This window comes from Luteolibacter algae (assembly GCF_042683045.1).
Classification (GTDB): Bacteria; Verrucomicrobiota; Verrucomicrobiia; order Verrucomicrobiales; family Akkermansiaceae; genus Luteolibacter; species Luteolibacter algae.
The window spans coordinates 346029-403699 of sequence record NZ_JBHUIT010000003.1; the positions used below are offsets into that span (position 1 = coordinate 346029).

Annotated in this window: 46 protein-coding genes (2 of these 46 cut by a window edge); 29 read left to right on the plus strand and 17 right to left on the minus strand. The window is 54.1% G+C overall.

What is annotated here, in order from left to right:
• From ACFSSA_RS05690 to ACFSSA_RS05725, 8 genes are all read left to right on the plus strand, one after another.
• Positions 1–625 carry the 3' portion of a c-type cytochrome gene (locus ACFSSA_RS05690; RefSeq protein ID WP_386819142.1) on the plus strand. It extends 332 nt beyond the left edge of the window, so 625 of the gene's 957 nt are visible here — the last part of the coding sequence; its start codon lies beyond the left edge, outside the window; the stop codon is at positions 623–625.
• Between the two features lie 198 nt (positions 626–823).
• A complete protein-coding gene (gene carA / locus ACFSSA_RS05695; protein ID WP_386819144.1) occupies positions 824–1981 on the plus strand; it encodes a glutamine-hydrolyzing carbamoyl-phosphate synthase small subunit in 1158 nt (385 codons plus the stop codon).
• Positions 1982–2154: 173 nt separating this feature from the next.
• Positions 2155–3423, plus strand: a complete 1269-nt coding sequence (locus ACFSSA_RS05700) for an adenylosuccinate synthase (RefSeq protein ID WP_386819148.1) — start codon at positions 2155–2157, stop codon at positions 3421–3423.
• Between the two features lie 35 nt (positions 3424–3458).
• A complete protein-coding gene (locus tag ACFSSA_RS05705; protein WP_386819150.1) occupies positions 3459–4148 on the plus strand; it encodes an isoprenyl transferase in 690 nt (229 codons plus the stop codon).
• Positions 4149–4331: 183 nt separating this feature from the next.
• Positions 4332–6695, plus strand: a complete 2364-nt coding sequence (locus ACFSSA_RS05710) for a DUF1592 domain-containing protein (RefSeq protein ID WP_386819152.1) — start codon at positions 4332–4334, stop codon at positions 6693–6695.
• A gap of 28 nt (positions 6696–6723) precedes the next feature.
• A complete protein-coding gene (locus ACFSSA_RS05715) occupies positions 6724–7977 on the plus strand; it encodes a DUF1552 domain-containing protein (protein WP_386819253.1) in 1254 nt (417 codons plus the stop codon).
• A 47-nt stretch (positions 7978–8024) separates the two neighbouring features.
• Positions 8025–10391, plus strand: coding sequence for a substrate-binding domain-containing protein (locus ACFSSA_RS05720; RefSeq protein WP_386819154.1), 2367 nt, complete (start codon positions 8025–8027; stop codon positions 10389–10391).
• A 120-nt stretch (positions 10392–10511) separates the two neighbouring features.
• Entirely contained in the window at positions 10512–11327 is an 816-nt protein-coding gene (locus tag ACFSSA_RS05725; protein WP_386819156.1) for a PEP-CTERM sorting domain-containing protein, read from the plus strand.
• A 127-nt stretch (positions 11328–11454) separates the two neighbouring features.
• Here the strand turns inward: ACFSSA_RS05725 and ACFSSA_RS05730 are convergent, their stop codons facing one another.
• The 3 genes from ACFSSA_RS05730 to ACFSSA_RS05740 are packed head-to-tail and all read right to left on the minus strand — an operon-like array spanning position 11455 to position 17123.
• Positions 11455–14589, minus strand: a complete 3135-nt coding sequence (locus tag ACFSSA_RS05730; protein ID WP_386819158.1) for an efflux RND transporter permease subunit — start codon at positions 14587–14589, stop codon at positions 11455–11457.
• Entirely contained in the window at positions 14586–15725 is a 1140-nt protein-coding gene (locus ACFSSA_RS05735; protein WP_386819160.1) for an efflux RND transporter periplasmic adaptor subunit, read from the minus strand. Before ACFSSA_RS05735 ends, ACFSSA_RS05730 begins: the two co-directional genes overlap by 4 nt.
• A 6-nt stretch (positions 15726–15731) precedes the next feature.
• Positions 15732–17123 carry an efflux transporter outer membrane subunit gene (locus tag ACFSSA_RS05740; protein ID WP_386819162.1) on the minus strand — a complete coding sequence of 464 codons (1392 nt, stop codon included), beginning with the start codon at positions 17121–17123 and terminating at the stop codon, positions 15732–15734.
• Positions 17124–17358: 235 nt separating this feature from the next.
• Between ACFSSA_RS05740 and ACFSSA_RS05745 the strand changes: the two genes are divergently transcribed.
• The 8 genes from ACFSSA_RS05745 (at position 17359) to ACFSSA_RS05780 (ending at position 26294) form a co-directional block, all read left to right on the plus strand.
• The gene (locus tag ACFSSA_RS05745) at positions 17359–19110 is read left to right on the plus strand and encodes a vWA domain-containing protein (protein ID WP_386819164.1); all 1752 of its coding nucleotides are present in this window, start codon (positions 17359–17361) and stop codon (positions 19108–19110) included.
• Between the two features lie 159 nt (positions 19111–19269).
• A complete protein-coding gene (locus tag ACFSSA_RS05750; protein ID WP_386819166.1) occupies positions 19270–20949 on the plus strand; it encodes an MFS transporter in 1680 nt (559 codons plus the stop codon).
• 102 nt (positions 20950–21051) lie between these two features.
• Complete coding sequence (locus tag ACFSSA_RS05755; RefSeq protein WP_386819168.1) at positions 21052–21747, plus strand: M23 family metallopeptidase; 696 nt, start codon at positions 21052–21054, stop codon at positions 21745–21747.
• A gap of 95 nt (positions 21748–21842) precedes the next feature.
• Positions 21843–22601: a thermonuclease family protein gene (locus tag ACFSSA_RS05760; protein WP_386819170.1), complete on the plus strand. Its 759-nt coding sequence runs from the start codon at positions 21843–21845 to the stop codon at positions 22599–22601.
• Between the two features lie 30 nt (positions 22602–22631).
• On the plus strand, positions 22632–22988 hold the full coding sequence (locus ACFSSA_RS05765) for a Spx/MgsR family RNA polymerase-binding regulatory protein (RefSeq protein ID WP_386819172.1): 357 nt from the start codon (positions 22632–22634) through the stop codon (positions 22986–22988).
• Between the two features lie 88 nt (positions 22989–23076).
• On the plus strand, positions 23077–24165 hold the full coding sequence (gene hisC / locus ACFSSA_RS05770) for a histidinol-phosphate transaminase (protein WP_386819174.1): 1089 nt from the start codon (positions 23077–23079) through the stop codon (positions 24163–24165).
• A 103-nt stretch (positions 24166–24268) separates the two neighbouring features.
• Positions 24269–25150 (plus strand): 4-hydroxy-tetrahydrodipicolinate synthase, encoded by an 882-nt coding sequence (dapA, locus tag ACFSSA_RS05775; protein ID WP_386819176.1) that lies wholly within the window; start codon positions 24269–24271, stop codon positions 25148–25150.
• Positions 25151–25211: 61 nt separating this feature from the next.
• Positions 25212–26294 carry a pyridoxal-phosphate-dependent aminotransferase family protein gene (locus tag ACFSSA_RS05780; protein ID WP_386819178.1) on the plus strand — a complete coding sequence of 361 codons (1083 nt, stop codon included), beginning with the start codon at positions 25212–25214 and terminating at the stop codon, positions 26292–26294.
• Between the two features lie 125 nt (positions 26295–26419).
• Here the strand turns inward: ACFSSA_RS05780 and ACFSSA_RS05785 are convergent, their stop codons facing one another.
• The 9 genes from ACFSSA_RS05785 to ACFSSA_RS05825 form a co-directional block, all read right to left on the minus strand.
• Positions 26420–27331, minus strand: coding sequence for a hypothetical protein (locus tag ACFSSA_RS05785; protein ID WP_386819180.1), 912 nt, complete (start codon positions 27329–27331; stop codon positions 26420–26422).
• Positions 27324–27872, minus strand: a complete 549-nt coding sequence (locus tag ACFSSA_RS05790; protein ID WP_386819182.1) for an RNA polymerase sigma factor — start codon at positions 27870–27872, stop codon at positions 27324–27326. Before ACFSSA_RS05790 ends, ACFSSA_RS05785 begins: the two co-directional genes overlap by 8 nt.
• A 117-nt stretch (positions 27873–27989) precedes the next feature.
• A complete protein-coding gene (locus tag ACFSSA_RS05795) occupies positions 27990–29693 on the minus strand; it encodes a transglutaminase-like domain-containing protein (RefSeq protein ID WP_386819183.1) in 1704 nt (567 codons plus the stop codon).
• Positions 29690–30802 carry a DUF58 domain-containing protein gene (locus tag ACFSSA_RS05800; protein WP_386819185.1) on the minus strand — a complete coding sequence of 371 codons (1113 nt, stop codon included), beginning with the start codon at positions 30800–30802 and terminating at the stop codon, positions 29690–29692. The genes ACFSSA_RS05795 and ACFSSA_RS05800 overlap by 4 nt, the downstream gene beginning before the upstream one ends.
• 64 nt (positions 30803–30866) lie before the next feature.
• Entirely contained in the window at positions 30867–31265 is a 399-nt protein-coding gene (gene rsfS, locus ACFSSA_RS05805; RefSeq protein ID WP_386819187.1) for a ribosome silencing factor, read from the minus strand.
• A gap of 90 nt (positions 31266–31355) precedes the next feature.
• Complete coding sequence (locus ACFSSA_RS05810) at positions 31356–31736, minus strand: hypothetical protein (protein ID WP_386819189.1); 381 nt, start codon at positions 31734–31736, stop codon at positions 31356–31358.
• Between the two features lie 66 nt (positions 31737–31802).
• Positions 31803–32555 carry a 7-carboxy-7-deazaguanine synthase QueE gene (locus tag ACFSSA_RS05815; RefSeq protein WP_386819191.1) on the minus strand — a complete coding sequence of 251 codons (753 nt, stop codon included), beginning with the start codon at positions 32553–32555 and terminating at the stop codon, positions 31803–31805.
• A gap of 37 nt (positions 32556–32592) precedes the next feature.
• Positions 32593–36264: a hydantoinase B/oxoprolinase family protein gene (locus ACFSSA_RS05820; protein ID WP_386819193.1), complete on the minus strand. Its 3672-nt coding sequence runs from the start codon at positions 36262–36264 to the stop codon at positions 32593–32595.
• A gap of 12 nt (positions 36265–36276) precedes the next feature.
• A complete protein-coding gene (locus ACFSSA_RS05825) occupies positions 36277–36699 on the minus strand; it encodes a 3-hydroxyacyl-ACP dehydratase FabZ family protein (protein ID WP_386819195.1) in 423 nt (140 codons plus the stop codon).
• 100 nt (positions 36700–36799) lie between these two features.
• Here ACFSSA_RS05825 and ACFSSA_RS05830 point away from each other — a divergent pair, with 100 nt between their 5' ends.
• From ACFSSA_RS05830 to ACFSSA_RS05840, 3 genes are all read left to right on the plus strand, one after another.
• A complete protein-coding gene (locus ACFSSA_RS05830) occupies positions 36800–37594 on the plus strand; it encodes a lysophospholipid acyltransferase family protein (RefSeq protein ID WP_386819197.1) in 795 nt (264 codons plus the stop codon).
• A gap of 76 nt (positions 37595–37670) precedes the next feature.
• Positions 37671–38471: a glycosyltransferase family 2 protein gene (locus ACFSSA_RS05835; protein WP_386819200.1), complete on the plus strand. Its 801-nt coding sequence runs from the start codon at positions 37671–37673 to the stop codon at positions 38469–38471.
• Positions 38446–39111: a class I SAM-dependent methyltransferase gene (locus tag ACFSSA_RS05840; protein WP_386819202.1), complete on the plus strand. Its 666-nt coding sequence runs from the start codon at positions 38446–38448 to the stop codon at positions 39109–39111. Before ACFSSA_RS05835 ends, ACFSSA_RS05840 begins: the two co-directional genes overlap by 26 nt.
• On the opposite strand, the gene ACFSSA_RS05845 is transcribed toward ACFSSA_RS05840, so the two are convergent.
• Together ACFSSA_RS05845 and ACFSSA_RS05850 are read right to left on the minus strand one after the other, a co-directional pair.
• Positions 39083–39835: a polysaccharide deacetylase family protein gene (locus ACFSSA_RS05845; protein ID WP_386819203.1), complete on the minus strand. Its 753-nt coding sequence runs from the start codon at positions 39833–39835 to the stop codon at positions 39083–39085. The two genes, ACFSSA_RS05840 and ACFSSA_RS05845, sit on opposite strands and share 29 nt — an antisense overlap.
• 4 nt (positions 39836–39839) lie before the next feature.
• Positions 39840–40799 carry an LpxL/LpxP family acyltransferase gene (locus tag ACFSSA_RS05850; RefSeq protein ID WP_386819205.1) on the minus strand — a complete coding sequence of 320 codons (960 nt, stop codon included), beginning with the start codon at positions 40797–40799 and terminating at the stop codon, positions 39840–39842.
• Between the two features lie 59 nt (positions 40800–40858).
• On the opposite strand from ACFSSA_RS05850, the gene ACFSSA_RS05855 reads away from it, so the two are divergent.
• The gene (locus ACFSSA_RS05855; RefSeq protein ID WP_386819207.1) at positions 40859–42472 is read left to right on the plus strand and encodes an NAD(P)/FAD-dependent oxidoreductase; all 1614 of its coding nucleotides are present in this window, start codon (positions 40859–40861) and stop codon (positions 42470–42472) included.
• Here the strand turns inward: ACFSSA_RS05855 and ACFSSA_RS05860 are convergent.
• Positions 42442–44835, minus strand: coding sequence for an efflux RND transporter permease subunit (locus ACFSSA_RS05860; protein ID WP_386819209.1), 2394 nt, complete (start codon positions 44833–44835; stop codon positions 42442–42444). The two genes, ACFSSA_RS05855 and ACFSSA_RS05860, sit on opposite strands and share 31 nt — an antisense overlap.
• 80 nt (positions 44836–44915) lie before the next feature.
• Between ACFSSA_RS05860 and ACFSSA_RS05865 the strand changes: the two genes are divergently transcribed.
• Positions 44916–45554: a LolA family protein gene (locus ACFSSA_RS05865; RefSeq protein WP_386819211.1), complete on the plus strand. Its 639-nt coding sequence runs from the start codon at positions 44916–44918 to the stop codon at positions 45552–45554.
• Positions 45555–45558: 4 nt separating this feature from the next.
• Here ACFSSA_RS05865 and ACFSSA_RS05870 read toward each other — a convergent pair whose 3' ends face one another.
• Both ACFSSA_RS05870 and ACFSSA_RS05875 read right to left on the minus strand, forming a co-directional pair.
• Positions 45559–46839, minus strand: coding sequence for an NAD(P)/FAD-dependent oxidoreductase (locus tag ACFSSA_RS05870; RefSeq protein WP_386819213.1), 1281 nt, complete (start codon positions 46837–46839; stop codon positions 45559–45561).
• Between the two features lie 6 nt (positions 46840–46845).
• On the minus strand, positions 46846–48243 hold the full coding sequence (locus ACFSSA_RS05875; protein ID WP_386819215.1) for a class I adenylate-forming enzyme family protein: 1398 nt from the start codon (positions 48241–48243) through the stop codon (positions 46846–46848).
• Between the two features lie 260 nt (positions 48244–48503).
• On the opposite strand from ACFSSA_RS05875, the gene ACFSSA_RS05880 reads away from it, so the two are divergent.
• From ACFSSA_RS05880 to ACFSSA_RS05915, 8 genes are all read left to right on the plus strand, one after another.
• Positions 48504–49736: an LL-diaminopimelate aminotransferase gene (locus ACFSSA_RS05880; protein ID WP_386819217.1), complete on the plus strand. Its 1233-nt coding sequence runs from the start codon at positions 48504–48506 to the stop codon at positions 49734–49736.
• The gene (locus ACFSSA_RS05885; protein WP_386819219.1) at positions 49733–50554 is read left to right on the plus strand and encodes a DNA alkylation repair protein; all 822 of its coding nucleotides are present in this window, start codon (positions 49733–49735) and stop codon (positions 50552–50554) included. The genes ACFSSA_RS05880 and ACFSSA_RS05885 overlap by 4 nt, the downstream gene beginning before the upstream one ends.
• Before the next feature lie 53 nt (positions 50555–50607).
• Positions 50608–51117, plus strand: a complete 510-nt coding sequence (locus ACFSSA_RS05890; RefSeq protein WP_386819221.1) for a hypothetical protein — start codon at positions 50608–50610, stop codon at positions 51115–51117.
• Positions 51118–51251: 134 nt separating this feature from the next.
• Complete coding sequence (locus ACFSSA_RS05895) at positions 51252–52211, plus strand: hypothetical protein (RefSeq protein WP_386819222.1); 960 nt, start codon at positions 51252–51254, stop codon at positions 52209–52211.
• A 53-nt stretch (positions 52212–52264) separates the two neighbouring features.
• Complete coding sequence (locus tag ACFSSA_RS05900; RefSeq protein ID WP_386819224.1) at positions 52265–53596, plus strand: dipeptidase; 1332 nt, start codon at positions 52265–52267, stop codon at positions 53594–53596.
• Positions 53597–53663: 67 nt separating this feature from the next.
• A complete protein-coding gene (locus ACFSSA_RS05905; protein ID WP_386819226.1) occupies positions 53664–55331 on the plus strand; it encodes a glutamine--tRNA ligase/YqeY domain fusion protein in 1668 nt (555 codons plus the stop codon).
• A 201-nt stretch (positions 55332–55532) separates the two neighbouring features.
• Positions 55533–57035, plus strand: a complete 1503-nt coding sequence (locus ACFSSA_RS05910; protein WP_386819228.1) for a malate:quinone oxidoreductase — start codon at positions 55533–55535, stop codon at positions 57033–57035.
• A 212-nt stretch (positions 57036–57247) separates the two neighbouring features.
• Positions 57248–57671, plus strand: the 5' portion of a protein-coding gene (locus ACFSSA_RS05915; protein WP_386819230.1) for a PEP-CTERM sorting domain-containing protein. Its footprint extends 239 nt past the window's final position; only the first 424 of its 663 coding nucleotides appear in the window; its start codon is at positions 57248–57250; the stop codon falls past the right edge of the window.

Consider the following 57671-nt stretch of genomic DNA (forward strand, 5'->3'; position numbering starts at 1 on the left):
CGCGGAACCTCGGACCCTTCGTTTCCACGGCTACCGGCGGGATGATCAAAGTGGTGAGCCGACATTTCTCTTTGAAGTCGACGGCCAGGAAATCGAACAAACTTTCACCTCTTCTGCCGAAGGGATCATCGAGACGACTTTATATTTCAAAGGCAAAAACGGCAAAGATCGATTCTACCTCCTTGATGCTGGCCGTCACGAAAAAGTCAGCCTCGGCAATGCTTTGGAATGGCAATCCCAAGGCATCATCAGGATCCCGGCAGATGCCGCACGCGCTGAGATCACGATTACACCAAAGGCACCGGAAAAGCCTTACAAGCGGGAGGTGGTGAAGCAGACCGGAGCAGAGCTTTTCCAGACATACTGCATCGCCTGTCATTCCACCGATGGCAGCAAGCTCATCGGCCCAACCTTCAAGGGCCTGTGGACCACGGAAAAAATGATCACCCGCAACGGCAAGGCTGAAACCATCGTTGCCGACGAAGCCTACGTGCGTGAATCCATACTCAAGCCTCAGGCGGCAATTGTGAAAGGCTACGAGGCCGTTCCCATGGCAGATCTCTCCGGTATACTCAGCACCAAGCAGGTGGATCTTCTCATCGACTTCCTAAAATCCCAGGAATAGCTGTTTCTGCGGCTGCCTTGGAGATTTTTTGCGATTCTGCTGTCCTCTCTATGACCTGGCTCCGGGCCAGCGAAACAGGCTGGGATGGGCTTCCTGCATGATTTTTCATGAAAAAAACCGATCCAATCGCAAAAATGACGATGAAACTTTAAAATTTAGTGTTCCATCCCGCGCCCGACGTACATACCCTCCCGCCCCGTGCCCACCACCGCCATTCTTGCCCTCGAAGACGGACGCTGCTTTTCAGGAATTTCCTACGGAGCCAGCGGAACTACCACTGGAGAAATCTGTTTCAATACCTCGATGACAGGTTACCAGGAGGTTATCACTGATCCCTCATACCGCGGCCAGATCGTCGCAATGACCTACCCGATGATCGGGAATTACGGGATCAACCCAGAAGATAACGAATCCTCCGGTCCGCACATCCGCGCATTTGTCATCGGAGAACTCTGTGACATCCCATCAAACTGGCGCTCACGTGAAAGTCTGTCCGATTATTTGGAACGCCACGACATTCTCGGAATCCAAGGGATCGACACCCGTGCTCTGACCAAACATTTGCGCTCTCTCGGTGCGATGCGAGCCTGTGTCACCACCGAGCTTTCCGAGGAAGAAGCCATCGAAGCTGCGAAAAATTCCGCTCAAATGGAAGGTTCGGACTTTGTAAAGGAAGTCACAACAAAGGAAGCCTACTCATGGGAAGAAGAATCCCGCGCGTGGACACTGCCAAACGTCTCACTCGGCCAGAGCGAAGTTTACACCGAGCTCCCGGAAGCAAAACACAAGGTGATCGCTCTCGATCTTGGGTTGAAATACAATCAGCTCCGCATGCTGCGCCAGGCCGGCTTCGAAGTAGAAGTAGTCCCAGCCACCACTTCCGCAGCAGAGATCCTGGCGAAAAATCCAGATGGACTTTTCCTCACCAACGGTCCCGGTGATCCGGCGGCGCTCGGCTATATCCATGCGGAAATCAAAGAGCTGATTACCAAACTACCTACCTTCGGCATCTGCCTGGGCAACCAGCTTCTCGCCCACGCCTACGGCGGGAAAACCTTCAAACTGAAATTCGGTCACCGTGGCGGAAACCAGCCGGTGAAAGATCTCCGCAGCGGAAAAATTTCCATCACTTCCCAGAACCACGGTTTTGCTGTGGATCCCGATTCTCTTCCGGATGATGTGGAAGTCACCCACGTGAACTTGAACGACGGAACCGTCGAGGGCATGCGCCACAAGACTCTTCCGGTTTTCTCCGTGCAATATCACCCGGAGGCAGCTCCGGGACCGAACGACGCATCCTACTTTTTCACGGAATTCGCCGAACTCATCGAATCGACGAAGAAAAACCGCGGATAATCGCGTTCCCGTTCCGAAAGACGCCGTTCCCGCCTTTGATTCCTGCTCCTTCGGTAAACCCTGAAGGATCGGGATCAACCCGGGGGATCTGGCCCGCATCGATTTGACCAATCATTCTATTTATCCGTGAAAAAATTGCTCCAAGAGGGCGATTTGAAAGCATCTCCAATCTCATGAACACAGTAATCACAGGCCTCCAATGGGGCGACGAAGGAAAAGGCAAGATCGTTGACTATCTCACCGAATCCGCGGATGTCGTCATCCGCGGCCAAGGCGGCAACAACGCCGGCCATACAGTTATTGCAAAAGGCATCAAATACGTCCTGCACCTTCTTCCTTCCGGCATTCTTTGGGACGACAAGGTCAACGTCATCGGAAACGGTGTTGTTGTAGACCCCATCGGCCTTTGCGTGGAAATCGAAAGAATCGAAGGGCAAGGCATCGTGATCTGCCCGAAAAAGCTTTTGATTTCAGACCGTGCTCACGTGGTATTACCTTTTCACAAAGAACTTGATGCAGCCCGCGAGCTAGCCCTTGGGGACCAAAAGATCGGCACGACAAAACGTGGCATTGGCCCGGCTTATGCCGATAAAATCAACCGCTGTGGCCTCCGTATGGCGGATCTCTTGGATCGTCCCTTCGCGGAAGCACAGATCACGCGCCGTGTATCCGAGGTGAATGAGATTTTGGAAAAATTCGATCTTCCGACGTTCACCGCCGAAGCGGTTATCGAAGAGACCTACGCAGCTTTCGAACGCCTGCGCCCGCATATTTCCAATACGATTCCAGTGCTCCACAAGGCCTGGAAGGAGAAGCAGAATTTGCTTTTCGAAGGCGCTCAGGGAACTTTGCTGGATATCGATTTCGGCACCTATCCGTTTGTCACATCCTCGAACACCACGGCAGGTGGCTCCACGACTGGCACCGGACTGCCACCGACGGCTATTGAGTCTGTCATCGGTGTCTGCAAAGCCTACACGACCCGGGTGGGCTCCGGACCTTTCCCGACTGGTGACGAGGGACTTTCCCAATACCTTCACGATCTGGGACGTGAGTTCGGCGCGACAACAGGGCGTGCCCGCGGCTGTGGCTGGCTGGACACCGTTTTACTCCGTTTTGCCTGTATGGTGAATGGCGTCACCGGACTTGCCGTCACCAATGTCGATGGACTTGATGAGTATGATGAGCTGAAGATCTGTGTCGCCTATGACATCGACGGCCAGCGCCACGAGCTTCCACCTGCGGATCGCTCTTTCTGGGATAGAGCCAAGCCGATTTATGAGACCCTTCCAGGCTGGAAAAAGGATACCACCGCATGCACGGAATACGCACAGCTCCCGGAGAACGCAAAAGCCTATCTCCAGCGTCTTTCCGAGCTCTGTGACGCACCTATCGCATTCGTCGGCGTGGGTCCTGACCGGAAGCAGACTCTGGCAATCTAAAGAAGGCGGTTCGCTGCCCGCATCCAGGAAATTCTGTGCAACACATCGCAATCATTATGGACGGCAACGGCCGTTGGGCAAAGCAGCGCGGCCTCCCTCGCGCCGAGGGTCATCGTGCCGGGGCTGAATCCGTGCGGGAAGTAATGGATGCATGCAAGGAGCTGGATATCAAATATCTCACACTTTACGCCTTCTCGTCGGAGAACTGGAATCGCCCGGAGGCGGAAATTGATGCATTGATGACATTATTGGACCATTTTCTCGATGAAAAAGCCGAGGAACTGGACAAGCAAAACGTGCGCCTGCAAGCAATCGGTCAAATCGACCGCTTGCCGGCTGCCACCAGGGAACGGCTGACAAGGATTCAGGAACACACCAGAAATAATGATTCCATGACTCTTGTTCTGGCTCTCTCCTACGGGGCCCGCGAAGAGATCACTGCGGCTGCCCGCTCCATCGTGCAAGCAGCTATCGCCGGGGAAATTGATCCCGCGGAGATTACTTGCGAGCTTTTTGCACGACATCTTTACACGGCGGATATTCCAGATCCCGATCTCCTTATCCGCACTTCCGGAGAGATGCGGGTTTCCAATTTTTTGCTATGGCAGATCTCCTATTCGGAAATGATCATCGTGAAGAAAATGTGGCCGGACTTCCGCCAAGGAGACCTATTCGCGGCCGTGGAAGAGTATAAAACCCGCCATCGGCGCTTCGGCGCCTTGTAATAAAACGCAAATATTCTGGGCGGCCAGGACCCGATTCCGGAATTACCTTCGCCCTCATGGAGGAAAATTACGCTCCTGCAGAAACGCTTACCGGTCTTTCCCCCTCCGTCGCAACCAACCATCTCATCTTTAGTGGAAAAGCTGTGAAAGCAAATTCAATACTCAGGCGTAAAAAATGGGGTAATGCCAACAATTTTCAAATTTGCCGCGCCTCTCGCGTTTGTCTCCGCGCTCCTCGCCAATGAGGATACACGCGTTGAGTTTGAAACCTTTTTGGAAAACAATTGCTACGAATGCCATGACGATCTTGATACGGAAGCGGATCTGGATCTCATGAATCTGGAGTTCGATCCCACGAGCAAAGAAAACAAGGCCACTTGGGAACGGGTATTCCGAAAAGTTCATTCCGGAGACATGCCACCTGGCAAACGCCGTAAACCTGACAAGACAGAACTCGAGGACTTCCTGGGCAAGCTCCGGGAACCGCTTCTCGAAAGCGATCTGGCGGATATCCTGGAGAACGGCAGGGTGAGAAGCCGTCGGCTGACCCGGGAAGAATATCAATACAGTCTGCAGGACATTCTCGCCATCGACATTCCACTTATCGACCTTCTTACCGCAGACGCGGAAGAGGGATTTACGACCACTGCGGCCAGCCAACAGCTCAGCAGCTTCCACCTCAGCAGTTATATGGACGCCGCCGATTTAGCGCTTGAGGAGGCTTTTAGCCGGGCTATTGGCGACGACCACGCATTCAAGCAATGGTTCGGCAGAAAAGCGCTTACCCAAGGGATCGAGCGGGCGAATTATCGCGGCCCGCAGCGGACCAAGACAGGGATCGTTTCCTGGCCTATCGGCATCCAGTTCGGCGGCCGGATGATGGCGACCAAAGTTCCGGAGGCTGGCTGGTATGATGTCACCGTTCATAATGTCAGAGGCATCAATTGTGGGGAAGACGGTGCCGTCTGGGCCGTCCTTAACTCCACTTCGGGGAACTCGGATGATCCGATCCAGCATAGAGTGGGCCTCGTGGAAGCAACTCCCGAAGCAAGGGACCTGACCTTCCGCGCATGGATCAAAAAAGATTACGGAATGCTGTTGATCCCGGCGGAAGGCGATCAGAAACGCTTATCCACTTTCAACCGGAAACCCGGTTACGAAAGTTATTCAGGCCGCGATCTGGCAAAAGAAGGCTTCAATGGCGTTGCTTTCACAGGAATTTCGGTCAACCGAGTCCAACAAAACGGGACACGCGACGAAGTGCTCTCAAAAATTGCCCCGGGGCTCTCCGTCCAGGAATTGGTCGATGGCCCGGAAACCCCGGAGAAGCATCTGGAACGCTTGATCGGCGATTTCGCCCGCCGAACCTTCCGCCAGCCAACATCCCCGGACGTTCTGGAGCCGTATGTGAAAATCTCCCTGGGCGCTTATGAGGAAGGAAACACCTTCTCGGATTCCCTGCGCCGCGGCTATCAGGCGATCCTCTGTTCCCCTTATTTTCTGACATTCGTGGAAGAGCCGGGAATGTTGGACGACCACGCCATCGCAGCGAGATTGAGTTACCTTCTCTGGAAATCGGTTCCAGACGGAGAGCTCTCATCCCTGGCTGATGAAGGACGGCTGAGCGATCCGGCAGTGCTTTCCTCCCAGGTCGACCGGATGCTGGCGGACGAAAAATCGGGTCGCTTCATTGCATCCTTCACAGACCAATGGCTGGAGCTTCGCGATATCAATGCCACCCAGCCGGATCCAAGACGATTCAGGATCTTTGATCCGGTGTTGCAAGACTCCATGGTCGAGGAAACCCGTCTGTTTTTCCGGGAACTCGTCATGCGGGACCTGAGTGTGGAAAACTTTTTGGAGTCGGACTTCACCTTCGCAAACACCCGCTTGGCAAGGCACTACGGAATTGCTTTTGAGAAGCTCAAGTCCGGCCAAGGCATCCAGAAGATCGCGCTTGATAAAGACTCGCGCTCCGGCTTGTTAACGCAGGGAGCGATCATGAAAGTTACAGCAGATGGTTCGGTGAGCTCTCCGGTTCTCCGTGGGGTTTTCGTAAACGAGCGTATACTCGGGCATCACATCGATCCGCCTCCACCGAATACGCCTGCAATCGAGCCAGACACCCGCGGGGCCGTTTCCATCCGCGACCAGCTCGAAAAACACAAAAGCAGCAGTTCCTGTGCTTCCTGCCACGTAAAGATCGATCCAGCTGGCTTTGCCCTCGAGGAGTTCGATCCCGTGGGCCAGCTGCGCGATTTTTATGGAAGAGTCAACGAATCGGCCAAAGTTGATTCCAGTGGCATCACTCCAGATGGCGAAGAGTTTTCCAACTATCATGAATGGAAGGAAATCCAACTCTCGAAGCCTGAACATCTGGCCAGGGCCTTCGCATCCCAGATCACGACCTATGCGACAGGTGCGGACATTCGCTTCAGCGATGACGAAATTCTGAATAAGATTACCGCCCAATCGCGTAAGAATAACTATGGCATTCGCACGATCATAAAAGAGATGATCACCAGTCCTCTGTTTCTCAGAAAATAAATCTTCTGCCTTTTCACCATTCCAGCCAATCAAAGAGATGTATATTTCCACGAAAAAGACACTTTCCCGCCGCACTGTTCTGAAACAGGCCGGCATCGCCCTTTGTCTTCCGATGCTGGACGCCATGGTCCCCGCGTTCGGTGCAAGCGCACCGGTCAGCCCTCGGCGTTTCGTCGGTGTTTCACTCTCATTGGGACTACACGGTCCATATCTTGTGCCGGAAGAAAAGGGGCGTAGCTACACACCATCCCCCTACCTCACCGACCTCCAGGATATCCGCGAGGAATTCACCGTCATTTCCGGCACTTCACACCCGGGGGTAAATGGCGGGCATACGGCGGAGGCATCCATTTATTCTGCCTGCCCATTGAACCGAGGCGCCGTGGACAGGAACACCATTTCCATTGATCAGCTCATGGCGAAACACTTGGGCCACGAGACCCGTTTCCCATCGCTGGTGTTGAACACCGCACAGACCCGCTCTCCATCCTATACGGAAAACGGTGCGATGATCCCTGCCATCAACGATGCCCGTAAGCTTTTCGCCCAGCTCTTCATGGAAGACTCCGAGGATGAGAAAAGACGACAGGTGGAAATCAACTCACAAGGACAATCCATCCTCGATATTGTCCGCAACGAGACCAAATCCCTTGAGCGCAAGCTAGGTGCCGGAGATCGCCAGAAGCTTGATGAATGGCTCAGCTCCGTGCGTGATCTGGAAATCCGTCTCGAAGTCAATGAAGCATGGCTGAATCGCCCCAAGCCGCGCATCACCGAGCTCCCTGAACTTGCCGATAACAATAGCGCCCCCGACCAAATGCGAGCCATGCTTGATGTCGTGGCACTTTCTCTGCGGACTGATTCCACCCGCTTTGTTACCCTCCACTGCACCGGCAACAACACCCGCTCCATCGACGGAGTGGAGGAAAATTATCATAGCCTTTCCCATCACGGCAAAGATCCTGAAAAGCTGGAGCAATTGGCTATCGTGGAAAAACAAAACATCGATACCTGGGGTGGTTTCCTACGAGAGCTGAAGAAGCACAATCTTTTGCAGGATACCATGTCCATCATGACTTCCAATCTTGGGAACGCATCCTCCCACGATAACAAAAACATGCCTGTGCTTTTCGCGGGTGGCGGCTTCAAGCACGGCCATCACCTGGCCTTCTCACAGACTGATAACTATCCCCTGCCCAATCTCTATCTGAGCATGCTGCAAAACCTTGGTTTGGAACACGACAGGTTCGCCACTTCCACCAGCACGATGAGCGGCATATAAAAATCTAGTCGATCCCACCGGGTCTTGCGTAGGCTACCACATGTTGCATGATGGATTCCAGCACGGCCACAGGTAGGAAAATTCACATTGCCATCCTTTCAGGGATGCAATGGGCACAGGGACGGAATCTTGTCCGGGGAGCTCTACGCTATTGCCAGTCTAGCGATGAAGCCATCCAGCTGGATCTCTTGGCGGGTGTAGCCAATCCCACCGTTTCCCAACTAAGTAATTACGACGGGATGCTTACCGACCGGACGGAGCCGGGACTCGGGAAAATAGCCGATACGATCCCTGTGCTTACGGTCAGCGCTTCCCATAAAAGCCCCCATCTGCAGCATATTCTCTCGGAAGAGCGGGAAAGCGGACGAATCGCCGCAACGACGCTGCATGATCTCCGGCCCTCTAGCTATGCGATCTTCGCCGATCCACGGCTGCTGGATAACCTGGCGCCAGCCGCAATCAAAGACCGGGTGGAAGGCTTTCAGGAAGAATTGCTCAAGCTGGGAGTGGAAAAAAATCAGATTCGCCCCTTTACGGGATCAGCTTCCAGCCGCCTCACAGAATTTCTACAGACTCTGCCCAAACCCACGGCGATTTTCGCCCCATCCGATACCTTTGCCCTGGAAATCATCCAGACCTGCCACTTGCTTGAGATTCAAATTCCTCAGGAAGCCGCGGTTCTCAGTGTTGGCAATGATCGGCTGATCTGCTCTCTCTGCCAGCCTCCGCTCTCCAGTATTGACATGCGGACGGAGGAAATCGGCTATCATGCGCTTGAGACATTGTCCCGAAAAATCCGGGAACGCGATCCAGTGCCGTGGCCGCACAAAACATTGGTGCCGTTCCCCGATCTCCGGGAATCGACAGGGCATCTATCATCCCCTAACCCCACACTGCAGTCAGCCTTGGAAGCGATTCGGAGTTCGCCCGATCAATCCCAGCTCACAGCCGCCCAGGTCGCCAGGATTGCCGGGACGAATCTACGCAGTCTCGAGAAGCTCTTTCAGCAACACCTTCATACCACTATCCGGCAAAAAATGTTGGAAATCCGGTTGGAGAAAGTAAAACGCCTCCTCCGCACCACAGACCTTTCAGTGGACGAAATCTGCGAGCGGCTGGGCTGGGAGGCCTCCGCGCTCCATCATATTTTCAAGCGCAAACAGGGACAGACAGCCACCGGCTACCGGAAATCACTCATCTCCCCATCCGGGAATGCGTTGTTGCCGAAGGTTAAAACCGAGACTTTGGTCGTCGGTTTCATTTCCCCCCTCGCAGACGAGACCGGGCACGATATGCTCAGAGGTGCCCAGGATTTTATCAGAGAGAATCCAGACATTCGTCTCACTCTCCTATTCAGATCCAGATTCCCGGGACACGCACAGAGCAGCACCCAGCTGACGGGTGGGGAATCCATCTCCCGCCACGATGGATTTATCGCAACTCCCCAGGCAGACGTTCCAGCGGAAATTCTTGGGAAGAAACCGTTGGTTTATTTTGAGCATGAGCGCGAGCACCCGCTCAACTGGTCGGTTCACATCGATAACCGCGCTGTTGGCGAGATTGCGGCAAATCATTTTCTCCACAAAGGCTACAGGCATTTCGCCTATTGCGATTACGCTAAGGAACCCTCTCCACATGATGGGGGCTATATCGCGGACTCCCGTTCCGGGGATCGATTCGGCGGATTCCGTGATGAACTTTTGGTCTCCGGGATACCTGCCTCCAATATATCCCGAGGCACCTGGATAGACGATCAAGGCCTTGTCACCTGGCTGAAAACTCTTCCCAAGCCTTGCGGAATCTTCGCATTCAACGACGCACTTGGCCTCCACTTGATGAGATGCTGCGAGCTGGCAAGCTTACGAATCCCCCAGGATCTCGCCATACTGGGCACAGATAATTCCGAGTTCTATTGCAATACCGCGACTCCGAATCTGAGCAGCATCGATATCGGTTTCCGCCGTGCCGGATACCGGATTATCGAATACCTGGTAAAAATCATCCGTGCGGAACCCGATTACCCGCAGGCTCCGCTCCGTATTCCCGTCCGTCATGTTGTGGAACGGGAATCTACACGGGGAGCGGCGACCGACGACGCCGCCATTAATGCTGCGCTCAGCTTCATCAGACTCCGGCATAATGGTGAAATATCGATTCCACAAATCGTCAAGGTTTCGGGAATCAGCCGGCGGAGCTTGGAGAACCGTTTCAAATCTATTCTGAACCGATCAATTTTAGATGAGATCCAACGAGCCAGACTCGATACGGCGGCAAACCTGCTCACGAGCACAAACCTTTCGATTAACGAAATTGCGGCCTTGAGCGGCTTCAAACATACCCGGCACTTCTGTCATCTTTTCAAATCACAAGCCGGTTGCTCCGCGTCGCAATTCAGGAAGCGACATTTTGGCTAATCGAAGGAGTTTATTGCGCTCTGAATGAATTTTTATTCGTTAATTAGCATTTCTTTTCATTTTCCATCGTGGTATTTTGTCAACAATTCCTAGCGAAATTAAAAAACCTATAGTTATAACATGAAATTAACCAAAAAAATACTTGGAACCACTGGCATCATTAGTCTCATGAGTTTTCTGCCAGCGGGTCAATCCATGGCCGCCGCTACGATTACCGCGACAGGCCTGAACTTCCGCCCGACAAGCCAGTCTGTTCCGGATGGACTATATCCCAATCAGGGAACTTCTACCCAAGGTGGAACGAATACCGGCTTGCTAAGGTTTGCCTCCGGTCCAGGGACGGGAACAACAGCACCTGCCGGCAACAACGATCTGGGTAGCTACAATTTTGTTTGGTCCGGCCTAGACATTGACGGGGTTGGCGGAACCAACGACTATATTAATTTTACGATTTCTGTGACTGCCACTGGTGGCAGTGGAACGGTGAGATTTGACGGACAAGGATTAGGAGTAACCGGAGGAATCAATTCCGGCCTGCAATCTGGAGAGACGCTTTCGTTTACTCTTACTAGTGTATCCAGCAATGTTGGGAGTGTGACCTCGTTTGGTTTCACAGGTGCCGGCTACGGAACTTCCGCGAGCACGGCTTCGGGCCCGACTACAGCTACCTCATCGGCTGATATCAACGGGGTAACCGTAACCAACGACCTTGCGGGCACCACAGAAGGATACCGCTATTTCGTCAAGGAAATCGACTTCGCATCTACCCAAACTGTTCTTTTCAACAACATCGTCCATACCTCCGGAACCGCTGATCCGACAGGTTGGGCACGCACTTTTGATCTATCTTTCACGCACGATGTAGTTCCTGAGCCAAGCACTTTTGCGCTTTGTGGTCTTGGACTTCTTGGCTTTGTGGCCCGCCGCCGCCGATAATCGCTCGTTCCCGGCAAAGATTACTCATTCAAAAAAGCCCTCGCCGTTAGGTGAGGGCTTTTTTTTGACCTAAAAGAGACTTTCTTTACCGTAAGATCACCGTTTCCAGCGACGGCCCGCCTGGCATTCAGGCCTGCCTTTTCCAGAGTGAAAAGTAGCCCCGGATGCCTCGTTTTAAATCATTTATAATGATAAATAGTATGGGGAGCAGGAATAGCGTGATGAATGTGGCGAAAAGGATTCCGAACGCCAGCGAGGCGGCCATTGGTTTCAAAAACTGCGCTTGCACCTGGGTTTCGAGTAGCAGCGGAGCCAAGCCGAAAAATGTGGTAAGCGACGTAAGTAGAATTGCGCGAAAACGATCGGCACCGGCACGGCGCACAGCCTCCTCGAGCGTTTTCCCTTCGGCCCGAAGGTCATCAACCGCACAGACCAACACGAGTGAATCGTTCACCACCACGCCGGAGAGCGCGAGAATTCCGAAAACCGAGAGAATAGAGATCGGGATGCCCATGGCGTAGTGACCAAGTAACGCCCCGATAATCCCGAAGGGGATCACCGACATAATGATCAACGGTTTGAGGTAGCTCTTTAGCGCAATCGCTACGAGCACGTAAATGAAAACAATGGAAAAACCGAATCCCACCATCAGCGAGTTCAAGGATTTTTCCCGCTGCTCCACCTCACCGCTCTCGCTGATGGAGATGCTTGGATGGCTCGCAAGTAACTCCGGAAAAAACTCATTGGTCAGGCGGGTGGTCACCTCATCCGAGCTTGTCACCGATTTGTTGACCGAGGCCTCGATCGATACCACCCGCTTGTTATCGATACGTTCGATGGACGCCAGAGATTCCGAATAATTCGCATCGGCGATCACCGGGAAGGGCACTGCTGATCCATCCGCAGCGCGGACCCTCATTTCTCGCAGAGTTTCAAGCGAATTACGCTTCTCCTCCGGGTAGCGGACCATGACTTTGATCTCATCCCGCCCACGCTGCACACGCTGCGCCTCGCGCCCGAAAAACGCATCGCGGACTCCGAGAGCCAGATCCCGCTGGGTAAATCCTGCGGCTTCGCCTTCCGGAGTAATGGAATAGACGATTTCCGGTTTCCCTGAATTGAAGCTGTCGCTGATATCAAAAGTCCCCGGGTAGGTGGCGATGACAGCCTTGACTTCTTTGGCAGCCTTTTCCAGCTCCGCGAGGTCATCACTCTCCAGATTTATCTCTATATCTCCCCCGCGTGGTCCCGCAGTCGCGCTGAACGTGAGTGACCGGGCGCCTGCCACGTTTCCGACAGATTTGCGCCAATCCTGCACTATATTCGCAGTAGGTAAAAACTCCCTCTCTGTCGATCTCGTAAGCTCTGTTACTACGGAAGAAGCCGTATTTGTGCTAGCGGAAACCTGGATCTCCATAAACGGATTGTGCCCGTATTGCTTTTCGTATTTTTCGGCCAGAGCTTCCGCCGCTGCGACGATCCGCTCTGTCTGAGCATGCAGATACTCCACCGATTGGCCCTGTTCCAAGGTGAGGTTGGCACTGATGTTGTCATTATAGATGTTCGGGAAAAACACGAAGCGTAGCTTCCCGGCCGGGAATAAACCAATCACCAGAATAAAGACCGCGATAAATGCCGCGAGAACCGCATACCGCCAGGGAATAGCCCAGTGAATCGCCGGCCGGTAGAAACGGTTGATAAAACCGGCCAAACCACTCGAGACGGCGTCTTGTAACCTTTTAAACCCCTTCGAGATAAAATTCCTCGGCTTTCGATGCACATCGATATGCGCAAGATGGGATGGGAGCACTAGCTTTGACTCCACCAGAGAGAAAATCAGACAGAACACCACCGTCGTAGCGATCTGTCCAAAAACATTGCCCAAGCGGCCACTGACCTGAGTGAGAGGAAGGAACGCGGCAATGGTGGTGATCACTCCGAACGTCGCAGGCGTGATGACCTTGCTCACTCCGCGGACCGTGGTCTCGATCGCACCCTCCTTGCCGTGTTCACTCGCTTCCTTTTCGGAATAAATCGACTCTCCGATAACAATGGCATCATCGACGACAATACCCAACACGACCAGAAATCCGAAAGCAGAAATGATATTCACTGACATATCGATCCCCGGGATTGGGAACAAGGCGACCGCACCTGCCAGTGAAACAGGGATACCCACCGCCACCCAAAAGGCCAAACGGAAGTTCAGGAAAAGCATCAAAATCCCTAGCACCAACGCGACACCCACAACCCCGTTCGAGCCGAGCAACGCCAACCGATCACGGATGTTGGCCGCTCCGTCCAACCAGCTTGCAACCTCTATCCCTTCGGGTAGGTCTTTGACATTTTCCACCACTTCCCGTGCCTGTTTTACGGCATCAAGAATATCGTCATTGCCTTCCGTGACAACCTGAAGACTGGTTGTCGGCATATCCCGGAATCGGTTCAAAAACTTTTGGTCCACGAATCCATCCCTCACCGTGGCGACATCGCGAACGAATATCCGCGTTCCATCAGGATTGGTCCGCACCGGTAGATCTTCGAAATCTTTCTTGCGGTATGCCTGATCACGAGCCCGCAACGAAATATCACCCCGCTCGGAACGAACGTCACCACCTCCCAGATCGACGGAGTTTTCCGTTACGGCATCCGCCAGTTCCTGGAAAGTCATTCCGAAGCGGCGGAGCTGCTCCTCGGACGGCTCGATGGAGATTTCGTAATCGCGTGCGCCAAATGTCTCCACCTTGGAGATCGCTGGCTGAGCGAGAAGTTCATCACGGATAGCCCGCGCGGTTTCCTTCCTCTGGGCTTCATCCGCAGTGCCGTAAATTTCGATCCAAAGGACTTGGTTGGTGCGTTTCCGCTCTGTCACTACCGGCTTTTCCGCTTGCTCGGGAAGCGAGGGAATCGCATCCACCTGGACTTTGATATCATCCAAAAGCTTCGTGATCGGATAACCTTCGATGGACTCCACAGTCACCGTCGCCAGACTATCGGTGGAAACCGAACGGACCTCATCAATACCCGTGACAGATTGCAGAGACTCCTCAATGGGAATGGCAACACCACGCTCGACATTCTCGGGAGTGCCGCCCCGGATCGGCACGGTAACGGTGACAGTTTCTGCAGCGAACGCCGGGAAACCTTCCTTCCGGACGGTGAGGGCTGAAAAAATGCCTGCGCCAAGAACCGTGAGCAGCAGAATATTCGCAACAACCGGATTGTCTGCGAACCAAGTGATAAAAGGATGTTTTTCTTTCACTTCGTTGTCTGTGCTGGTTTCACCTTCATTCCATCGCGGAAATTACTCAGTGGCCTCGTGACGACCCGGATTTCGCCAGCCGGTTTCTCAGTGCTTGGATCCAGAGTTACAAAGATATCCCCATCGTGGCCGAACTCCCTGTGAGCTGGAACCTGTTTGAGATTTTCGTCCTCGCCGATGATCCATAGGTATTGGTCGTTTACCAAAGCCGCTTCCGGGATGCGATAGCTGTTCTCTATCTCCACTCCATCAATCAATGCATTGGCGAACATCCCTACCGGCAGAGGATTTTCTTCGTCAGCGAAGGGATCCGTCACCTCCGCCACGGCGTAGATCACCTGGTTTTTCTGATCGACCGTTGGATCCAGCCTCACCAGCTTTGCCTCCCAGACATGTCCGGGTTTCAGCGGACTGGTAAGTTTTGCATTTGTCGGCAGCTTTACCCGGACCGCTTCGGTGGCTGTCAATGGCAGCCGGATTTCTACTTTTTCAGTGGAAACAAGATTCCCGAGAGATGCCTGTGGTGAGGCTTGATTTCCAGGAGAGGCGGAACGTGCAGTGACAATTGCGGAAAAAGGAGCACGCAACTCAGTGCGATCCAGATCTGCCTGGGCCTTGGCAATATTTGCTTTCGCAGCGTCCATATCAGCCTGCGCCGCCGATAGCTGTGGCTTTCTCAATACAAAATCCGAAGCTTTCGATAACTCCCGGCCGGATGCTTCCCAATCGCCCGCCGCTTGGGCCGCACGGATTTCCTCTTCGGCAAAGGTCCGCTCCGCAACTGTGAGTATCGATTTCTGCTCGGCTAGAGCCGCCTCGTAGTCCGTCGGGTCGATCTTTACCAATAAATGATCCGGGGAAACTGACTCACCAACACGGAATTTGGGAGATACATACGTGATTTTACCACTTACCTGGGGGGTGAGCGCCGTCTCGAAATAGCTCGTCACTGTGCCGTAGCTTCTCACAGGAGGGGAATGATTCTCTGGAGAAACGGTGAGTAGATCCACCACAGGCACCACCGGTGGCGGTTGTTTCACCTGGGGTTCTTCTTTTAGAGACACGAGAAATTCATAACCGAAAAATGCCAGAACAATGATGACGACAGGGACGATAATCTTGAGAGCGAGTTTCATGGGAAATTAGTATGCTTTGCCGAGGGCGAGGGCGAGGGCCACACGGTTCTGGAATCGGAGATTCTTAAGGCTGATGAGATCTTCTTCTGCCGTAAAACGGCGGCGTGTCGCATCGAGGACGGTGAGAATCTCCACCAGGCCGGATTCATAATTCCGGAGACTTCTATCCTCCGCGCTGCGTGCCGCATCGAGTGCCCGTGCAGTAGCCTCTTCCTGCTTTTTCAGATATTGCTCGGAGCCTAGAGCGTTCTCCACTTCGCGGAAAGCGTTGAGGACAGTGGAGCGATAGCTGGCAAGCGCTTGTTTTGCCCGGGCGTTTGCGGCTCCCAGCTCAGCGCGTCTTTCGCCACCGTCGATCACAGGCCCGGCAAGGCCGCCGACGAGCGACCAAACCGTGAAATTTGATTCCGCCAGATTGGATAAAACCGAGGATTGCTGCCCGCTACCGGCAGTGAGGCTGAACTTGGGAAAAAGGTCTCGATGCGCGACTTTCACATTGGCATCTGCGGCACGGATCCTCTGGTAGGCGGAAAAAATATCAGGCCTGCTCTCCAGCAAGGTCGATGGGATCCCGGCTGCCACGCCTCGTTTCAACGAGGGCCAATCACTGGCGGTGCGGCTCGCATCAGGATACGCCCCGGTTAAAACCGCCAGGTCGCGTGAGGCTTGGTCGCGGCTATTCCGTCGCTGGTTGATCGTCGATTTTGCGGTTTCCACATCAGTTCTGGCCAGGTCCAGCTCGCCCAGATCCGCAGTCCCTAGCTCGAACCTCCGGTTGACCAAATCCAGCGTATTCTGGAATGATTCCAACCGGCGTGTCGCCAGATCTTCTAGTTTTCCCGCCGCGATAAGGTCGAAATATGCTTGGGCAGTCTGTGCGGCGATCGATTGACTGGCGGCCGCATAATCCGCCGCAACGGCGTTCCGGTCTGCATCCGCAGCAGCAACACCGGCCCGAATCCGCCCCCATACATCCACCTCCCACTGGGCATCCAGCGAGGCGCTGTAACTATTGGTGATGACCGAGCCGAAATTATTGCCTCCGCCTGATGAGTTTGTTTTCAGCCGCCGTGCCTCACCGCTGGCATCAATGGAAGGGAAAAGCCCCGCTCTTGCATTGCGGGTATTGAATCCAGCCTCCTCCAAACGCGCCGCAGCTTCAGCGAGATCAGGATTCTTACTCTGGGAGAGCCGGATCTGCTTTTTCAATTCCCCGTCCCTGAAAAGATCGCTCAGGCTACCCACCAGCTCTGGAACAGGAGCTCTGCCGCTCGCATACTCTCCTCCAAATTCCAAGCCCTCGTCTCTTTCGTCACTTTTTGCGGATGGAAGCGAAGGACATGAAACCAGTAAAACTCCGGCTGCGAGCGACGGTATGGCGAAACGAATGGATGACATGACTGAAGAACAAAACTATGCGGAAAGGATGATATTACGGAACCGACCCAGGAGAGCATGCTTCTGCCACGAAAATTGTGTATTTTCATACAACAATTGTAACGCAAACGTCAGTTTCGACTGAAAAATGCCACCGCACACTTATTTCATCTGTATTTTTTGAAACGGCATTGCCGAATTTCCGTAGAGCTGCTAGCTAAAAACCGTTAGATCATTTTTACGAAAAATTATACCCATGAAACGCCTTTTACCCCAATTGTCGTCGATCTTACTGGCATCTATCAGCCTATCCCCACTCTCCGCCCAGCAATCGGCGGCGAAAGAATCTCCCTCAGCCCTGATCATTTTCGATGCGTCTGGCAGCATGTGGGGGCAAATCAAAGGAAAGGCAAAAATCGAGATCGCCAGGGAAGTCGTTGGAAATCTCGTCAAGGATCTCCCGGAGGAGACCGAGCTCGGCTTGATGACCTACGGGCATCGGCGTAAAGGCGATTGCGAGGATATCGAGCTGCTCATCCCCGTGGGGAAAGTGGATCGCTCCGCCTATATTAGCGCTGTTCAAGATATCATGCCAAAAGGGATGACCCCGATCACCGCTGCTCTGGAGCTCGCAGCTGAAGGCCTGGGCTACAAGGAACAGAAGGCAACCGTCATTCTGGTTTCCGATGGGCTCGAAACCTGTGATGCGGATCCTTGCGCTGCAGCGAAAAAGCTGGAGGAACTCGGAGTCGACTTCACAGCCCATGTGATCGCCTTCGACCTTAAGCCGGAGGAAAGCGAAAAACTACGCTGTATCGCGGATTCCACCGGCGGGAAATTTTTTCCTGCATCGGATGCCGGCTCGCTCAAGGATGCCTTGGATCTAGCGGTCGATGCCGCCGCGCCCACCGTGGAGACCAAAGCCCCCGCAGCAGCACGTGAGGTGGAACTTACCGCGCCCGATACAGCCACTGCCGGTTCCGATATCGAAATCAGCTGGAAAACAGACACGGAAAAAGGTGATTATGTCACGATTGCAAAAGCCAAGGCGAAGGATAACGCGAACGAAGGCTTTGCCTATACCTTTGAAAAAACGGCTGCGAAACTCACCACACTTCTCACTCCCGGTGACGCGGAGATCCGCTATATCTCCGGCTCTACCGGTGAAATCATCGCGAGACGTGCCATCACGCTCACAGAATTTCAAATCACTCTCAAAGCTCCCGCCGAAGCAATTGCAGGCTCGGAGGTGCTGATCGAATGGACCGGTCCCGGTTATGAGAGAGACTTCATTACGATCGTCCCGAAAGACAAAAAAGATGGCGAATACGAGCGTTGGAATTACACCAGCAGGGGAAATCCTCTCCCTGTGGTCGCCACATTTACCACCGGCGATGCAGAAATCCGCTACATGAGTGAGACGGGCAACGTTGTCCTCGCACGCCACCCGATCAAAATCCTGCAAGGCGAAATCACGTTGAAATCGCCTGCGGAAGTCATTGCGGGATCCGCCGTTTCCATTGAATGGACGGGGCCGAATAACAAAGGGGACTTCCTCACCATCGTGCCAAAGGACCTCGATGACGGCAAATACGAGTCCTGGGCTTATACGGAATCCGGGTCTCCTTCGGAAGTCTCCGCCAGCTATACTCTTGGCGATGCGGAGATCCGTTATATGAATGAGAACGGGAACCGGGTCCTGGCCCGCGCTCCGCTGAAAATCATCGCTGCGGAAATCACTATGAAAGCCGCTCCCCGGGCTTTGGCCGAGGATTCCGTATCCATCGAATGGACAGGCCCAGACAACAAAGGGGATTTTATCACAATCGTTCCTAAGAATGTGGAGGACGGCAATTACGAGGGCTGGGCTTACACCTCGGCTGGCTCTCCGCTAAAAGTCGAAGCGCCCAAAAACACGGGAGAAGCGGAAATCCGCTATATGAATGAGAATGGAAACCGTGTTCTCGCGCGAATCCCCATCACAATTCTCTCCGCTGAAGAAAAATAGATAAAAAGACCGGCTCTGTTACGTATGGTGCCAGCACCAGCAATATCTCCGCTGGCGCTTCATCAAATTACAACCGGCGGAAAGAATCTTGGTTTCCACTGCCGAATGCTTGCCAACATCCCTCTGTATCTATAATCCCAACAAACAATTTAAAACCACATGAGTAATTCAGACGCAATAGCACCAAATGCCAGCCGACTCCTCTGGGCAGGCTTCACCGCCATCCTCGCCGCCGGCGTGGGCTTCGGGGTCCGGGGAGGACTCTTCAGCACCTGGGAATCGACCTTCAACCTCAATGGAGCCCAGCTTGGCGCAATCAGTCTCGGAGCCGGCTTCATCAGCTTCTGCTTCGGAATTATTATCGGTGGAATCGTAGTTGATAAAATCGGATACGGAAAATTGGTGTTCACCGCATTCCTGCTCCACGTTCTCTCCGCTTTTGTAACATTTGCGGCAAAGCCGGGAATGGATAGCAACACCGCCTACCAATTCCTCTATTGGGGCACTTTCTTGTTCGGACTGGCCAACGGCACGCTGGAAGCTGTCGCAAACCCTCTCGTGGCCACGCTTTACCCAAAGAACCGGACCCATTATCTGAATATCCTTCATGCCTCATGGCCGCTCGGCATGGTTTTCGGCGGATTGATCGGCTGGACCCTCGGCTCCGGTGAAAACGCATGGGACTGGAAATGGCAGTTGGCTCTCTATCTCGTGCCGACCCTCGCTTACGGCATCATGTTCTTCAAACAGAAGTATCCGAAATCCGAAGCATCCGCAAAGGGCCTCAAATTGGGAGAAATGTTCAAAGACGTCGGCATTCTGGGGACTCTGATCGTTTCCGTATTGCTGTTCTTCTTCCTCCGCAGGGATTTCTTCGGTGGTCTTCTCGGACTCAATGAAACGCTTTCCAATATCTTCTCGGGCATCGTTGCTTTCGCGCTCCTCGCTTGGGTCGCCACCCTCACAAAATTCGCGATCGGACACTGGCTGATCTTCGTGCTTTTCATCACCCACGCGCTCGTCGGCAGTGTCGAACTCGGGACCGACGGCTGGATCCAGAATATCACCGGCACCATTCTCAACCCGGAACAAGGCAAGATCCTTTTCGTCTTCACTTCGTTGATCATGTTCGGGCTTCGTTTCTGCGCCCATTTCATTGAAAGCAAAGCCGGGGTAAAACCTATCGGCCTTCTCTTCATCTGTTCCCTCCTCGCAGTGGTCGGCCTCAATCTGGTAAGCGCCGTCAGCTCCTTCGGAGTCGCCTTCGGTGCACTTTTTGTCTATGCGCTTGGCAAAACTTTCTTCTGGCCGACGATGCTTGCAGTCATTGGCGATCGCTTCCCGCGGACCGGTGCTGTTGCAATGAGCTTGATGGGCGGCATCGGCATGTTGTCGGTCGGGCTTCTGGGTGGTCCCGGTCTCGGATATGCCCGCGATAGATTCTCCGCTGGCGAACTCAAAGAGGCAGACAGCGCACTCTATGCAGAGGTCAAGAGCACTGGAAATGCCAGCGAATTCCTGTCTTTCGAATCGGTTCAACCAATCGATCCCAAGGTGCTCAATCCCGCCAAGGACATCTATGCGGCCAAAGTCGCCGTGGATCGCGGCTCAGAGGATGAGAAAACCATCCAAAAGGCAGCCACCCTGACTCCGGAACAGGAATTGATCGCGAAGTCCGATATCCAAGGGAACAGAAAGGTCCTGAAAATTGACTCATTCATTCCCGCCGGGATGGCAGTGATCTATCTGCTCCTGATGCTCTATTTCCGCGCAATCGGAGGATACAAGCCACTCAATATCGAAGAAGCCACTGGCGGTGTGGAAGGTCCTGTCCGCTAACCCGGCCCTTTGTTAGTTACTTCCAGACGGCGCATCCGATTCGGGTGCGCCGTCTTTTTTTACCTTGCGTCGACTTCCTATCAGGGAGTCAAATGGGTGCGGATGGCAAACCACCTAAAGAAATCGCCCGCTCATACCCTGACGATCAAGCCACGGGTTATGGCAGCCTTGCGTTCAATACTTTTCCTCTCACTCTTACTAATTCCAACCGGTGTCCACGCCGCCAAGCGTGTGAATATCGCGGATGGCTTCGATTTTCCTGTGGGGAAACCCGACTCCGCAGGCTATTACAAAGCGCGTGGGTTGCGCCTGCGTTCTCCCACCCATTTTGGAGAGGATTGGAATGGGCGCAATGGAGGAGATAGCGACCTCGGTGATCCCGTCTACACTTGTGCGGATGGCATTGTCACCTTCGCCTACAATGTCCGGCAAGGCTGGGGAAATGTTGTCTTGATCCGCCATGCCTATCGGGATCCTTCAAGCGGCCAGGTAAAATTCGTGGATTCCCTCTACGGACACCTCGATAAGATTATGGTAAAAGTCGGCCAAGGCGTGAAGCGCGGCCAACAGGTGGGAACCATTGGGAGCAATTTCGGCATGTATCCCGCGCATTTGCATTTCGAGATCCGCCATAACATCCACATCGGAATGCAGCGGAACTCCGTGGCATCCACTTTGGATAATTGGGCCGATCCCACAGATTTCATCAATAAATATCGACGTCTCAACCGTGAGTGGCGTCCTGTTGCTGTGCCTACCGGGACTTATGAGGAATACGCCGGTTTCAAAGGCCTCTGAAGCCCCAGAGGCATGAGCCAGCCACTTCCGGTTTGGCACGTTAGGATATCCTTCCCTCCAACTTTTTCCAGGTTTCACCAAAGTAATTTGCTCGCATGTCACGGCCCACCAAACGCCACAAGTCCTCCTCGTTTATCCCTATCCTGATACTCATCGCAGCGGTCTCCATCTGGATACACGATGCCTACAAACAGGGAAACCTCGCCTCTTTCTTCGAGAAAACCAATGCCGAGCTTACAAATGGCGATAAGAAATCTTCCGGAAGCTCGCCTGCGCCCACCTCGAGTGATTCGTCCGCCGGTCACTCCTCCCCTTCAAGCCCGACCCGAACGGGAAAATATGATACCTACCATGGCTGCGCGTTGGTCGGCGATCGGTCCAACGATGGTGATTCCTTTCGGGTGAAGCTCCCCGATGGAAAATCGGAGATCATCCGCCTTTACTTCGTCGATACGCCGGAAAGTGCTTTCAAGTCTTACCGCGGGGCGGCGACAAATCATCAGAGAATCCAGCAACAGGCGGACGATATGGGTGGCATCAGTCCTCAACAGGCTGTGGAAATCGGGAAAAAGGCCAAAGAGTTCACCTCTGCCATATTGGGAGCCAGTCCATTCACCCTCTATACCGAATGGGACAGCCCGTTCAATGATCGGCGTTATCACGGCTTTGTAGAGGTGGTCTACGGAGGCAGAAAACGTTTTCTCCACGAGCTACTCGTCGAAAAAGGCTATGCGCGTATCCACACGAAAGGCGGGCAGTTGCCGAACGGCAATTCTGAAAGAAAACAGGAAAACCACCTTTTCAGCCTCGAACGCAAAGCGAAATCCGCAAACTCAGGCGCATGGGGTCTGTGAATTCCAGCGACTGCCATAGTCTACGATTCAATGAAAATCTACACGCTCAAAACCTGCGACTCCTGCCGGAAGGCCACCAAGTGGTTGAAAGAACAGGGTATCTCTTTCGAAGAGATAGCCATCCGCGCAACCCCTCCATCTGATAGCGAACTGCAAACCGCATTGAAGAACCTCAATGGAGACATCAAGAAACTCTTCAATACCTCGGGTCAGGATTACCGGGTGCTCAACTTAAAGGAGAAGCTTCCCGGGCTCCCGGAGGCGGATGCGCTTCAGCTGCTCGCTGCCAACGGGAATTTGATCAAACGCCCCTTCCTCATCTCCGGCGGAAAAACCTTGGTCGGTTTCAAACCCGATTTATGGAAATCCCAGCTGACCGAAGCGTAGGCCGATTGCTCCTTTTCAACATGCCGGGGGGCACACATTTCCCAAATTTCCGCTTCTAAGTAATGCCGCTTTTCCACACAGTCCCGGCATGCCGATCTCCGAATTCGCCAACTCCTTTGTCTGTGACCTCGTTGCCTATGAGCCGGGCAAACCGATCGAAGAAACCGCCCGGGAACTGGGCCTCGATCCCTCATCCATCGTAAAAGTCGCCTCCAACGAGAATCCGCTGGGACCTTCCCCGCTGGCAAAGGAAGCCATGCGCGATGCCATCGATCTGGCACACATTTATCCGGATGGCGGAGGCTTCAAGCTACGCACCGCAATTGCCGAAAAACTTGGGTTCGACATCTCAAATATTGTCCTCGGCAATGGCTCCAACGAGATTATCGAGCTTCTCTGCCACACCTTTCTGAATCGTGACGCGGAGCTGATCGCAGCAAAGCACGCATTCGTGGTTTACAAGTTGATGGCTACGCTTTTCGGAGCAAAATATGTGGAAGTGGACGATCCGGACTTCATCCACGACCTCAATGCAATGGCCGATGCAATCACGGAAAATACCCGTCTCGTTTTCATCGCAAACCCGAATAATCCGACCGGCACTCAAGTCACCCAGGAAGCAATCGATCGTTTTGTGGATCGACTCCCCGCTCATACCATCGCCGTCTTTGACGAGGCATACTTTGAATTCCTGGATACCCCACCGGATGTTCTGAAACACGTCCACGCAGGCAAAAATGTGATCGTGTTACGCACCTGCTCGAAGATCCACGGCCTCGCCGCACTGCGGATCGGCTATGGAATTGCACCGAAACCGATCGCCGATTTACTGCAGAAGGCCCGCCAACCCTTCAACACCAACGCACTCGCACAAGCGGCGGCACTCGCCGCTCTGAACGATGCCGACCACATTGAAAAAACCCGCGAGGTAAACCGCCAAGGCCTTGCCTTCTACGAAAAAGCCTTTGCCGAACGCGGAATGAACTTTGTGCCTTCCGTAGCTAATTTCATCTTGGTTGAAGTCGGCGATGGAGACCGCGTTTTCAAGGAAATGCTGAAGCAAGGCGTCATCGTTCGTGCAATGTCCGGCTATAAATTACCCGGATGGGTTCGCATCTCTATCGGCACAGCAGCGGAAAATGCCCGCGCACTGGAGGTTTTGGATTCCGTCCGCTGAATCCAATGAAACGCGTTTCACCCGCGGATTCTCAGCACCTGTAAAAAGCAAAATTTATTCCTCACTGGCCAATCAGACGATTTGCCCCCATCTTCCCCGCGACATGAATTTCTCCGGCACACACACCGCTATTCTCACCCCTTTCCGCGAAGGTAAAATCGACGTTCCGGCCTTTGAGGCCCTTATCGAGCGCCAGATCGCCGCCGGCATTACCGGCATCGTTCCGGTTGGCACCACGGGTGAATCCCCTACGCTTAATTCCGAAGAACATATCGAGGTCATCCGTCTGGCTGTGGAATTCGTTAAAGGCCGTTGCCATGTCATTGCAGGCACCGGTGCAAATGCGACAGCAGAAGCCATCGAGCTCACCCAAGCTGCCGAGAAGATCGGAGCCACCGCTTCCCTGCAAGTCTGCCCCTACTATAACAAGCCATCGCAGGAAGGTCTCTACCTCCACTTCAAAGCCATCGCAGATTCCACCTCACTTCCGATCATGCTTTACAGTGTTCCCGGGCGCTCCTCCATCGAGATTGCAGCGGAAACAGCAGCACGTCTGGCCAATGACTGCAAAAACATCACCGGAATCAAGGAAGCGGGTGGCTCGGTCGACCGGATCAACCAGCTCGTCCAAGCACTACCGGATGGATTCAGCATTCTTTCCGGGGATGATCCATTGACTCTCCCCTTCATTGCCTGCGGGGCCAATGGCCTTGTCTCGGTAGCTTCAAATCTTATCCCGGAAGTCATGGTCAAGCTGGTGAATCACTGTCTGGCCAAGGAATTTCCCCAAGCTCTGGAAATGCAGAAACAGTATTACCCGCTGATGCGCGGCCTCATGTCCCTGGACGTAAATCCTGTGCCGGTGAAAACCGCTGTCGCACTCCAGGGTCACTTCAGCGATGAGCTACGTCTCCCGCTTGCACCGATGTCAGACGACAATCTCTTCGCTCTCAGGACTCTCATGAAATCCTACAATCTCATCTGAGATCCGACTTTTTTTTCCGCCGCTCCGGCTGCGGAAAACTTCCATTTCAACCTACAATACCATGTCCAGCCCTAAGCTATTCAATCCAGGTCCCGTCGATGTATCTCCTGAAACATTCGCCGCAATGTCTCACACGATGATTGGTCACCGTGGTAAGGATTTCGAGGAATTATATGCCTCGCTCCAGCCAGGTCTCAAAGAAATCTTCGGCACCGAGCGTCCGGTCTTCCTCTCGACTTCCTCCGCATGGGGCGTGATGGAAGGCGCATTGCGCAACTTGGTGAAGGAAAAAGTCCTTTGCCTCTGCTGTGGAGCATTTTCTGACAAGTGGCTCGATGTCGCAAAGAAATGTGGCTACGAGGCGGAAGCCATCCAGGTCGAATGGGGTGAAGCAATTGATCCTGAAGAAGTCCGCAAAAAGCTTTCCGAAGGTGGTTTTGATACCGTTACACTCATTCATTCCGAGACCTCCACCGGTGTGCTCAATGACCTTGCGGGAGTGGCGAAAGTGGTAAAATCTTTCCCGGACACGATGCTTATCGTAGATACGGTTTCCTCTCTATCCACTGTCGATGTCGATATGGATGCCAATGGCGTGGACGTCATGCTGGCTGGCGTGCAGAAGGCTCTCGCGCTTCCTCCCGGCTTGGCGCTGTTTGCAGTCTCGGAGGCGGCCATGGAACGATCCAAAACCATTCCGAACCGCGGTTACTACTTTGATTTCCTTGAATTTGCCAAGAACGATGCCGCGAACAACACGCCGACCACTCCTTGTATCTCGCTTCTCTTCGGTCTCCAGTTCATGCTTGGTCAGATTGCAAAAGAAGGCTTCTCCGCACGTAAGGCACGGCATGCCAGGACCAATGCAATGATCGCCGATTGGGCGGAGAAACACGGTTTCCAAAACTTTGCGCCGGAAGGATATCGTTCTCTTGCATTGTCCTGCTTTGCGACCCCGGAAGATTTTGATCAGGCAACCTTCATCAAAGAGCTGAAATCCAGATACAATTTCCTGATCAATGGCGGTTACGGAAAAATCAAGGGCAAGACCTTCCGCATTTCCAACATGGGCAATGAAACGGAAGACTCCATGCAGGAGCTCATCGATGCAATGGATATCATCCTTGAGGAAATGAAGGGCTGAGTTGGTTCGAATGCACTAATATTCTATTGAAAAGCTGGTTCGGCGTAATTTGTCCAACCAGCTTTTTTTGTGCCTGCTCCGAGAAATTTCCCACACAGATTACCTATGGGGCCTTCTTCAAAATTTCAAAAGAAGGCTCTCAAATCATCGTCACTGCGCATCGCTATCAGCGAGTAAGCATACTTCTCATTTGCCCAACTAGCTCTGGCCCAATTTCCACTTTGATAGATATTGGGGTGGTCCACAGTTGGCAGATCCCCTTCAACATCGCTGCGGCGGAAAATCACCAGGTGGATTTCACCGTTTTTATCATCCAGGCAGATGAGAGAACCTTTGCGACCATCAATGACAAGCTCACGACATCCCAGACCTTTGAGTGCAAGTAGGCTTTCGGGAAGGTTGAGTTCCCCACATGGCAGCCCGCGCGCGCGCAGATGTGAAACCAAGACACGCTGGTTCTGGTTCATTTCATCGAGACTGAAAATCGGGGACTCTATTGTGCTGATGGCACTGGCTTGGACAGCCTCAGCAGTCGGGGCGGATGTTTGATTCTCGGCAATTACCCCGGGATTGCTGCTTCCTTGGCTATCCGAGCGATCGATCATCAGCACCAAGGCCAGAACAATCCCCGCGACCGCCGCTAGTGGAATTCCGAATCTCGACCAGTTGAAATCTGCTTTCACGACTTTTTCCGTCTTCTCCATGGACACCAGAATCCGATCTCGCAATCCTTCCGGGACGCTGATCGAGGCCATCGCATCCATCATTCTCTCGTCCTGATCCGTGTTCTTACGCGGATATTCGGAACCACTCTGGACCATTGCCAGGAGCACATCGGCACGCAACCCAGCCGGTAGCTCCACACGAGCTAGGCTCTCCGCAAATTCCACATCAAATGCGCGTTCTCTGACAAGCCACTCACCCAGCTCACGATCGCTCGTTGCCAGTTGAAGCGCTTCCGCGAAATCGGCATCGTTGGCATCGGCACCATCCGGCCTGAAACTCCGGAGAATGAATCTGGCTTTTTCTCTATCCATGTTTTTTGTGAAATAATTCTGGGTTCACATCCACAAGATTCTTGGGGCCGCTGGAGGGCTCCGAAATCATTCTTTTCCTCAGCATATCCTTCCCGCGGGACAAACGGGACATCACAGTTCCAATAGGCACATCAAGAACCTCCGCGATTTCCTTGTAGCTATGCTGTTGCAAATAAAATAGCGCAAGCGGCGCACGATACAACTCGTCCATTTCGCCCAGCAATTGCACGGCCCGATGACCATCCAGATGCCGCTCGGCATCTTCTTCCTTGGAGACCTGCTCAGTCATAAGACTCTCGTCCAGTGGCTCATCTGAAAAGCGGGATAGCTTTCGTCGTTGCCCGAGAAACTCACGATGGAGCGTGGTAAAGAGCCAGGTCTTCGCCTTGCTGCGGTCTCTCAACTGGGAATTTTTTTCCGCCCATATGCAAAAAGTCTCCTGAACCAAATCCGCCGCATGATCCGGGCTGCGTGTCAGGGAATACCCGAACCGATACAGCGCCTCGTAATAGGCATCCACTAATTCAGCAAACTCACTCATACTCGCAGCATAAGAGCATTCTCCCCGCTATGCTATTCCCAATAAGCCTAGAGATTTGAATATTTCTTGAAATGACTCGGAAATATCCCTCCGCAAACGCGGGCTCATCTTTGAGGATCAGCTCTCCCATTTCTCGATCTTATCCATCAGTTCACGCTCCCGGCGTTCATCCACGGCCTTCTCTTCGTAACGAACCCCATAATGATAACCCAACAGTTCTTCGCCGAACTCCACTTGTGGATCCATCTCGGCCAGCTGTTTTTTCAACGTAGTGCCCGGCTTTGATGGAAGACCCTTTTGCGAAAGAGCTTTCTGCCATCGCGCCAAATAACCTGCGTTTATGCCATGGGTAAAATGAGGAGAACCTCGATGCACAATCCTATGGCGACCTTTCGCACGACCCAAAATTATGCCAGTCGTCACAACGGCAAAGACGCCCATCAACGCCAAAGCCGTTTTTTCCACATGCCCACTACCTCCGGAAAATCCCTCACTCTCGTCCTCTAGCAGAGCCTTCTCCGGCGCTGGTAGAACTTCTCCGGCCCCGGCAACATGGGGACGTCCGCCACCGCCAAGCACAACTGGTGGCGTAGGCTCCATCACCACCCAGCCAGCTCCTTCCACTTTCACCTCCACCCATGAGTGGGCTTCCCGGGCACGAAATACGAACATCATGTCCTCTTGGAAATACTGCCCTCCAGCCCAGCCATAGGCCACCCTGCTCTCTACTCCCAGCGCTCTGGCCATCAACGCACCCGCTGTGGCAAAAAACTCGCAATGCCCGCGTTTTTCCTCAAACAGAAAGTTCTCCAATGGATCCAGCCCCCATGGATTCCGCGTCACCAAAGAATAGCTGTAATTCTCCCTTAAAAACTTCTGGATATTCAATAGCTGGTCCAGCAGTTCTCCATTTCCCGCCACATTACGGGCGAGCTCACTGATTCCAGGATCTAGGCCCTCCTCCTTGTTCTCTGTAAAAATCGGCATCGTTTCGGGTCGCAAATCATCCAGTATCTTTGGTTCGGAACTAGCCAGATATTCAAATCCGGAAATAGTGCTGATATCCGGTAGGAAGCCCATCGCCTCGGCGGTAAGCGATAGATTCGGCAATCTCGCAGCTCTGGTTCCCTGCAGGGCGGTTAGCATATTCTGTCCGCCGGGATCCTTGCCGATAAACACCTCGTGAAGAATTTCTCCCTCGGTTTTTTCGTCAAACCGAATCCACCCCTCGTCGTCCGCCACCACCATCCTACCCGGCTGCTCTCGCATACTCCAAACTCCATCCTGAAAACGATCCAGCGCGAAAGCTCTGACATAGATCTGGCGTTTCAACAGACGGTCCGCATCCTCCTGCTTCATGAGCTTCAGAAAGACCTCCGGTTTCGCACCCGGCTTGAGGTTGGTTCTCTTTGGCAACACCCGCTCCGTCTGATCCGCCCAGAGCCAGTTGCCAGACACAGAGTCGATCGCATTCCGTTTCTCCCGCTCGGCCGAAGCCGCAGGCTGAAGTTTTGCTTCAATTACAATTGCCAGCTCTTCCAATGGCTTGGGTGCGTAACTCAGAAGCCAGAGAAATGCACATTCCAACGCAAGAACACCCAGCCCCAATGCTGCGAAATCGATCACTCCCGGTCTTCTCGCGGCCTTTGCCAGCGGGAGGTCATCGGGCTCCCGGCCGGCCGCCCACCAGCACAAGCCGCCCAACAATACCAATACAGCCAGACACGTCCGGGGCAAAACCGGCAACGATTCCGGCCATCCTCCAAGAAGCGCGTACGCGAGTGCTCCGCAGAAAATCAGGGAAATCAGCCGCAAAATCATTTCCCTCCCCCTTTCTGTCCAAGCATTTGCCGCGAATTGCGCGGGCTACTTTTTCGCGCTCTATCGTAACGTGAGATATCAATCAGAACCGGCTTGAGGACCTTCGTCGGCAAAAGATTCTTCCATGCGCTCAAAGGCATGTCGGAGATCAGAATCACACATTCCCTATCACGGCTGCCCGCCAACGCACCGAGTAGATCGTGCGCTTCTGTCCAACTAGCTCTCCGGGCCATCAGCAGCTCCTCGCGGGACTCTGCCAGCTGGCGTCGTGTCCTTATTTCCCTTTCCGACCAACCGGTGAAATCCGCTTTCCAACGCACCGCCATTCCGGAAGCCTGGAGCAACCGCAGCGTGCCGCTAAGCAATGAAATCGCATTCTCGAACCGGTCCGGCCGGATCAGGTTTCCATCGCCTCCAAAGGAGTGAAAGATGACCAAGCATTCTTCCGCATGGGAGCCGGGAGGCTCATCCTCCCTGACCAATAGACCCCCTCCACCTGCCTGGGATCTCCGGCTGGCGGCCCACACGATCCTTCGGACGGAATCGCCGCCCCGCCACTCACGCAACCCCCGCCAATCTCCTCTGCCTCCGAACTGCCGGGATCCGCCAAGCGGTGGGCCATCCAGCAAAAATCCATTCAAATGTAATTCGTGGGGAGTTTTCTGACGTGCCCATACACCGATCTCCGCAGGCAGCTCGATCCCGCGGGAAAAGCTCATCAGACCTAGGGGAAACCCGGATTTCAGCCAAGCTTTTTGAATGCTTTCCTTGCCGCGCTGCGTCAAGGAAAGCCGGGCCGATAGCTCCGCGGTTCCGTTTCCTTCCAGCCAGAGCACCCGCCCCGAAAACTCTTTTTCTCCATTCGGCCTGACTCCGAATTCGACCCAGAAGGCATCAAAAAATGCCCGGGGATTGATTAACTTGAGATGGCAATGAAAGCCCTTTCCCGCCTCAATTCTTGTAGGCCCACGATATTCCAAACGCAGGTTTTTGAGATTTCTCCGCCCAAGTATCCGGACCATCAGAAGAAGACCGGCAATGGATAACCCCATTGCCGCCATCACGCCATCCACTCTCCACATTCCCACAAAGAAGAGTGCGAGCCCCAATCCTCCGAGAATAATACCGGAACGCGTCCAGGCTAGCCGGATTCTACCCTCCGGCGGGGGTTCCTCAATGGATGATATTTGATTTCCGCTGGCCCCCATCGTTCTGACCGGTTCCCGGCCAATCGAGTTCTTTGGCATCCGCCCAAAGCTCTTCGAGACCATAAAAATCACGCATTTCCTCGTGCATTACGTGAACCATGACATCGATGTAATCCAGCACGACCCACTTGGAATCCGGCTTACCATCGGAATTTACAGGTTTCACCTTATGCTGTTTCTCAACAATGCCAGCAGTGTCCCGGATAATTGCTCTGAGGTGCGGCATTGAGGAGCCGGAGCAGACAATCATGAAATCGGTAAGGTTTGATACCCCGCGCATATCCCACACTCTGATGTTTTCCGCCTGCATTTCTTCTGCAGCACTAACACACGCTTTTGCTAACTCTTCTCCTTCAATCGCCATAAATATTACCTTCGGAAGGGGACAATAGCCCTATACGCGCTAAATTTGCAACCTGCTTTCTCACCATGCCGCCTATGCGGACACGGAAAACTAAAATCCGATCAAGGTGACCAGCTCCTGATCACTGAATTTATCCATGTGATCCACAGCCGCTGAAAGCATTTCCACTCTGGCCGCATCCTCGATAACGACCCATTTGTCTTCCTGGCTAACCTTTGTCGTGACGATCGGTTGCGAAACTTTGGTTTCCGCAGGACTTACGAAAAGCATGGCTGCGAAAACTCCACATGCTCCAACGGCGACCCACGGAGATGCTTTCACAAAAATATTCCACCACGGATCCCGCTCCGGAAGCTGCCGGAGGGCACGTAAAGTATCGTCCGCAAAACGAGCACTCGCCTCGCGGGGCTCAGCCTTACCGAGCAACTGCCAAGTCGCATCGTCGCTGTTCCAATCTTTTTCGTGTTCCATTTTCATGCTTTTACACCTCAGGAAACCCCAGCCCCATCCAAAAGTTTCACAAAAAGGGAAAATTCCTCAAACCCCACGCTTATCCCCCCAGAGGCGGACGTGCAATCGATCTGAAAATCTGACTCCAAGATCCCGGCAGCGGCCAGCCAACCAACCTGCAATTCTATCCAGTTCTTCCACGGTTCTTCCTTCCGGCATCAGAATCAACCGATTCATTGGCAAGCCGGTTACCTCCACCAGATCCAGGATTTCCGAGATATCCTCTTCCACTTGCACAACGAACTTGAACCAAGCGTTTCCACTTGCCGCCAGACCACGTAGAACCTCGGGCTTCCGCCGTAGCGTCTCCGCCACACCGCTATTGCGGAGTTTTGCAGAGACATTGAACTGGTCGATGGCTGCGAGGGTTTCCTCATTAGGCATCCGGCTGCCATTTGTTTCCATCTCGAAAAACCAATCCTTCCCGTCATCTCTCAGGAGCTTCATCAAGACGAGCAACTCCGCCTCATGAAGCAACGGCTCACCTCCCGTCAGGACCACTCGCCGGCAACCAAAGCCACGGACGATCTCAGCGACTTGCTCAGCACTTTTCTCGATAATCACATCATCCTTACGATGTTTCCGGTAGCCGGGAACCGAGTCCTTTTCATGGGCCCAGGGTGTCCCCTGGAAGTTCCACGTGTGATCCGTATCACACCACACACAGTGCAAATTACACAGCGATAGACGGACAAAAACCGCAGGCGCACCTACGCCCACACCCTCGCCTTGCAGGGTGAAAAATATCTCCGCTCCGTCCCCCAATCGCGCTAATTTCATGGGCCCACTCTCTGTGCTCGCGGCCGGCTTTTAAAGATCAGATTTCTGAGAATCCACCGCCGCCGGGTGTTTCAATCCTTACCCGCTCACCTTCGAAAAAGTCCGCTGTCATTTTTCCAGGCAATTCCGCGCGTTCCCCATTCACAGAGATCCTCTCCTGTGTGCCCGAGACGCCTTTTCCGCCACCACCCATTCCCTGTGGTGCCGTTTTCCGCCGCTCTGTGAGAAACGAAACCGTCATTTTATCCAAGAACTCCACTTCGCGCACCAAACCATCTCCTCCGGCAAAAGTTCCTTCTCCGCCCGAGCCGCGACGCACGGAAAACTCCCATAATCTGAGCGGAAAGCGATGTTCAAGCACTTCGGCATCGGTGATCGCCGTGTTCGTCATGTGCACGTGGCGGGCGCTTTTTCCATTTCCAGAGGCTGTCGCTCCCGCCCCCCCACCGATCGTTTCGTAGTAACCATCCTTCTCATTGCCGAAGAGGAAATTATTCATGGTCCCCGGTCCGTGGGCGGAAAGCCCGAGCGCCGCCAATAGCAGATCGGTGAGACGCTGGCCGGTCTCCACATTCCCCCCCACCACAGCCGGTCCGCCTCCTTCAAGACCTTCGAACCCCGGATTGAGCATACCTTCCGGGATCAAGATCTCCACCCCCGCCAACAGCCCTTCATTGAGCGGCAGATCGACCGCCAGCCAGACCCGCAGAACATACAATACAACGCTGCGGACGATCGCCGGAGTTGCGTTCAAATTACCCGGGTGAACTCCACTGGTGCCGGCAAAATCGATGCATAGATCGCCACCGGAAATTGTGATTTTCACCCTCAGCTTGCAACCATCATCCAAGGACTCTTCCCTCTCGAAGGTCGATTCCCCCACCTCCATCAGGAAGCGCCTCATCAAATTTTCCGATCCATCCAAGACCGCCTGCATCTCTGCCAGAACCACTGCACTGCCTTGCTCCGCGGCTAACTGCTCCAGTGCTCTGGCTCCATTTTTCACTGCCGCCGCCTGTGCCTCCAGATCAGCCAGATTTTCCTCCACCCGGCGGGAGGGAAATCTCGCCGAGCTTAGTTTCCCACGCATTTCATCCCGGAACACCTCACCGCCGGAGATCCATTTCATCGGTGGGATGATTACCCCCTCCTCTTCGAGGAAACGAGCACCGGCAGGCATCGAGCCTGGCGCCATTCCTCCGATTTCCGCATGGTGGGCGCGGTTCGCCACGTAGCCAATCCGTTGCCCCTCCCGATCGAAAACCGCAGCTATCATCGTCACATCCGGTAGATGCGAGCCACCCTTCCCCGGGTGATTCGTCACAATGATATCACCGGGCAGCATTTCGATTTTCTTTGCCACTTCCCGCACGCAGACTCCGAGCGCGCCGAGATGCACCGGCACATGGGGCGCGTTGACCACCAAACGTCCATCGCGATCCAAAAGCGCACAGGAAAAATCCATTCGTTCTTTCACATTGGTCGAAACGGCCGTGCGTTGGAGCAGATCGCCCATCTCGCCAACCAGACTTTCAAACCGGCTGCGGAAAAGCGCCGCGCGGACCTCCGCATCCTCCGGGCTGTCAGCACCTTTGGTTTGCCCGCTCTGTTCCAACAGAAGGGTTCCGCCATCACCGCGAGTCATTTGCCACCCTTTTCCCAACACGCAGGTGCTGAATCTATCTTGAAGGATCAACGGGCCGGATTCCGCTGTTCCCGAAAATTCTTCCCTGCGGAAAGCCGTTCCGATTTCCTCTGCGACCAACCGCAGGCTCACACCTTCCACCTGCCTGTCGCTCCCCGGACGATAACCGTAAAGCAGCTCATACTCGGCAGAGAAACGCTCAAGGATCTGTTCGGTCGCATCCTCGTCCACGAGCTCGATCTCGATTCCCGCTCCCTGCCCAACGAGCCTCAATTCCAGGAAAAATCTCAATGATCTCGCATCTTCCGGCAGGCTTTGGATACGCGCTACCAGATTTGATTTTATTTCATCAAGTCGCAGTTCCTCCAGCGGACGGAGCAACTGCACTAGAGCAACTTCTTGCCTACGTGCGCGTTCCAGCCCCCAGGCGCTCAGCAGGCCCGCATCGCCCGGCACGAGCACCTTTTCGATGCCCAGAGCTTCTGCGACATCACATGCATGCTGAGGCCCTGCACCTCCGAACGCGAACAGCACAAAATCCTGTGGCAAATGCCCTTCCCGGAGTGAAACCCCACGGATCGCCATCGCCATTTTTTCAATTCCTATTTTGCGCAGTCCACGCAATAGAGCCATCCGCTCCTCCACTTCTGCACCGTCCCCGCGCATCGCGGAAACCAGCTCGTCCAAGGCTTTTTCCGCAGCTGCGAGATCAAGCGGAATGCCTGCCCCTTCCACTTCCATCAGCCCGAGCAAAAGATTCACATCCGTCAAGGTTAGCGGGCCACCGCGGCCATAACACGCGGGCCCCGGCATTGACCCGGCGCTTTCCGGTCCTACCTCCAACCTTCCGAGCCTCCAGGAGCATATTGAGCCGCCTCCAGCTGCCACCGTCTCCATACGTAAAGCTGGAGCCAGGACCCTGGCATCGCCGATCAGTTGCTCATAACGGTAGCGGAAGTCACCATCGATCCTTGCAACATCCGTGCTGGTCCCGCCCATATCGAAGGTCAGAATTTTCGGAAAACCCGCAGCCCGTGCCACTGCCGCCGCGCCGACCAGACCGCCAGCTGGACCGGAAAGCAGAGAATCCTTCGGAGCAAAGCGCGAAGCTTCCATAAGTCCTCCCGCACTGGTCATCATCCACGGCTCGCCGGATTCCATCGCCTCGACCACGGAATTGGTAAACTGGTTCATCACCGGTGCCAGCCACGCATCTGCGGCAACTGTTTCGGTCCGCGGCAGGTAGCGCATGACCGGCGCATCCGAGGAAATTCTAACTTCCCGGAAGCCTTCCTCACGCAGCCAACCGGCGACGCACTGCTCCATCTCTCCATCTTTCCAGGAATGCAGCAATGATACCGCAGCGACCTCCAACCCATCATTCAAAGCCTCGCGGGCAATCCTTCTGATTTCTTCCTCATCCGGCGCTTCCACGATTTCACCTGCAGCGGAAAGCCTACCTCTCACACCCACGATCCGCTCCGCCAAAATTCCCTCATCCGGCTGCAATAAGGAAAAAAGCTCTTTTCTCCGTTGATCCCGTATTTCCAAAAGATCCGCAAAGCCGCGTGTCACCAGCAACAGCAAGCGTGCTCCTTTTCCTTCCAGCAAAGCATTCGTTCCCCGCGTTGTGGCCACCCGGAAATCCATTCGCGGTAGCTTTCGCGAGACGGGCGTCCCGGTTAGAAACCTTGCAGCCAATACCGGCGCCTCTTCCCCGGAGCGCAAGACCACCTGCGCCGTGGCAGCTTCTCCGGAAAACTTCACCCACCGGCCATGCACCGCCAGGACTTCGCCCAGCTCGCCGGCATCCAGGCCGATCAGTGCCGCCGGATCAATCTGCCCCAAGCCATCGATCTCGCTGAATCCTTCGGCATCCTTTCCCACAATTTTTCCCACCCAGCTGCCATCGGAAAGCACCTTGCAGCGCACCTCCCGTCCTTCCGGAGATCGTCCCCACGCATCGGTAAAAGTCCCACCGGTGTCTACCCGCACTTTCCATACATCCAGATTCTCCATCGCGGGTAAATACCTATCCGCACGAGGAAAATCATTCAAACGCATTCCCGGAAGAGACTATTTTCCGCTAAGCATCACGCTTGCCTGAGCAATCACCATATCATCAGCAGAAACGGTTCCCTTGATCTGGACCAGCGTGCCCATACGGCCCTCGACGCTTGCCCGGATAGTCAAAGTCCCGCCGGGAAAGGCGGTTCCAGTGATCTTGGCATTTTTCACAGAGGTCAGCCGCATGTCCCCAAGAGCCGGATGCGCCGGATCCGACTGGGCGATAACACCACCCAGCTGGGCGATGGCTTCAATCATGATCACCCCCGGCCACATGGGATTTCCGGGGAAATGGCCTTCAAGGAACGGCTCCTCTCCGGTGATCGTATAAGTCCCGGTGCCAGAGACTCCTGGCTCCAGTTCTGATAACTTTTCCAAAAAACGAAATCCCGGTCCGTGGGGAAGGGCTAGTAATTCTTGATCGTATGGCATGGATGGGAACAGGATGTGCGTGACTGGAAGAAATGTGGTTTCTCCTTTGCCACAGCGTCAAGGGGGCTCTAAACGAAGCCGTAGATTGCCTCGAAAATCTGTGAACTCAAATCCCGAATCAGAAATCCCTATCGTGCAGCCAGGAAAGTCCTTCCTGCTCGCGGTGCGATTTTATGCGACCATGCTCTTCATGCTCTTCTACTGGCCGCTGGGTGTCCTGGTCGTGATGATCATCTGCCTATGCAGCAGCATGCTCAATCCCGGGGAAAAGCACCGGACCCTCGGTCAACTTGTGATTGGGAAATCATTGTCCTCGTTCGTGCGCATTCTGGAATGGGCAGGGATTATCCGGATTCATGATGCCGGACTCATCGGGAAGGCCGATATGCCAGGCCCGCTCCTGATCGCCAGTAATCATCCCGCCCTGTGGGATGCACCCCTGTTGATCCGGCGTTTTCTACGCGTGAGCTGCATCATGAAAGCCGAGCTACTTAACAATCCCCTGCTCAGAAACGGGGCCCTTTTTGCAGGCTTTCTACCCAACACTCCGCGGCTCGAGATGATACATGCAGCCCTGGATCGGTTGAAAAACAATGGCCGTCTACTTTTTTTCCCAGAGGGCACCCGCACGCGCAACCGAGACAAAGGCGGGATTCTCAACAGATTCCGTCCCGGCCTGGCACTTCTGGCAAGCCAGTCGAAAGCTCCTGTCCTGCCCGTTTTCATTAGTTCCAACAGCCTCTATTTGCAAAAAGGCTGGCCGATCTGGCGATTACCACCGCTCCCCATTACGGTTACCATCCGTGTCGGCGATCCGATGAAAATCGGTGAAGGAGAAAGCACCCGCGATTTTTCCCGGAGGCTCGAAGAGCTTTTCCGTAAGGAACTCGGCTGACACAGTGTTTTCCGGCGGGAACGTTTCGTAATTGCATAAACGGGCGGAATCTGTCCATTTCCGCATCATATTTTTCATGAAAGCCTGCGTCCTCATACCTTCTTACAATTCCGGCCCCTTGCTGCGCCGGACACTAACCGGAGTCATGCAGGAATGGGCGGATATTTTCGTGATCATCGATGGCAGCACCGATGGCAGCGACGAGCACCTCGAAGAGCTCGCAAGCCAATATACCGGTGCCGTCCGCCTGCGTGTGCACCGTCTTCCGGAAAACCGCGGCAAAGGCTCCGCTGTTCTTGCCGGCATCAATCTCGCACAAGAAGAAGGGTTCACTCACGTGCTGGCGATGGATGCCGATGGCCAGCACCCGGCCAAACATATCGCACGCTTCATGGCAGCAGGAAATGCACATCCCGAAGCGCTTGTCCTAGGAGTGCCGATTTTCGACTCCACGGCTCCGGCCCTGCGGGTAAACGGCCGCAAGATCTCCAATTGGTGGGCAAATCTGGAAACCTGCTGGTGGGGAATCAATGACTCGCTCTTCGGCATGCGTCTTTACCCGATTGAGCCTCTGCAGCGCGTCTTTTCACAAACATTTTTTGCCCGGCGGTTCGATTTCGACCCCGAGGTGGCGGTGCGGCTGTGCTGGAAAGGTCTTCCGGTGATCAATCTCCCGACCCCCGTCAAATATCTCAGCAGAGAGGAAGGAGGAATCAGCCAATTCCGCTATCTGCGGGACAATGCACTGCTCACCTCCATGCACATACGATTGGTCCTCGGTTTCCTGCTGCGACTTCCGGTGCTTGCCTTCAGGGGCACGAACCCTTTAAAAAACTACGATTCCGACTCCGATGTCCGACAGATCGAAAATCGCTAAGAGCATCTCGACCCATTGCGCTGGCCTGTGGCTGCCGAATTATACCTCCTGCAAGCTGAAAACGGATCCTCTCTACGATGGGGTTTATACCGAGCTGGTATCGAGTGAGCTGCCACTGCTGGACATCGGCTGCGGACTGGGAATTCTTTCGATGTATTTGCGGGAGCGGGGCTGGAAAAATCCCGTCACCGGTTTCGATTTCGATTCGGGTAAGATTACCGGAGGGCGGGTAATGCTGCAACGCGGTGGCTACCAGAATATCACGCTCAGCCAGGGTGACGCCCGCGCCGGCTTACCAGATCATCTGGGCGATGTGACCATTCTTGATATCCTCCAGTTTTTTACCGATCTGGAACAAGAGCAACTCCTTAGGGCAGCGGCAAGCAAGGTGGCACCCGGGGGAAAACTCATTATCCGCAGCGGCTTGTATGAAAAAAACACCCGTTTCTATACCACGGTGATCGCCGATATGTTCGCGAAATGCACATTTTGGATGAAGGCCGCTCCCGTTCGTTATCCGACGGCCGAGTTTTTCAAAAAGACGCTCGCAGCCGAACGCTTTGCGATCGATATCCGCCCATTCTGGGGGAAGACCCCTTTCAACAACTACCTCATTGTAGCGACCCGTGGGCTGGAATAGAGCAAGTCCAGCCACGCTCCTGAGCAAGATCCAATATATCGGTTACCACCTTTCCGGCGATCGGTGTTGCCTCATGTGCCAGAACGATTGAGCCGTCATTGGCCGAGGCACGAATCCTTTCCCGGACGCTTTCGAAATCCGCCCCGACCCCATCAAAACCGCGGCTGCTCCAGCCAATGAGCTCCAGTTTTTCCCGTTTCAAAACCGGATGAACGAAAACGTTGTAATGCCCCACAGGTGCCCGAAACACCGTCGGCGCCGCTCCGGTGATCCGCTCAATGGTGCGCTGGCATTTCACAATTTCCCGATAAGTCCGGATAGGACCAAGGCACCAGAAAAACGCTCTGGGGTGGCTCCAGCTATGGTTCCCAAGCTGATGACCACGGCGATGAATCTCGCGGATCAGATCCGGATACTTTTCCGCTTTTTGCCCGATGACAAAGAAAGTCGCCTTCGCGCCATAGCGATCCAGAAGATCGAGAACCATCGGGGTATCATCCGGATCCGGGCCATCATCAAGCGTCAGCCAAATCCCACTCCCACAACGGGTTCTCACTTTCCCAAAGAGCCGCGACGATGGATTGAGCGTTCCACTCAAAAGGTAGCCGACCAGGAAAATGTGCAGACTCACACCCATCCAGAAATTCCCGCCAAACGCCAATACCGTCCCTCCGGCAAACACTACCAGAATCAGCAACCATCTCCATAGCAGGGACCAAATCATTGCCTTATTCGGTAAAAGCGTTTTCAAAGACAAACCACTCGGACGAATGTTTTTCCAGAAACGGCATCAGACAGGCCGCCCACGCTTCCGCATAATCCATCTCCCTCACACGGGCACCTACTTTCCCGGGAAGAACCTCTAGGGGAGCTTGGAAAACAATACGATAGTGGCGATGCGCGGCACGCACCACATGCAGTGGAAAACACGGGCATTTTGAGATAGTCGCCAGGGTCATCGGTCCTCTCGGGATACGGAATTTTTCCTTTCGTCCCTTCAACGGAACCTCCAATCCCGAGACCTGGGCAATCACCCGATCACTCTGGATGGCCACAAGCTCGCCCTCCATCAAAAGCCGCGCGAGTTCGATCCCCAGCATGCTTTCGGAAGCATTGTAATGGACTTTGAAATGCTCGTATCGGCTCGTATCCTTGGCAAGGTCCCGACGCCGGATTTCCTGCAGATATGGCGATTTTTCCGGAGCACGGACCGTATGGAGATCGCGCCCGAACTTCGGAGAAAACAATGCCGCCGCCAGATCATAATTTCCCGTATGCGTAGTAAGAATCAGCGCCGCACCTTGCGTTTCCCGCAGTTGTTCGAAAACCGCCAGATTATCAATCTCCCAGCTGACCACCTTTTGGCCGAGCCTGGTCCGCATCCCGTCGATACAGGTCCATCCGAAATTCACGAAAACCCTGAACGCACCCACATACCCTTCCGCCAAAGAGAGATCCGGATGGATGACCCGCAGATTTCCACGGATCGCGCTCCGTTGCTGTCGGGCGAGCAAAAAGATCACGAATGCGCAAAGATACAGCAACCCGGCCTCGAGAAAATAAGGCATTTTCGGGGTCAATCGCAGGGCGGTAAACATCACCCGGGTAGGAAAATCGCCGAACAAGCCGAAGCGGGACACATCTGCCTCTTGATTTGTGTCGGTTTCAGAGCTTTTATCTACGGTCATCTGGCGGCAGGCTGACTGAGCCTACGCCTGAGTATCTGTAATTTCAAAACGTATCAACCATGCAAATGATGAATCACCGGGATCCCCGGCCAATCGACGGGAACATCGATCGCTCAGCAGATTACGATGTAGTCGTTATCGGTGGGGCTTTTTCCGGCTCGTCCTCCGCATTGTTGCTGAAACGCCAGTTCAAGGATTTGCGGATTCTCATCATCGAGCGCAGCGGAGAATTCAACCGCAAAGTTGGCGAGAGCACCTCTGAAGTGGCTGGTTGTTTCCTCACTCGCATTCTCCGCATCGGCATGCATCTAAATGCGAAACATGTCGCAAAGCACGGGCTGAGAATGTGGTTTCACAAGGATGGCCAGAACGCGCCGGGCCGCTCCACGGAGCTGGGGCCAGCTTTTCAAGGCCGCTTACCCACTTTTCAGCTGAACCGTATCACCCTGGACTCAAAAATCCTCCAGGAGGCAACCGATCTCGGCTGCGAGCTAGCAAGACCCGCGACAATCCGCGATCTTGAGCTCGGAGGAATTGGCAAAAACAAAGTCTCATTCAAAACGGAATCCGGAGAGATCCGGGAAGTGACCGCCACCTGGGTGATCGATGCATCCGGAAAGGCTGCGAAAATCGCCAAACTCCGTAAAACCTGGAATTCCAACGCCACCCAGCACCCCACTTCCGCGATCTGGACACGGTTTACCAATGTCAGCTACCTGGATTCCCATGAAGCAGTCGCAAAAATGGAGGGACTCAGCTCGAAAGTCATCGCTCAGCGGGGCTCCGCCACCAATCACCTGATGGGCTTTGGCTGGTGGTGCTGGATCATCCCGCTTGATAGCGGCGAAGTCAGTGTCGGGCTGACATGGGACTCGCGCCTTTTCACACCGCCGACGGATGGCTCGATGGCGGAGCGGCTCAAAACCCACATTCTGAAGCATCCTGTCGGCAAGGTCATGTTTGAAAATGCCATCCCCGTGGAAGGCGATAATTGCTATTACAAGGATCTCGCCTACTGGTCCGAGGAAGTCGCCGGCGAAGGTTGGACCACTGTCGGCGACGCCTGCGGTTTCATGGATCCACTCTATAGCCAGGGCCTCGATTACTGCTCCCACACCGTGTATTCCTCCTACACATTGCTGCGCAATTACTACAGCGGCAAGTGCGTGAAAGAGGGAATCGCCAAACGCAACAAAGAGTTCAAACGTAGCTACTTCGATTGGTTCAACGCTCTCTACAAAGACAAATACTGGTATCTCGGTGATGCCGAGCTCATGTATGCCGCCTTCCTCATGGATGTAGGCACCTACTTTATCGGCCCCGTGCGCGGTGTTTACACCAATGAGGATGTGGAATTCGAGGAAATGCCATATTCTGGAGCAATCGGGCATGCCTTCGCGGTCTTCATGGCACTTTACAACCGTCGACTCGTAAAAATCGCGAAAAAGAAAATCACTGCCGAGGTCTACGGCGACAAAAATCTGGATGAAAGTTATCTCATTCTCGGCAGCTTCAACCCGGACCCCTCAAGCTTCAAGCTCATCACGAAAGGCATCAAGATCTGGCTCAGACTGGAGCTGAAATACCTTTTCACCCCTGCCACAAAAAAGCTGCCCGAGCATTCCATGAACTCACCGCTACCCTATGCGTCCACCTCGGGAAGCGCCGCATGAGTTCCAGCCCCATCGGGTTCCGTGGAGCCGGATGGGGCCTCCATGCTTTTCCGTTTCCATAATCCAGGCACCAGAACCACGCTCAAAAAAGTCGTTAGCAAAACGCCCATACTGCAGAGTTGTCCCATGCTGCGGAGCATCTCATTCGATGCGAAGAGCAGAGATCCGAAACCTATCGCCGTGGAGCCACCGCAGAAGCAAATCGCCTTCCCCACGCAGTTCCAGACTTTGTTGAAATCTCCACCGCTACGGCGCAGCGCGAAGATCAAATGGATGCTATAATCGATACCCGTTCCCACGATTAACGGAATAGCCATCCCGCTTAGGAAATTCCAAGATTGCCCGCTCACCACCACAAAGGCGTTGATCAATGCGAGCACAGTCAGCAGCACAACAATACTGATGACCGTGTCACGCAAAGAGCGGAACACCACCAATAAAGCGAGCAGCAGCAGCCCTGTGGCCGGCAAAAAAATGACGTAAAAGTCCCGCTTCACCGAGGGAAGGATCTTCGCCTGGATCACCGCCCAGCCTGTGATATTCCAGTGATCTCTGGCCAATGCATCAAGCTTCCCGATATTTTCGACAGTCACGTCCTCTGCGGACAAAACACTACCAGATAAATAGTAATTCCCGGATGCATCGTGATTGTAAAAATGCTTTGCCAGCGGACTGATCAGATCGCTCTTGGGCGTCTTCGCCAGCTCCACCAATACTTGTTCGTCCAGAGCCGTGCCCTTTTCACTAAAGCCGTTTTCCCGGATTATTTTGAGGATTTCGTCACGTTTTCCGACAATCCCTGAAAGCGCTACGGCATTACTATCCGGCTCCCGATCACGTATCAGATCCACCGGCCATTGGTAGCTTTTCAGGATACCTTGCGCATGCAGTTTTTCCATTTCGCCCTGTGCTTGCTCCGCGACTTCGCGCAATTGCTTCGCGGAGTCCGCACGGGCGATAAGCTGTAGATTCCGATCCGACCATGCGGGAAACTGCTCTTGGATTTTATCGAAAGTCGCCGCCGCTTCACTGCTGCCCGGCTCTACCATCGAGAAGTTGAAACTAACTTCCGGCTCACCCTTGGTGAGGAAAACCGCCAAGGCTGCGGCCATGCACAAACCGATCAGGATGCGGGCGGTTCCCGCTCCCACGAAAGGGGCCCTTACAAATGTCCGCGATGCTCTACACGGGAATCTCTGGAGAAACATAGGGGTGAAAACCAGCATCACTCCGGCTCCGCTCAGCAATCCGATCACAATCAATCCTCCCAACTGCCGCACCCCATTGAACGTGCTGAACGTCAAAAGACCAAATACGATGGCAGTCGTGAGCGCCGCCCATAAAATGCTCGGAGCCATTTCCCTGCGCAGCGCTTTAGCTGTCGAAATGCAACCGGCCGATTCCCTAGCTATCACCACCGCATAATCAATCACCAGCCCGAGTAGAATCGCGGCAAAGCCTACGCTGACGAGATTCAGCGTTCCGAACAGCCACCCTCCGATTCCCAGAGTGATCAAAAATGAGAGTCCCAGCAGCAGCGAAATGAATACCAACTGCCCGGGATGCCGCTGGATTAGCAAAAACAGAATCCCCACGGCGATCGATGTCAGCATGATCGTGCCGGACATATCATCTTCCATTCCCGCGCCGATTTCCGCGTTGAAAACCGGTCCGCCGGTAAGATTGTAGGTGAGTCCGTAATCCTCCAGACCGGGCCAGTTATCGGAAGCCTGGCGGATCTCCTCCAGCCACAGGGCATGCTTTTTGTAATCGTTCGTTGGCGTCCTGCTCTGGATGATCACCATCTGCGATTTTCCATCCTCCGATTGAAAGCTGAAGCTTCCGCCCAAAAGTTGATGGATGGCAGGATGCATCAGGAAACCCAGAGGATCATAAGCCGCCATGGTCGTTTCCTGCTGGTCAAAGGAAGTCCGAATTTCTGCTTTCACGCGATCCAAATGATTCTTCAGTCCTTCCTCGGTCCCGGCTCTCGCCAAAAGACTTTCCATATCGGTGGGCTGGGCATAGCGCCATATATCCGCCAGCGAGCGGGCAAATCCTGTGGGATCCTCCTCCAGCTCCGCCTTGTACAACACCTTTGCAGGAGCCAGCTTTTCTCTCAGGTATTCGACAAAGTCCGCCACATCCTCCTCGAAAATTTCCTCATCGTAACTTTGTAGCAGCAGGATCACCTGTTGGTCATTGCCGAAGTGCTTTTGCGAAATTTTCAGAGCTTCGACACTCGGCATATTCTTTGGCAGAACCTCCAAAATATCAGTCTCGAACCTCAGCCGCAGCAATCCGGCGATCGAGACCCCGACGACAATCAGTAAGGCGACTATGAATGAAAGCTTTCTGAGCACCTCGCCACGCTACGTTTCCGACAGGGTTCCGCAATACTTTCGTGGGTTGAGACCGCGGGGGAACTCGTGTAGGAAAGGCCATGCGCTTCCGTTTTCTCTGCATTTTATCATTCGCTCTCGGTATATGCCAAGCTTTCGCCGATGAGCTGACTCCACTGCGCACCGCGCTGGAAAACCAGGCAAAGCACAAAACCGTCAGCGTCGACTTGCGGCAGACAAAAAAAATCCCCGCACTGACAGATGAGATCCGCCAACAAGGCCATCTCTGGATGATTCCCGGGAAAAGTTTCCGCTGGGAGCTGGGTAAGCCACTGGTGCAAAGCGCAATCTATGATGGCTCGAAGGTTTTTCTCATGGATGAGACCAGGAAAAGCGCAGTCGAGCTGGAGCCCGATGACCGTCGGGCAAAGCCTCTTCTGATGATGCTCGGCATCGGCGAAGGAGCCTCACTGGACCGCATGTTGGAAAATTTTTCGGTAAGCGGGACCAACTCGGTAGGCCACCACTTCATCGTCAGTCTTAGCCCGAAAGGCCGGGTCAAACGTGCGCTCGAATCCATGGTCATGCAGATCAACACCCGGTCCGCGTTTCTGGAGCGCATCGAATGGACGCAAAAGGACGGCACCATCGTTATCACGGAGTTCTTCCCCCCGGTGATCAATAAACCATTGCCAAAGGGAGTCTTCGAGGTGAAGCGGGAGGCCTACACGTGGGAGTAAGCCGCTACCGCACCGCATAGAATGCCTGATCCTCCACGCCCCAAATCAGATGCTTCGAGCTATGTCTGAGAAGGCCGCGATGGTAGCCGGACCGGGTCCCCACTCCGGCTGCCATACTTGCGATTACCCGGCTCATATGCCGCTCCATGATCTTTGCCGGATTCAGCGCCCATTTTCCAGCCGCCAGCTTGCTGCCCGCTTCATACATCTGGAGGATACGCCCATCGTAGAAATACTCGATCAGCTCCTGCCAGGAACTATGCCAATGCTTCAAATCGCGGCAGTAGCGCTTCATCGTGGCTGGCTCCGGATTGCCGTTGGAAAAAACCAGTGAATCGAGCAAATTTGCCGATTCCAACGCCATGAAAAGCCCCGGAGAGAGCATTGGATCCACAAAGCCAAAGGCATCGCCCATCATAATCCAGCCCTTCCCATAGCCCTGCTCACTGATGAGCTGGTAATTGGTATAGGTCATCACCTCGGAAACCCGCTGCGCATTCTTGCCTTTTTCAGAGAGTAAAGGCTCGCTCCTAATCGCGTTTTCCAACCGCTCCACAGCGGTATCTCCCAGCCTTTTTGCCGCCTCCTTGTCGATCACTATACCGACTGAAAGCCGGTCCTTCAGGGGAATCCGCCACGACCAGCCATGCTCCAGCACAGAGATGATGATTTGTCCGGATGGAACTTCATCATGGGTGAAATTCTCAAAGTGAGCGAAGTAAGCCACATCTTTTCTCGTCCCCTTCCGCGCGGGAAGCCCTAACGTCCGTGCGAAGAGACGGGACCTGCCAGTGCCATCAATCAACCAGTCAGGATGCTCAGCCGACGAGTATCCGGCAAGCTCCCGCGACGCGGCCGCTAGTTCCAGCTCGCGATCCGGAGCCATTGATTTCACCACTTCCGCACGTTTTCCGATGAACTTCACCCCAAGCTCTGTTGCCCGCTCTCGCAACAGATTATCAAACTGTGGGCGCGGGACATTGAACGCGTAGGCAGGGGCTTTTTTCCCACGATCCGCAAAGCTGAAATGCAGACGCGAGCCACTGCCGTGAAAAAACGAAGCACCGGGCTTTTCCACTGAGAATTCCCTCACACGCTCTTCGATACCCAGCTTCCGCAGCGTGGGAATCACAGCCGGCACCAGCGACTCGCCGACGAGAAGTCCGGGGCGCTTGTCATCATCGAACACCGTTGTCCGAATGCCGCGCATTGCCAGCAGGCATGCCATCGTGCAGCCAGCCGGCCCGGCACCGATGATTGCCACAGAGATGTCAGGTATCGCCATAAAATTTCAATGCCGTTTTATTTTTCCACTCGCGGTTCTTTCAATCGACTCGACCGCCCTGAATTGCATCGGAACTTTGTAGGAAGCGAGTTTTTCCAAACAAAAACTTCGCAACTCGCGGAGCCGGGGCAGCTCGCAGCCTCCGTGGAGTAGGATTTCAGCACATGGAAAAGCCCCCAGAGTGGCGTGATCCGCCGCAAAAACCTTTGAGCCAAGCACTGCGGGATGAGTGTTTAACACAGCCTCGATCTCCTCGGGAAATACCTTCATTCCACCGATATTGATCACACTTTTGCATCGGCCAAACATCGTCACCGTGCGGTCGCTGGAAATTTTCACGAGGTCTCCCGTGGCAAACCAGCCAGCCTGTAATACCTCTTCCCGAGGCTGCCAGGGATTCAGATACGCATCGAACATTCCCGGCCCCCTGATCAACAGCTCGCCCGTCTCACCGGTAGCCACTTCAAATGCCGGAAGCGGCTGTCCCAATGCCAGGGGAATATCCGCAGCGTGCGCTTTGTTCAGCAAAGGCAGGCCCAGCTCAATAATTCCGAGAGCCTGTGTGACCGGGAGATGGAATTTTCTTTTAAATCCCTCGGCGACCTCCGCTGTCAGAGCGGATGCCGTGGAAATCGCCATCCGTAGATCCGGCAATGGCTCCGCTTCCGCACATTGGGCAAGTTGTGCGAAATGGAACGGGCTTCCGTAGAGAAGATTTGTCCGGGAGTCCCTCGCGGCGCGGAAAACCAGGTCCGGCCGGTTCGAGGGTTCCAGCACTGTTGTCACGCCATGAAACAGATAGAGCACGATGGTCACAGCAAAATGATGGGCCATTGGAAGAGTCCACAGCACTTTATCGCCGGGCTGAAGCTCCAGGCCTTCGTTGGCGGCAGTTATTCGTGCCATCAACGATTCATGGGAAAGCACCACACCTTTTGACGCACCTGTGGTCCCTGAGCTAAACCTTATGAATGCGGGATTCAGAGCCTCAAACCTATCCACCGGGAATTCCGGGGCAACCTGATGCGGAACATAAATTGCCGCATGACCCAGACCCAGCGGCAGCGCGAAACCGGAGTCTCCGGCCTCGATCACGAAATCCAATGCGGTGCCGGTCATCAGGGTCTTCCGCTCGGCTTCGGTCAACTCATCGGGAATCGGGACAAAACATGCCCCCGCCTCCAACACAGCCAATGCCACCGCAATATACCCGGCACCATTCGGGAAAATCACTCCTACCCGAGGAACTGCGGACTTATGGAAATTTTCCTGGCTGCGGATCATTTCACGGATTTCTCCCACCGCGCGGAACAAGGCATCGAAGGATATCCCGCCACCTCCCGCGCAACGCACCGCGATCCGCGGCCCGTGATCGCGCTTTCTGATTTCCTCTACAATATTCACAAGTCGCTTTCGCCAATTATTTGCTGTTCGCCGCTTGGTTGAAGCTAAAAGAGCCACCGCCCAAAATCATTCCGTGTGACAGGAGCAAGAGGAACAACAGAAGGACGCAGGAGAACATGCCGCGAAAAATACCCAAGCAATTCCCCGATGACAATCCATGATACTTCCGGCGTGAATCCGCGGGAGTAAGAAGCCCTCCGGGATAGATTTTCCCAATCTCACGCTTGCCCCGCCCCGCTCCCGCGCCTACACCATGCGGCATGGCAACGATCAATTCAAACTTCCTCAAGCTAAAAGCCGGCTACCTCTTCCCGGAAATCGCACGCCGCGTGAAAGCCTATACAGAATCCGCCCCAGACAAAGCGGCACGAATCATCCGCTGCGGAATCGGTGATGTCACCGAGCCTCTCCCATCCGCTGTCCGCGATGCTATGCACGTGGCTGTGGATGAACAAGGAGAGCGCTCCACATTCAAAGGTTACGGTCCAGAGCAAGGCTACGAATTCCTTCGCCAGGCGATCGTGGACAACCAGTTTTCCAATCTTGGGATTTCTGCGGACGAAGTCTTCATCTCCGATGGCTCAAAGTGCGATACCGGCAATATTCTCGATATCTTTGGCAAAGGAAACACCATTGCCATCACCGATCCCGTCTATCCGGTATACGTCGACACCAATGTCATGGCTGGCAACACCGGCGATGCGGATGACAAAGGCGCCTATGCCGGACTTCTTTACATGCCGTGCACCGCGGAAAACAATTTCGTCGCAGACGTGCCCACGCAGAAGGCAGATCTCATCTACCTTTGCTTCCCGAACAACCCGACAGGAGCTGTCGCAACCCGTGAGCAACTCACAGCCTGGGTGAAATACGCCAAGGAAAACAACGCCATCATCCTTTTCGATGCAGCCTACGAGGCATTCATCCAGGATCCGGAAATCCCACACTCCATTTATGAAATCGAAGGAGCCAAGGATTGCGCGATCGAGTTCCGCTCTTTCTCCAAGAACGGTGGATTTACCGGCGTCCGCTGCGCATACACCATCATCCCGAAAGGCCTGACAGGCAAAGCCGAAGACGGTAGCGATATCTCCATCCATCAGCTCTGGTCCCGCCGCCACTCCACCAAATTCAACGGCGCCTCCTACCCGGTCCAGAAGGGCGCGGCAGCAGTTTTCTCGGAAGAAGGCAAAAAGCAGGTTTCCGAGCTCATCAGCCACTACATGGGCAACGCCAAGCTTTTCCGTGAAGCCTGCCTTTCCCTTGGACTCGAAGTCTATGGCGGCGAAAACGCACCTTACGTATGGGTCGGCTGCCCGGCGGGTGTCAGCTCATGGGAAATGTTCGATAAAATGCTCCACGAGGCCCAGGTCGTCGTCACTCCAGGCTCCGGCTTCGGCTCCGCAGGGGAAGGCTATTTCCGCATTTCCGCCTTCAATTCGCGTGAAAACGTCGAGGAGGTCTGCAATCGACTCAAAGCGCTCATCGCATGATTCCAAAGGAGATTCTCAATCGCACCGGGGCGCGAAACACCGCCTCGGTGCCTGAGAATGTCCTGGGTTTGCTCAATGACGGCGTCATAGAAACCGTCAATCTCTGTGAGTGGCTGGTCGTCGATCAACTCGCCCTCGCGGAGAAAATCTTTCCGGAACATGTCTGGAGCAGGCTTTTGCCCGGACTTCGCAGTGATTTCCGGAAGCTGACTCCCCAAACCGCTCCCAAGAAACTAGCTCTGGTCGGCAAGTATCTCGCAGCGGCTTTTCCACAAAAATCTTCCGCTCTTCGCAGCTCGCAGGCGTTGCTCTCCAGCCCATCGGACATCGTCCGCTCTTGGGGTGCCTATCTGATTGGCTTTAGCAAAACTCTCTCACTTCCGGAAAAGCTGACACAGATCCGCCCCTTCGCGGCAGACAGGAACATGTCGACCCGTGAAATCGCCTGGCTGGCGCTCCGGGCTGAGATTCCGGGAAACCTGGAGCAAGCGCTGAGCCTTTTGTCAGGCTTTGTGACCGACCCGGATCCCTCGATCAGGCGTTTTGCCTCAGAGCTCACCCGCCCCCGTGGGGTATGGTGCAGTCATATTCCGGCTCTCAAAGAATATCCCGAACAAGGCTTCGAACTTCTGGAACCATTACGGTCAGATAGTTCGAAATACGTTCGGGATTCCGTCGGGAACTGGCTGAACGATGCCAGCAAATCAGCCCCCGTAAGTGTGAAGACTCTGTGTGACAGGTGGGAAAAAGACTCACCTTCGCCGGAAACCGCCTACATTGTGAAACGTGCGCTCCGCACACTTTCGAAAACTTCCTGAGATCCGCCTTCTCCGCACTTGCCGGAAGTCTCCCCGCATGGCAAAACCCGCTGATGTTGAAATTGAAATGGGCTTTGTTGTCGGGATTTTGCTTTTTCCTCTGCCAGTGTGCCAGCTCTTCAAACGGCTACAAATTCGGTCCCGCCAATATGAGCGGCCCCACGCAGGAAGCCCGCGACGCAGCGATCGCCAGCGAGCCGACCGGAGATTTCTTCTACGGCCGACGCTACTATGTGAAGAAAACCCGATTCTGGGGATATCTCCGTAAACCTCGCCAATCCGCAAACTCCGCAAAGCTTGTCCTCTTCAAGGAAGACCGCAAGAAGGCCCCTGACCGCCTTTCGGAAAGCGGACCGGCGAGCTCCAGCTACGGATTCGACAACAACTACGAGTATCGCATCTACGGAAACTATACCGGTGAGGAGGGCTACGATCCCAACAGCAACCAGTTTCTCCCGATCTTCCGCATTACCGACTACAAGCTCGTGGACAGAAATCCAGGTTGGTTGTTCCGCCCGGATGATCATTATGATCCCTACCGCGTCACGCTTGTTCCTCGCTGATGAGGCGCGATCCCATATTCCATTCGCGGAGCGCCTGCGGGCACACTGACCTAGCGCTCGACGCGTGCCCAAGTGACGCTACTGCCACCATACTTCATTTCACCTAGGCTTTTCCGGGCTTATGAAATACTCGTGTGGACCCCTCGAAAACCCAGAGCAAGAGCAATAGTTCCCCCACCCGCGGATACCGCAGAGCCTATCGCACCACCCGGGAAGAGGCGGCGGAAAAAACGCCTAAAACGGCGCTCATCCTGCCCGGCAGTCTTTTCCTGCTCAGCGTGGGAATCATCGGACTTTTCGTAAGCAGCTATGTCAAAAGTTCCAGAGGCGCGTCCACGGATACCAGCGGTGAATTTCCGGCCACGATCCATCAGGCCTTCGCCAAGGAAAAACCGTCTGCTGGCGACGAGGAAGAGGTCGAAATTGAATCGCTTGGGATGTATGCGGCGGAAAAACTCGTTTCTGCCGCATTACTGGCCCGCGATGAGGAAACATTGGCCAACTACTACCGCCTGGGCGATCGATCGACTCCTGCCTCGGCTCTCGCAGAATTCCGCAAAGTGCGTGAACATGAAGGCAAAGTCAGCTCGATCAAATGGCTGGGAAGCAGATTCGTGGGCGAAACCCTTGTCGAGGAAGTCCATATAAGATCTGCCACTGATGGAGAACCTCACGAGCGGCTTGCGCAAATTTTCCAGCAACCGGATGGGAAATGGAAAATTGATTTCGATTCTTTCGTCCGCCATACAAGCCATTCCTGGGAGGATATTCTCTCCCACAAAACAGATAAGGCGATGGTGCGGGTGCTGGCCTCCAAGTTCAATTATTACAACGGCGAATTTTCCGACGATTCTGTCTGGCATTCCTACAAATTGCTCACCCCCGATACCCCGGATGCGGTCTACGCGTATGTGAAGGCCCACACGCCACAGGACATTGCCTTACGGACCATATTTTCCACTGCCGAGACATCCCGCAACATCACGCTGGAGATCTCCACCAGCCCGGACAAAGACTCCAGTCAATTTATTATAAGCCGCGTGCTGGCTGAAAACTGGATCGTCACGGACGAGATCTTTGACCAATCCTTTTAATCACACTCGTTTTTCTTTGCGGCGGGGCTCATGTCATCTAGCTTCGCCGCAGAATGACAGCCGAGCTCCAAGACCTTTTCAAGTTTCTCTCGTTTCCCAGTATCTCCACAGATCCCCGGCACAAGACGGACGTCTTGGACTGTGCGAACTGGGTAGTGGAAAAGCTCAATGGAATGGGCTTGGAGGCTATGCTTCACGAAACGCCGGGACACCCTATCGTCATCGCAAAAAATCAGCACGACGCTTCCAAAAAGACGGTTCTGATCTACGGCCACTACGATGTCCAACCGGCCGATCCATTGAATCTGTGGGATAGCCCTCCTTTTGCTCCGGAAATCCGTGAGGGAAAAATCTGGGCACGCGGCGCAACGGATAACAAAGGGCAAATGCTCGCGCACGTTCTGGGAATCGAAAAAACCCTGGCGGAGAAGGGTGAGCTACCCGTGAACCTCATCCTACTCTTCGAAGGTGAAGAAGAGATCGGCTCTCCAAACCTTGCACCATTCCTGGAAAGCCACAAAGACGAGCTGAAATGTGATATCATCGCTATTTCCGATACCGGGATGGTTGCTCCGAACACCGGCACCCTGGGATACGGCTTGCGCGGCATCGCCTGCGCGGAGGTGAAGATCACCGGCCCGGCCCGCGATCTTCATTCCGGCCTTTTCGGCGGGGCCGTAGCCAATCCGGCGACAGCAATCGCGCAATTGGTCGCGTCCCTCCATCTCCCGGATGGCACGGTAGCGATCGAAGGTTTCTACGATAGCGTCCGGCCCTTGGAGAAATGGGAACGTGAAATGTGGGCAAAGGTCCCGGGCGTGAAAGATGAGGATTTCCAGAAGGTCACCGGTGCGCCCGCTCTATTCGGCGAGCCGGGCTACAATTCCGCCGAACGCACCTGGGCCCGGCCGACTGCAGAGGTCAATGGAATCGGTGGTGGCTATCAGGGCGAAGGCTCGAAGACCGTCCTGCCTGCGGAAGCTTTTGTGAAACTCTCTCTCCGCCTAGTCCCGGATCAAGAGCCACAAGTCATTCTCCAGCAGTTGAAAGCTCACCTCGAGAAACATTGTCCGCTGGGAGTAAAGCTGGAAATCGAGCTCGGTCACGATGGTAAACCCTATGCCTGCGATCCACATTCAGAATTCGGAAAAGCCGCTCAACGCGCCTTGAAAGCAACTTTTTCGGGAGAGCCAATGCTAATCCGCGAGGGTGGCTCGATCCCTATTGTCCAGGCATTCCGGGAGATTCTTGGCACCGATACCCTGTTGCTCGGACTTGCTCTTTCCGATGCGCAGATCCACTCGCCAAACGAAAGTTTCCCGGTAGAAAATTTCGAAGCCGGCATCCGGCTCAACCGGGTGCTCCTCGAAGAACTTGCCAAATAATCCATCTGGCATTTCTCACCCTCTCTCAATATATTCACGTTCATTTTTGCGCCTAGAAAATCTTCCCATGTCAGAAAACCAGAAACTCGATTTCATCCGGGAAATCATCGCCAACGACCTCTCCACCGGTAAGCACGAGACCATCATCACCCGTTTTCCGCCGGAGCCCAACGGTTACCTGCATCTTGGTCATGCGAAATCCATCTGTCTGAACTTTGGTATCGCCCAGGAACACGAAGGAGCGAAGTGTCATCTGCGCTTCGACGATACAAATCCGGAAAAAGAAGAAACGGAATATGTCGAGAGCATCAAAGACGATGTGCGCTGGCTTGGCTTTGACTGGGGAGACGATCTCTATTTCGCCTCAAACTATTTCGAGTTTCTATACGAATGCGCCGTCGACCTGATCAAAAAGGGGCTGGCTTATGTGGATGAGGAAAGCCCGGAGGAGATCAAGCTCCACCGCGGAAATGTCCAGACCCCCGGCACGCCGTCAAGATTCCGCGATCGCACTCCCGAGGAGAATCTCACGCAATTTGCCAAGATGCGGGCTGGAGATTTCAAAGAAGGCGAAGCGGTTCTCCGTGCGAAGATCAGCCTCACATCATCCAACATGAACATGCGTGATCCAATCATGTATCGCATCATGCACGCGGCTCACCATAACACCGGAAATGACTGGTGCATCTACCCGATGTATGACTTCGCCCACCCGCTCGAAGATGCCCTGGAACACATCACCCACTCGCTTTGCACACTGGAATTCGAGAACCATCGTCCACTTTATGACTGGTTCATACAGAACTGCCCTGTTCCCTCACAGCCACGCCAAATCGAGTTCGCACGGCTGAGCCTGACTTACACGATCATGAGCAAGCGCAAGCTGCTGCAACTCGTAAAAGATGGTCACGTCTCCGGCTGGGATGATCCCCGCATGCCTACCATTTCCGGTATTCGCCGCCGTGGATATCCGGCGGAAGCCGTGCGCCATTTCTGCAAACGTATCGGCATCACCAAGTATAATGGCACCACCGATGTCGCCCTGTTGGAACATGATATCCGCAATCATCTCAATGCCACAGCCCCTCGCCGGATGGCGGTTTTGGATCCATTGAAAGTGATCATCGAAAATTTCCAGGAGGAGCCTGCCGATGAGCTTGAAGTGGCAAACCACCCGCAGGACGAGACGGCAGGAAATCGCATGGTCCGCTTTTCCGAGGAGATTTTCATCGAGCGCGATGATTTCCAGGAAGTCCCGGAGAAAAAATATTTCCGTCTCGCTCCGGAGAAATACGTGCGCCTGCGTGGCGGTCCGATCATCCAATGCATCGGCTACGAGAAAAACGATGCGGGCGAAGTCCTCCTAGTGCGTGCAAAGCTTCTTCCGGACACCACCGGGAAAGACTCTCCCGAGGGAGTCGTCTGCAAAGCCGCCATCCACTGGGTCGACGCGAAATCGGGAATCGATGCCGAAGTCCGGCTCTATGACCGTCTTTTCACAGTAGAGGATCCTGACGCGGCTGAAGGTGGCTTCGTCAGCGTGCTGAATCCGGAATCCAGCAAGACAGTGCAGGCGAAGCTAGAGGCTTCCCTACTCCTCGATTTACCGGGCTTTTCCTGCCAGTTTGAACGCATGGGCTATTTTGTCACAGATTCGAAAGACCATATCCCCGGAGAAAAAGCTGTATTCAATCGCACCGTTGCCCTGCGCGATTCATGGGGAAAAGGCCGCTAATCCTCCGGAGAATCACCTCCGGAGTCCGCACCTGGAAGATGAAGCATTTCGATCAGAGGAGGCCTTCTCTGATCGATCCACAGGCTATTGGAGCGACATGCACTCATTCCGGGTTTGGGACGTTTTTTCCCCGCGAAACCCTGTGGAAACTCTTGCACCTACCGCATCCTCCGTGGCAAGGAGACTGCTTCGAACAAGAAAATGGAAAGCAATACCTCCCCACGCGTAGCCACATTCGCCGAACCCGATATCGTGCTGATTGGCGGCGGTATCATGAGTGCCACGCTCGGAATACTTCTGCACAAGCTGGATTCAACTCTCGAAATCCAAATTGTCGAAGCTCTCGCCGATGTCGCCCGAGAAAGTTCCAACCCGTGGAACAATGCAGGCACGGGCCACGCAGCATTGTGCGAGCTGAACTACACGAAGGAGAATGCTGATGGTTCCGTGGATATTTCCAAGGCTCTTGAAATCAACGAGGCTTTCGAGCTCTCGAAACAATTCTGGGCCTATCTGGTGAAAAGCGGAATCTTGCCGGAGCCTGCGGAATTCATCACCGCCGTCCCGCACATGAGCTTCGTTTGGGGGGAGGAAAACAGTGCGTTTCTAAAACGCCGCCATCAAGCCATGTCCGCCCATCACTTCTTTTCGGGAATGGAATTTACAGGTGATCCGGAGCGCATCAAAGAATGGGCTCCACTACTTTTGCATGGCCGGGACACAGAGGAAAGCATCGCCGCCACCTTTGCCCCCGGCGGCACGGATGTAAACTTCGGCGCGCTCACCCAGGCACTTGTGGATTTCCTGGAATCAAGGGAAAACATCAAGCTGGCGACCCATCATCAGGTGCGCGATATCAAACGCGAAAAAGACGGACGCTGGCACCTCACTGTGCGGAATCTCGACAAAAGCATCAATCGCTCGATAAAAACTCCTTTCGTCTTTGTGGGGGCAGGTGGAGCCTCGCTTCCTCTCCTCCAGAAATCTGGTATTCCGGAAGGCAAAGGCTTCGGCGGATTTCCCGTTAGCGGCCAATTTCTCGTTTGCGACAATCCTGAGCTAGCAGAGAAACATCAGGCAAAGGTCTACGGAAAAGCTGCAGTGGGTGCACCACCGATGTCGGTTCCGCACCTTGATACACGCGTGATTGATGGGAAGCGCTCCCTCCTCTTCGGCCCTTTTGCAGGCTTTTCTCCTAAATTCCTGAAATCGGGATCACTCTTCGATCTTCCAGGCTCTGTCCGGCTCAACAATCTGGTTCCACTGCTGGCGGTGGGAAAAGATAATATGGATCTTACGCGTTATCTGATTGAGCAGGTCATCCAATCCCCTCAGGACAGGCTGGATGCACTGCGCGAATTCTTCCCCGATGCGAAGTTGGAGGATTGGCATCTTTCCACTGCGGGACAGCGCGTCCAGATCATCAAGCAAGATGAAAAGGCAGGTGGGAAGCTCCAATTCGGCACCGAGATTGTGGCTGCGGCGGATGGTTCGCTCGCGGCTTTGCTGGGCGCCTCGCCAGGTGCTTCCACAGCCGTGGACGTGATGGTGGAGATCATCGAAAAATGTTTCCCCGAGCGTCTTGAGGACTGGAAACCTTCGCTCAAAAAAATGATTCCTTCCTATGGGCACAGCCTTTCCGCAGAGCCTGATTTATACCGTAGTATACGCGAGGAATCCGATCTCACCCTTCAGCTCAGGTAATCAGACTTCATTTCCAGGAAGCGACGCGAATTTATATAGAACGTTCGTGGATCAACAACATCTTTCCCCATTTCCGTAGATCCCCTCAAAAATTGCGCAAAATCTGCATTTTTTTTCGCGTAAGAACCTTATATTTTTGGAGTTTTTGTTTACGATATCGGTTCGATCCTCAGGCTCCCAGCCTTTCTCACCAACCGAAACATCCAAAAAATATGTCAAAAACCAAACTCATGATCACCGCTGCCTTCTGCGGTATGATTCTTCCATCCTTCGCGGCGTTATCTGTTCCCGTCGGTGGTTTTCAACCCCGCTTCAAGCTCGACGGTGCAGGCGGCAACGGATCCAGCACCTTCACAATGGCCCAGTCTGCTGAGGGCGTTTTCAATATCACCTACACTGGAACAATTGCCGATTTCGGCCTCACGACCAACGCCGACGAAGCGCGTCCATTTATCTTTTTCGGCCAAGGTGCCACGGGAACAGCCGCCAATTTTGTCTATATTGACAACATTTCGCTGACAGTCGGCGGTGCCGCCATTTGGACGGAAGATTTCTCAGGAGCCACACTTGGCGCGACTTCCGGAAACAATCAGAATCTGACAGGAACAACCATTCAAACAGCAAATGCCCTGAGCT

Excerpts from the sequence above, each read along its gene's own strand:
- ACFSSA_RS05850 (WP_386819205.1), bottom strand. The coding sequence starts at position 40,799 with ATGACCGTAGATAAAAGCTCTGAAACCGACACAAATCAAGAGGCAGAT.
- ACFSSA_RS05710 (WP_386819152.1), top strand. The coding sequence starts at position 4,332 with ATGCCAACAATTTTCAAATTTGCCGCGCCTCTCGCGTTTGTCTCCGCG.
- ACFSSA_RS05735 (WP_386819160.1), bottom strand. The coding sequence starts at position 15,725 with ATGAAACTCGCTCTCAAGATTATCGTCCCTGTCGTCATCATTGTTCTG.
- ACFSSA_RS05845 (WP_386819203.1), bottom strand. The coding sequence starts at position 39,835 with ATGATTTGGTCCCTGCTATGGAGATGGTTGCTGATTCTGGTAGTGTTT.
- ACFSSA_RS05870 (WP_386819213.1), bottom strand. The coding sequence starts at position 46,839 with ATGGCGATACCTGACATCTCTGTGGCAATCATCGGTGCCGGGCCGGCT.
- ACFSSA_RS05700 (WP_386819148.1), top strand. The coding sequence starts at position 2,155 with ATGAACACAGTAATCACAGGCCTCCAATGGGGCGACGAAGGAAAAGGC.
- ACFSSA_RS05820 (WP_386819193.1), bottom strand. The coding sequence starts at position 36,264 with ATGCGTTTGAATGATTTTCCTCGTGCGGATAGGTATTTACCCGCGATG.
- ACFSSA_RS05725 (WP_386819156.1), top strand. The coding sequence starts at position 10,512 with ATGAAATTAACCAAAAAAATACTTGGAACCACTGGCATCATTAGTCTC.
- ACFSSA_RS05810 (WP_386819189.1), bottom strand. The coding sequence starts at position 31,736 with ATGGAACACGAAAAAGATTGGAACAGCGACGATGCGACTTGGCAGTTG.
- ACFSSA_RS05745 (WP_386819164.1), top strand. The coding sequence starts at position 17,359 with ATGAAACGCCTTTTACCCCAATTGTCGTCGATCTTACTGGCATCTATC.
- rsfS (WP_386819187.1), bottom strand. The coding sequence starts at position 31,265 with ATGGCGATTGAAGGAGAAGAGTTAGCAAAAGCGTGTGTTAGTGCTGCA.
- dapA (WP_386819176.1), top strand. The coding sequence starts at position 24,269 with ATGAATTTCTCCGGCACACACACCGCTATTCTCACCCCTTTCCGCGAA.
- ACFSSA_RS05885 (WP_386819219.1), top strand. The coding sequence starts at position 49,733 with ATGATTCCAAAGGAGATTCTCAATCGCACCGGGGCGCGAAACACCGCC.
- ACFSSA_RS05795 (WP_386819183.1), bottom strand. The coding sequence starts at position 29,693 with ATGATTTTGCGGCTGATTTCCCTGATTTTCTGCGGAGCACTCGCGTAC.
- ACFSSA_RS05900 (WP_386819224.1), top strand. The coding sequence starts at position 52,265 with ATGACAGCCGAGCTCCAAGACCTTTTCAAGTTTCTCTCGTTTCCCAGT.
- ACFSSA_RS05815 (WP_386819191.1), bottom strand. The coding sequence starts at position 32,555 with ATGAAATTAGCGCGATTGGGGGACGGAGCGGAGATATTTTTCACCCTG.
- ACFSSA_RS05825 (WP_386819195.1), bottom strand. The coding sequence starts at position 36,699 with ATGCCATACGATCAAGAATTACTAGCCCTTCCCCACGGACCGGGATTT.
- ACFSSA_RS05865 (WP_386819211.1), top strand. The coding sequence starts at position 44,916 with ATGCGCTTCCGTTTTCTCTGCATTTTATCATTCGCTCTCGGTATATGC.
- ACFSSA_RS05790 (WP_386819182.1), bottom strand. The coding sequence starts at position 27,872 with ATGAGTGAGTTTGCTGAATTAGTGGATGCCTATTACGAGGCGCTGTAT.
- ACFSSA_RS05760 (WP_386819170.1), top strand. The coding sequence starts at position 21,843 with ATGTCACGGCCCACCAAACGCCACAAGTCCTCCTCGTTTATCCCTATC.
- ACFSSA_RS05780 (WP_386819178.1), top strand. The coding sequence starts at position 25,212 with ATGTCCAGCCCTAAGCTATTCAATCCAGGTCCCGTCGATGTATCTCCT.
- ACFSSA_RS05835 (WP_386819200.1), top strand. The coding sequence starts at position 37,671 with ATGAAAGCCTGCGTCCTCATACCTTCTTACAATTCCGGCCCCTTGCTG.
- ACFSSA_RS05905 (WP_386819226.1), top strand. The coding sequence starts at position 53,664 with ATGTCAGAAAACCAGAAACTCGATTTCATCCGGGAAATCATCGCCAAC.
- ACFSSA_RS05765 (WP_386819172.1), top strand. The coding sequence starts at position 22,632 with ATGAAAATCTACACGCTCAAAACCTGCGACTCCTGCCGGAAGGCCACC.
- ACFSSA_RS05910 (WP_386819228.1), top strand. The coding sequence starts at position 55,533 with ATGGAAAGCAATACCTCCCCACGCGTAGCCACATTCGCCGAACCCGAT.
- ACFSSA_RS05880 (WP_386819217.1), top strand. The coding sequence starts at position 48,504 with ATGGCAACGATCAATTCAAACTTCCTCAAGCTAAAAGCCGGCTACCTC.
- ACFSSA_RS05840 (WP_386819202.1), top strand. The coding sequence starts at position 38,446 with ATGTCCGACAGATCGAAAATCGCTAAGAGCATCTCGACCCATTGCGCT.
- ACFSSA_RS05755 (WP_386819168.1), top strand. The coding sequence starts at position 21,052 with ATGGCAAACCACCTAAAGAAATCGCCCGCTCATACCCTGACGATCAAG.
- hisC (WP_386819174.1), top strand. The coding sequence starts at position 23,077 with ATGCCGATCTCCGAATTCGCCAACTCCTTTGTCTGTGACCTCGTTGCC.
- ACFSSA_RS05750 (WP_386819166.1), top strand. The coding sequence starts at position 19,270 with ATGAGTAATTCAGACGCAATAGCACCAAATGCCAGCCGACTCCTCTGG.
- ACFSSA_RS05890 (WP_386819221.1), top strand. The coding sequence starts at position 50,608 with ATGTTGAAATTGAAATGGGCTTTGTTGTCGGGATTTTGCTTTTTCCTC.
- ACFSSA_RS05720 (WP_386819154.1), top strand. The coding sequence starts at position 8,025 with ATGATGGATTCCAGCACGGCCACAGGTAGGAAAATTCACATTGCCATC.
- ACFSSA_RS05785 (WP_386819180.1), bottom strand. The coding sequence starts at position 27,331 with ATGGATAGAGAAAAAGCCAGATTCATTCTCCGGAGTTTCAGGCCGGAT.
- ACFSSA_RS05855 (WP_386819207.1), top strand. The coding sequence starts at position 40,859 with ATGCAAATGATGAATCACCGGGATCCCCGGCCAATCGACGGGAACATC.
- ACFSSA_RS05740 (WP_386819162.1), bottom strand. The coding sequence starts at position 17,123 with ATGTCATCCATTCGTTTCGCCATACCGTCGCTCGCAGCCGGAGTTTTA.